This is a genomic window from Aeromonas sp. QDB25 (genome assembly GCF_027707725.1).
Taxonomy (GTDB): Bacteria; Pseudomonadota; Gammaproteobacteria; order Enterobacterales; family Aeromonadaceae; genus Aeromonas; species Aeromonas caviae.
Window position 1 is genome coordinate 57,672 of record NZ_JAPCIZ010000003.1, and the last position, 57,379, is coordinate 115,050.

A 57,379-nucleotide genomic window follows, 5' to 3' on the forward strand; every position below is an offset into this window, starting at 1 on the left:
TCAAGTACTTCGGCGACAAGATGAAGACCGCCCGTATCCTCATCAACACCCCCTCCACCCAGGGTGGTATCGGTGACCTGTACAACTTCGCGCTGGCCCCGTCCCTGACCCTGGGTTGCGGCTCCTGGAGTGGTAACTCCATCTCCGAGAACGTCGGTCCCAAGCACTTGATCAACAAGAAGACAGTCGCAAAACGGGCAGAAAATATGCTGTGGCACAAACTTCCGAAATCCATCTACTTCCGTCGTGGTTCCCTGCCGATCGCCCTGGGCGACCTGGAAGGCAAGAAGCGCGCCATGGTGGTGACCGACCGATTCCTGTTCAACAACGGCTATGCCGATGAAGTGGTTCGCCTGCTCAAGAAGCTGAACATGGAAGTGGAGATCTTCTACGAAGTGGAAGCCGACCCCACCCTGTCCGTGGTCCGCAAGGGCGCCGAGATGGCCAACTCCTTCAAGCCGGACGTGATCGTCGCCCTGGGTGGTGGTTCACCCATGGATGCCGCCAAGATCATGTGGGTCATGTACGAGCACCCGAATACCGCGTTCGAAGACCTGGCCATGCGCTTCATGGACATCCGCAAGCGTATCTACAAGTTCCCGAAAATGGGCGTGAAGGCCGAACTGGTCTGTATCACCACCACGTCCGGTACCGGTTCTGAAGTGACCCCGTTTGCGGTCGTGACCGACGACGCCACCGGCATGAAGTACCCGCTGGCCGACTACGAGCTGACCCCGAACATGGCCATCGTGGATGCCAACCTGGTGATGGGCATGCCCAAATCCCTGTGTGCCTTCGGTGGTATCGACGCCGTGACCCACGCCATGGAAGCCTATGTCTCCGTGCTGGCCAACGAATACTCCGACGGTCAGGCGCTGCAAGCCCTGAAACTGCTGAAGGACTACCTGCCCTCCAGCTACATCAACGGCGCCAACGACCCGGTTGCCCGCGAGAAGGTGCACAACGCCGCCACCATCGCTGGTATCGCGTTTGCCAACGCCTTCCTGGGTGTGTGCCACTCCATGGCCCACAAACTGGGTGCGGAGTTCCACATCCCCCACGGTCTGGCCAACGCCCTGCTGATCAGCAACGTCATCCGCTACAACGCGAACGACAACCCGACCAAGCAGACCGCGTTCTCCCAGTACGACCGTCCGCAGGCTCGCCGTCGCTACGCCGAAGTGGCTGACCACCTGGGCCTGACCGCTGCCAGTGACCGTACCGCCGCCAAGATCGAGAAGCTGCTGACCTGGCTGGACGAGCTGAAGGCCACCCTGGGGATCCCGGCCTCCATCCGCGAAGCCGGCGTGAACGAAGCGGACTTCCTGGCCAAGGTAGACCAGCTGGCCCTGGAAGCCTTCGATGACCAGTGCACCGGCGCCAACCCGCGCTACCCGCTGATCACCGAGCTGAAAGCCATCCTGATGGACACCTACTACGGCCGTCCCTTCATCGAGGAAGCCCCTGCTGCCGCCCCGGTTGCAGCCAAGGTCGACACCAAGGTGGACAACAAGAAAAAATCCAAGGCCTGATAAACGCCACGGATGACAAGAGCCCGCGCACATGCGCGGGCTTTTTTGTTTGTCTATCTGTTTAATTTTGCTAGCTTGTTGATAGGCAAATTCGACAGAAGAGCTAGTCCATGGCGCTGATACAGGCCTCCATCGAGCAGTTGAGAGTCGGCCACTACATCCATCTTCCCACGGGATGGACGAGCCACCCTTTCATGTTCAACGCCTTCAAAATCAAGGACCAGCAGCAGCTCGACATCATCCGCCACCTCGACCTGACCCTGCTGATGGTGGATCCCGACAAGAGCGATCTGCCGGTAGAGCCCCTGCTGCGGGCCGAACCCGTTCCCTCTCTTGAGATGAGCGACACCGGGGATACCGCCCCCTCTTCTGAGGGCCCCACCTTCGACGAAAAGGCGTTCAGGCGCTCCCTTCGCATCGCGGACAAGGCGTTCGGTCAATCCCTGTCAGATCTTCGCGACGCCCTTGGCGCCCTCAACCTCAAACCGGACGAAGGCCTGGCCAATACTGCGCAGATAGTGCGCAGCACCGCCGCCCGTCTGGCAGAACACCAGGGGCCGCTCGGTCTGCACCTCATCCGCAGCCAGAACACGGATACCCTGCTGCAACACAGCCTGAGCGTGGCCTTCATCGCCATGTTGATGGCACGGGAGCTTGGCATGAATCCCGTCGAGATCGAGGAGACCGGTCTGGCGGGCCTGCTCCACGACATCGGCGAGCTCAGGATCCCGAGCCAGATCATCCAGAAGCGGGGGGAGCTCAGCAAGGCGGAGCAGAATTTCCTCAACATGCACCCCCAGTACGGACTGGAGATGCTCAACCAGTTGCAGGCTTTCGAACCCAGGATCCGCGAGGTCGCCTACCTGCATCACGAACGCCTCGATGGCAGCGGTTTTCCCCTCGGGATCAAGGGCGACAAGATCCCCCCCCTCGCCCGCCTCATCGGGCTGGTGGATCACTATGACGAGCTGCTTCATCCGCGCAGCGGCCTCAACCCGCCGGGACCCAGCCAGGTGATCGGCCAGCTCTACAAGCTCTCCCAGAAGAAGTTCGAGCAAACCCAGGTCAGGTTGCTGATAAAGGTGCTGGGGGTCTATCCACCGGGTTCCCTGGTGCGCCTAGATGACGATGCCCTGGCCCTGGTGCTCTCCACCGAGCCCAGCATGCCCCTCAGACCCAAGGTGCTGCCCTACCTCAAGGGGCAGCGGCCGGAAGGGGTGGCCATGATCGATCTGCGGGAAGATGCGCGAAGCATCGTCGCCACCCTCAGACAGGAAGAGCTGGACGACGCGCAACGCGCCTTTTTCGGTCTGGGTCGGCGGGTATGTTACTATTTCGCCTTCTGAGTTATCCCCAGAAGCTGGGGATAACTCATTGGACAAACCTGAATAATTGCTCAGGTCCCCTCGAAATCGTCCACCATTGGAGCTGGATAAAAAACGCCCAGCCGATGGCCGGGCGGAGCATGCCACCTCCGTGTGGCGTATCCGGTGGATACCTTCATGCTCGCATCAGCAATATCAAGCGGGCACCGATTACACAAATATCAATTTAACGTGCTGATTTTATATGGTTTTATTTTTCCATTCTGGCAAACTGCCGCAGCGTTCAGCCCGCAGCCCGCATCAAGACGGGCTCAGGCTCACCCTGCGTCATGACAACGCCCGGCTCCGGCGTGGTGTTTGAGGAAGCTTTTTTATGCAACTAGTCCTCTCTCTGCTCCAGCAGATGAGCGTCAGCCTGGTCATCGCCTACCTTTTTTCCAAAAGCCCCCTGTTGCGTCCCCTGGCCAACTACTCCGTCAGGCTGCCCCACAAGGTGCTCATCTATGTCATCTTCTCCTGCTTTTGCATCCTGGGAACCTATGTGGGCCTCGACATCGATGACGCCATCGCCAACACCCGGGCGGTCGGTGCCGTACTGGGGGGACTGCTGGGCGGCCCCCTGGTGGGATTCTTGGTGGGGCTGACCGGCGGCCTGCACCGCTATACTCTGGGGGGGTTCACCGATCTCGCCTGCGCCATATCCACCACCTGCGAAGGCTTGCTGGGGGGGCTGGTTCACTGGCGGCTGATGCGGGCAGGCAGGGTCAATGACCTCTTTGCGCCCAGGGTCGCCTTCTTTACCACCTTCGTGGCCGAGATCATGCAGATGGTGATCATCCTGCTGGTCGCCACCCCCTTCGACAAGTCCCTGCTGCTGGTGCGCACCATCGCCACCCCCATGATCCTCGCCAACTCCTGCGGGGCGGCGCTCTTCATCAGCATGATCCGCGACCAGCAGCGGATGTACGAAAAGTTCTCCCGGGTCTTCTCCGCCAAGGCGCTCACCATCGCCAACCGTACCGTCGGCATCATGAGCCAGGGGTTCACTCCGGAGGCCAGCGGCAAGATAGCCCATATCGTTCAGGAAGAGACCGGCGTCGGCGCCGTCGCCATCACGGACACCGACAAAATCCTCGCCTTCATCGGCACCGGGGAAGATCACCACAAGCCGGGCACCCCCATCACCTCGGCGATCACCCTGCAAGCCATCGCCCAGAACAAGGTGCTGTTCGCCGATGGCAACAGCCAGCCCTATCGTTGCAGCATCTCCCCCCAGTGCCAGCTCGGCTCCGTGCTGGTGATCCCCCTGCAGGGTGACGAGGGGGTGATCGGCACCATCAAACTCTATGAGCCCAAGAAGCGGCTCTTCCTCAAGATCAATCACACCCTGGGAGAAGGGATCGCCAACCTGTTGTCCCAGCAGCTGCTGGCAGGCCGCCTGGAGCAGCAGCAGCGCCTGCTGGTGCAATCCGAGCTCAAGCTGGTACAGGCACAGATAAACCCCCACTTCCTGTTCAACACCCTCAACACCATCAGCGCCATTACCCGCCGCGATCCGGGACGGGCACGGGAGCTGCTGCTGCACCTCTCCCGCTTCTTTCGCAACAACCTCAAGCGCCAGAGCGGCCTGACCACGCTGCGTGAGGAGCAGGAGCACTGCCTCTCCTACCTGGAGATAGAGCAGGCCCGCTTTGGCGAGCGGCTCACCGTCATCAACGAGATCCCGCCCCACCTTGCCGAGGTGCAACTGCCGAGCTTCACCCTGCAGCCCCTCATCGAGAATGCCATCAAGCACGGCATCTGCTCCCTGCTGGGAGAGGGGCGACTTCGCCTCTTCGCGAGGGAAACCCCCGAGGCGATCACCCTTTGCGTCGAAGACAACGCCGGGGCCTGGCAACCATCCGGCCAGGGGGATGGTCTGGGGATGAGCCTGGTGGACAAGCGCCTCAAGAGCGCCTTTGGCGAGCGCTATGGCATTGACGTCCAGTGGGAGCCGGAGCAATGGACCCGGGTCTCCCTGACACTCCCACGACAACCCCGCACCACCGCCAAGGAGATGACATGATCCGCACCCTGATCGTCGATGACGAGCCCTATGCCCGCGAAGAGCTGGCAGAGCTGCTGGCCAGCGATCCCGACATCGAGATCCTGGGCATGGCGGGCAACGCCATCGAGGCGCTCGGCCTCATCCAGCAACTCAAGCCGGATGTGGTGTTTCTCGATATCCAGATGCCCAAGCTCAGCGGCATGGAGCTGGTGGCCATGCTCGATCCCCTGCCCCGCATCGTCTTTGTCACCGCGTTCGACGACTACGCCATCCAGGCCTTCGAGGAGAACGCCTTCGACTACCTGCTCAAGCCGGTGGAGCCGGCGCGCCTCGCCAAGACCCTGGCGCGGCTCAGGCAGGACATCACCCCGCAACCGGTCGGGACCCTGGCCCCGACCATCCACCATATCCCCGGATACCTGCACAACCGGGTGCGGCTGCTCCCAACCTCCCAGGTGGAGTACGCCTTCTCCGATCTCGGCGGCGTCCATGTCGCCTGCCAGGGCGAGCTGTTTCACACCCAGCTCACCCTCAAGTCCCTGGAGGAGAAGACCCCGCTGCTGCGCTGTCACCGCCAGTATCTGGTGGCCCCGGCCGCCATCTTCGAAATCCGTTTGCTGGAGAATCAACTGGCGGAGATCGTGACCCCGAGCGGGGCCCGGGTACCGGTCAGCCGCCGCTACCTCAAGGAGCTAAAAGACGAGCTGGGACTGGAATAAAACGGGGCGCGATGTGCGCCGGATCACAGCGGACAACCGCTCGGGTCGCCATGTCGCCGCTCACCCCCTTTCACCTGCCGTTAACAGAAGTCCCCCCCTACACTGGCTGCGCACACTAAAAAATAACAAAGCAGGAGCGTAGCAATGATCTGGTTCTTCCTCTGTGTCGGCTTGTTGATAGCCGGCTACTTCGTATACGGCAAATTCATCGAACGGATATTCGGGCCCAAACCCGAGTTGAAGACCCCCGCCATCACCATGGCGGACGGGGTGGACTATGTCCCCATGTCGGACAAGAAGGTCTACCTGGTTCAACTGCTCAACATCGCCGGCGTCGGCCCCATCTTCGGCCCCATTCTGGGTGCCCTCTATGGTCCGGTCGCCATGCTCTGGATCGTCTTTGGCTGCATCTTCGCCGGTGCGGTCCACGACTATTTCTCCGGCATGCTGTCGGTACGCGCCAGGGGCGCCTCGGTGCCGACCGTGGTCGGTGAGCACCTGGGCACCGCCGCCAAGCACTTCATGAACCTCTTTGCCGTGGTGCTCCTGATGCTGGTGGGCGTGGTCTTCGTCCTGAGCCCGGCGGGCCTGCTCGCCAACCTCACCTCCACCGATCTGGTCTACTGGATTGCGGCCATCTTCGCCTACTACATCCTCGCGACCATCGTCCCCATCGACAAGATCATCGGCCGCTTCTACCCCATCTTCGGCGCGCTGCTGGTCTTCATGTCGGTCGGCCTCATCATCGGCCTCATCGTCTCCGGCAAGGGCTTCTACAACACCGGGATGGACTTCTCCAACCTGCACCCGACGGACCTGCCGCTCTGGCCGCTGCTGTTCATCACCATCGCCTGTGGTGCCGTCTCCGGTTTCCACGCCACCCAGTCCCCGCTGATGGCGCGCTGCATGCAGAACGAGAGCTCCGGTCGCTTCATCTTCTACGGCGCCATGATAGGGGAAGGGATCATCGCCCTCATCTGGTGCACCCTGGGTCTCTCCTTCTACGACAGCACCGAGGCACTCAACGCCACCCTGGCCAGCGGCGGCCCCTCTGCCGTGGTGCACGAAGTCTCCACCAGCCTGCTCGGTACCGTGGGCGGCATCCTGGCGATCCTCGGCGTGGTGATCCTGCCCATCACCTCCGGTGACACCGCGTTTCGCAGCGCCCGTCTCATCGTGGCGGACTTCCTTAACCTGACCCAGAAGCCCATGGCCAAGCGTCTGCTCATCGCCATCCCCATGTTCATCCTTGGCTTCATCATCTCCAAGGCCGAGTTCGGGGTGATCTGGCGCTACTTCGGCTGGGCCAACCAGACCACCGCCGTCATCATGCTGTGGGCTGCGGCCGCCTACCTCATCAAGGAAGGCAAGCTGCACTGGGTATGCACCATTCCCGCCATCTTCATGACCGCAGTGGTCATCACCTACCTGGCCAACGCCCCCATCGGTTTCGGCCTCGAGATGAATGTTTCCACCATCATCGGTCTGGTGAGCACCGCCCTCATCACCCTCGCCTTCCTGGTGAAATTCAGGCCCGCGCTGATCAACAAGCCCAGCGAAAGTTAATCCACGCCAACCATGTCAAAAAAGGAGCCGTCAAGGCTCCTTTTTTTGCTGAACATTTCCCTTCAGCAATGCCATACTCCCAGCGTAAATCCTTGTCATGGATACGACTTTACGGACTTGCCCCCAATAACATCAGCGTCTGTTTTGGCGACTTGGAAACCACTTAAGCTTCAGTACAACAAAACAACTTAAGATTTCGGGCCCGACAGGAGGGAAATCAGGTGGCTGACTGCCTTGCAGAGCCCTGTTCCCAATGACAATGCGGTGCGTCAAGCCAGCGGAGGCATAAATGGCACTCGATTATTTTGCTCTTGGTCTGCTTTTTTTTGTGGGTTTGGTCATTTTTTATGGGGTCATCGTCATTCACGACATTCCCTATGAAATAGCCAAGCATCGTCAGCACCCCCATCAGGACGCCATTCACGTGGCCGGCTGGGTCAGTCTGTTCACCCTGCACGTGCTGTGGCCCTTTCTCTGGATCTGGGCCACGATTTATCGCCCCGATCGCGGCTGGGGCTTCAACCAGCGGCTGCAGCAGGATGAAGATGATATCCAGCAGCTCAAACAGGAGCTGGCCGACCTCAAGGCCCGCCTCAATACCATCGAACAGACCGAGCAACAGGGATAAATCATGGACCTGCTACTGATCCTGACCTACACGGCCGTCTGCGTGGCCATCTTCAAAATCTTCCGTATCCCGTTCAACAAGTGGACCGTGCCTACCGCAGCGCTGGGTGGCGTGCTGATCATTGGCACCCTGATCATGCTGATGAACTACAACCACCCCTATTCCGAGATGGCGCGCAACTACTATGTCTCCACCCCGATCGTGCCGCTGGTCAAGGGCCGGGTAATCGAGGTGCCGGTACAGGCTAACCAACCGGTGAAAAAGGGCGATGTGCTGTTTCGCCTGGATGCCGCCCCCTTCCAGCTCAAAGCGGACAGCCTGACGGCGCGGGTTGAATCCAACCGCAACCACCTCAAGTCCATCGAGGCCAGGCTGCGCTCCGCCAAGCTCGACCGGGATCGCGCCAGCGACCTGATGCGCCGCGGCGTCGGCAAGCAGCGTGACCTCGATGTCACCCAGGCCAACGTGGACGACATCGTGGCCCAGATCGAGCAACAACAGGCGACACTGGAAGATCTGCAGGCCCAGCTCGACGAGGCCAGGTACCAAGTCGAGCAGACCGTGGTCTATGCTCCGAGCGACGGCCACGTGGTACAGCTGGCCCTGCGCCCCGGCATGATCGCCACCCCGTTCATGTATCGTCCGGTGATGACCTTCATCCACAAAGACGAGACCGCCTATGTTGGCTGGTTCTGGCAAAACAGCATGCAGCGCCTGGCGGTGGGCGATGAGGCCGAAGTGGTGATCGACGGCATCCCCGGCAAGATCTTCCAGGGCAAGGTGACCGCCGTGATCCCGGCCATCGCCGCAGGCAATGTGCAGGCCAACGCCGGTTTGCTGGATCAGACCAGTGCCGTGCGACCGGGTCGCCTGCCGGTGCTCATCTCCATCACCGACCCCGAGTGGGCCAAGTATCAGGTGATCGCCGGGGCTAGCGGCCAGGCCGCCATCTACACCAAGCACTTCCACCATGTCTCGGTGATGCGCAAGGTGCTGCTGCGCATGGCCAGCTGGATGAACTACGTCTTCCCCTTCCACTAAGCGAAGACATTATCGCCAGCGGCCGGCACCATGCCGGCCCGCTGTTTTTTAGTGCCAGGATCCCTATAATGGCGCCATCCTGCACCACCCCATATCGATACCCCAAGCCTGCATGTTCGTTCTCAGACCCTATCAGACCGACGCGGTCAACGCCGTCATCAGCCACTTTCGCAAACACCCGGATCCCGCCGTGGTGGTGCTGCCCACCGGGGCCGGCAAAAGCCTGGTGATCGCCGAACTGGCCCGCAAGGCCCGTGGCCGGGTGCTGGTGCTGGCTCACGTCAAGGAGCTGGTGGAGCAGAACCACGCCAAGTACGAGGCCTGGGGACTCCGGGCCGACATCTTCGCCGCCGGGCTGGATCGGAAGGAGGCGAGCGCCCAGGTGGTGTTTGGCTCGGTGCAGTCGGTGGCGCGCAATCTGGATGCCTTCGACGGGGCTTTTTCGCTGCTCATCATCGACGAGTGCCACCGGGTCTCGCTCGATGACGACAGCCAATATCATCAGGTGATCGAGCATCTCAAGGCCGCCAATCCGGCCCTCAAGATCCTCGGGCTCACCGCCACCCCCTATCGGCTGGGGCTGGGCTGGATCTACCGGCGCCACTACCACGGCATGGTCAAGAGCCACGGCGAGCGGCTCTTTGGTGACTGCGTGTTCGAACTGCCCCTGCGCTTCATGGTGAAAAACGGCTACCTGACCCCGCCGCGCCTGGTGGACGCCCCCATCGTCCACTACGACTTCAGCAAGCTGGTGCCGCGGGAGAACGGCCTGTTCAGCGAGGCGCAGCTCAACGGCGAGATCAAGCGCCAGGAGCGGGTCACCCCCCATATCCTGAGCCAGGTGCTGGACTATGCGGCCGACCGGCAGGGGGTGATGATCTTCGCCGCCACCGTCGAGCATGCCCGGGAAATTCATGGCCTGCTCGGTGCCAGAGGCCAGCAGGCCGCCCTCGTCACCGGCGAGACGCCGGGACCGGAGCGCGACGCTCTAATCAGTGCCTTCAAGGCGCGCGAGCTCAAGTTTCTGGTCAACGTAGCGGTGCTCACCACCGGTTTTGATGCCCCCCACGTCGACCTTATCGTGATGCTGCGTCCCACCGAATCGGTGTCGCTCTACCAGCAGATTGTGGGACGGGGCCTGCGCCTCTCACCCGGCAAGAGCGATTGCCTGGTGCTCGACTACGCAGGCAACAACTTCAACCTGTTTGCCCCCGAAGTGGGGGAGCCCAGGCCCCACGCCGGCACCGAGCCGGTTCAGGTGCCCTGCCCCGCCTGCGGCTTTGCCAACACCTTCTGGGGCAAGACCGACGAGGATGGCAAGGTGATCGAGCACTATGGCCGCCGCTGTCAGGGACTGTTTGAGGATGACGAGGGCAACCGCGAGGAGTGCGACTACCGCTTTCGCGCCAAGATCTGCCCCGGTTGCGGCGCTGAAAACGACATCGCCGCCCGTCGCTGCCAACGCTGTGACCAGCTGCTGGTGGACCCTGACGACAAGCTCAAGGAAGCCCTCAATCTCAAGGACTGCATGGTGATCCGGTGCGCCGGTTTGACCCTGGGTGCCGGGCGCGGCAAGCAGGGGGAGCGGCTGGAGGTGACCTACCACGACGAGGATGGCCTGACCCTGACAGAGTACTTCCCCTTTCACTCCCGGGGTGCACAGCGCTTGTTTCAACAACGCTTTGTGCGTCATCATTGGCCCGCCCCGGGCCTGGAGCCCGAATTCACGACCCTGGCGAGCGTGATGCTCGCGGCAAACCAGTTCCGTCACCCGGATTTCGTCATCGCCCGCAAGTCGGGACGCTTCTGGCAGGTGAAGGAAAAAATATTCGATTACGAGGGGCGTTACCGGACTGCCAACGCCCCGGCCTGACCCCATGGCAGGCGATACCCGGCAGTCACCCGGTTTGATTATCGGGGCGGTTTCTGATGCCGCCCTTTCGTTCAGTTAGAGGATCCTATGCAGCGGCTGTTGATTGGTTTTTGTGCTCTCTTTTCTCTGGCGGTCCACGCCGCCCCGCTGACCCCGCCCAAGGGGGGCCAGTACGCCGTCATCGTACAGGGCAACAACGGGGTAGAATTTGCCCGTCACGCCGATGACATGATAGCCCCCGCCTCCACCATGAAGGTGCTCACCGCGCTCGCTGCACGCCTCGAACTCGGTGCCGACTTCCGCTTCGCCACCGACATCCAGGCCCAGCCCGGCGCCAAACAGGGCACCACCATCAACGGCGACATCTGGATCAACTTCGTCGGCGACCCGACCCTGTCGCGCATGGATCTGGTTGCCCTGTTCAAACAGTTGGGCGTCACCCGCATTCAGGGCAACGTCTATGTCAACACCGGTGCCTACAACGGCTATGAGCGTGGCAACGGCTGGTCCTGGGGGGATCAGACCCTCTGCTTCGCCGCTCCCGTCTCCTCGGTCATCATCGACAAGAACTGCGCCTACGGCACCATCACCGCCACCCAGATTGGCAAGCCTGCGGTGGGCAACGTGGCCACCGGTGTGCCCATCGGCATCGGCGCCGACAACGTGGAGGTGATGAGCTATGGCGACATGGCGCGCCAGTTCTGCGCTCTGGAAGTGGACATGGCCAAGGGCAACTTCTACGAGCTCAAGGGCTGCATCACCCCGAACAAGGAGCCACAAGGGCTGCGCTTTGCCATCCATGACGTGGAGGCCTGGGGCTGGGACAACATCCGCTGGGCCATGAACCGCGCCGGGATCAGCCACGACGGCCTGCTGCGGGTCACCCATCAGGCCCCTGTCGGTGCCCAGACCCTGGCGACCCACTACTCTGTCTCCCTGCCGGTGATGCTCGCCAAGATGTTGAAAAAGTCCGACAACCTCTACGCCGATACCTTCCTCAAAACCGTGGGGCGTCACTACTACAACAAGCCGGGCAGCTATCGCAGCGGCACCATGGCGGTGCGCGCCATCCTGACCAAGCACGGCATTGACCTTGGCAACGCCACCCTGGCCGACGGCTCCGGCCTCTCCGCCCACAATCTCATCAGCGCGCGCCAGATGTTGTCGGTGCTTAACTTCATCCAGAAGAACGATGCCGAGCTCGACTTCATCAAGCTGCTGCCAAGCTCCCAGGTGGACGGCACCCTGGCCTGGCGACGCAGCGTCACCGCGCCCATGATGAAGAACAAGGTGCACGCCAAGACCGGTACCATCACAGGTACGTCGAACCTCGCCGGCTTCATCGACACCGCCGGTGGCCAGCGCAAGGCCTTCGTGATGTTCCAGCGCGGTCTCTCCCAGGATCCGGCGACCCACGAGCGCTACCGCGCCAGCAAGGCGCCCTGGCCCTGGACCGTCTTCGAAAAAGGCGTGCTGGAGAGCATCTACCAGCAGCAACCCATCCAGATCGTCGAGCAGTGATAGACGGGCTGCCTTGCCGGCAAGGCGGCCCGATTCCCCGGCCTTGGGGCGAAACAGGGGCGCTGGCGCCGTCATCAGCAGCGGGCGCAATCGGAGATGGCGAACGTAAGCATCGCTATTTTCAGCTTTGACTGACAGGGCGCCACGGCTATGCTGTGCCCAGCCTCATCTCAATGGCCTTCTTCAACGGCTTGTTTAATGGAGAGAAAAGATGTTTGTAGAGATTTTTGGTCGTCCCGGTTGCCCCTATTGCGTGCGTGCCAAGCAGATTGCCGAGCAACTGACCGAGGAGCGCGATGACTTCGAGTTCCGCTACGTGGATATCAACGTGGCCGGGCTGACCAAGGACGATCTCGCTGCCAAGGCGGGCAAGCCGGTCACCACTGTGCCGCAGATCTTCCTGGATGAGCAGCACATCGGCGGCTGCACCGATTTTGAGGCCTATGCCAGAGCCAATCTGGGTCTGTAAGCCCCGACACCATGAAAAAAGGCGCCTCTGGCGCCTTTTTTCATGTCGCCAAGCCTGCCTCAGGCCACCGGCGTGAAGCGGCTCACCACCTGTCCCTGATGTTCAATCCACTCCATGAACATGGCGACGGGGCGGGCATAGACCTGACCATCCTGTTCGGATTGATAGATCACCAGCTGCTCCTGCGTTTCGGTGTGCAAAGCCAGGGCCAGAACCTGGTAATAGCCCCCCTTGAAATGGCGGTAGCGACCGGTGGCGGGTGCCTGCATGAGTGAACCTCGAGAGCGGGAAGATGAGCCCCGTGCCTGCGTGCTCCCCTGGCAGACCGACGGGTCGGGGCCTTTTTTACCCCAGCCAATCGTGCCAGATGGGGGAGATATTTCAATACACTCATGTTGCTTTATGAAGCTACCCCTCATCTTTCACTGATCTACCAAAGAGAGGCAAACGATCATGCTGAATTTAACATTTCAACAGCCCTGTTTCAGGGGTAAATATCAGGGATTTATTCCATAAATTAGATTGTTCTAGCATTCAATTCTGTGAAGAATAGGGGCAGAGAAATTTGATACTAAAAACAGCTTTTCTGCCAACGCGCCCCACGGGGAAGGAATCACGCTCACCATGTTCACTATCGACAAGTCGCACAAGCTCGACGATGTCTGCTATGACATCCGCGGCCCGGTGCACAAAGAAGCTCGCCGTCTCGAAGACGAAGGTCACCGCATCATCAAGCTCAACATCGGCAATCCGGCCCCGTTTGGCTTCGAAGCACCGGAGGAGATCATCAAGGATGTGATCCTCAACATGCCCCAGAGCCAGGGCTACTGCGACTCCAAGGGGCTCTTCTCCGCCCGCAAGGCGGTGATGCAGTATTACCAGCAAAAAGGGATGCGCAAGGTCGACATCGACGACATCTACATCGGCAACGGTGCGAGCGAGCTCATCGTGATGGCGATGCAGGCGCTGCTCAACAACGGCGACGAGATGCTGGTGCCCTCCCCCGACTACCCGCTCTGGACCGCGGCCGTCACCCTCTCCGGCGGCCATGCGGTGCACTACCGCTGTGACGAAGGGGCTGACTGGTACCCGGATCTGGACGACATCCGCGCCCGCATCACCCCGCGCACCCGCGGCCTGGTGCTGATCAACCCCAACAACCCGACCGGCGCCGTCTACGGCAGCGAGTTTTTGCTTGAAGTGATCGAGATCGCCCGCCAGCACAACCTCATCATTTTCGCCGACGAAATTTACGACAAGATCCTCTACGACGACATCTCCCACACCAGCGTCTGCACCCTGTGCGACGATGTGATGGTGGTGACCTTCAACGGCCTCTCCAAGGCCTACCGCGCCTGTGGCTTCCGCCAGGGCTGGATGGTCATCACCGGGCCCAAGGGGCGCGCCAAGGGTTACATCGAGGGGCTGGAGATGCTGGCCTCCATGCGGCTGTGTGCCAACGTACCCATGCAGCACGCCATCCAGACCGCCCTTGGGGGCTACCAGAGCATCAACGAGCTGATCCTGCCGGGGGGTCGCCTGCGCCGCCAGCGGGACAAAGCCTGGGAGCTTTTGAACGAGATCCCGGGTGTCTCCTGCGTCAAGCCCAAGGGGGCGCTCTACATGTTCCCGCGCCTCGACCCCAAGGTGTATGACATTCGCGATGACCAGAAGATGGTGTTCGACCTGCTGCAGCAGGAGAAGCTCCTGCTGGTGCAAGGCACCGGCTTCAACTGGCCGGCACCGGATCACTTCCGCCTGGTATTCCTGCCCCGGGAAGAGGAGCTGGAAGAGGCCATCGGTCGCCTCGCCCGCTTCCTCAAGGGCTACAAGCAGTAAGCAAGGCTCATGGAAAAGGCTCCCGCGGGAGCCTTTTTGTTGTCTGTCGTTTTCTATCCGCGCCATCAGCCGTGGAGCAGGGCACCGGCCACCAGCACCGCCATGGTGATGAGGGCCACCCCGATGATGAAGGGCAGCACCCAGCGCACGAAGCGATCGTAGGGGGTCCTGGCGAGCGCCAGCCCCGCCACCAGGTGAGCGGCGGTGGGGGCAAACAGGTTGATCCAGCCGGAGGCGGACTGATAGGCGGTGATCACCAGATCCCGCGAGATGCCGGAGAAGTCAGCCAGCGGCCCCATCAACGGCATGGAGACGGTCGCGAGCCCCGAGGTGGAGGGAATGAAGAAGCTCAGGATGATATGCACCAGATAGGCCATCAGGATGAAGACCGACGACGACAGCCCGCTCACCAGTCCCTCGGCCCAGTGCAGTATGGTGTCGATGATGACGCCGTGCTCCATCACCACATAGATGCCGCGCGCCACCGCTACCACCAGGGCAACCCCGATGAGATCCCGCGCCCCGTTCAGGAAGGTCGCCACGTAGTTGGACTCCGGCATCCGGTTGATGAGGGCAATCAGGATGGAGGCGCTGAAGAAGAGGGTGGAGAGCTCGTCGAACCACCAGCCCAGGGTGGGCAACAGATCGATGCCCAGATCGGACCAGGGCACCACCGCATAGATCATCAGCAGGAAGGTGCCGAAGAAGACCAGCATGGTGAGTTTCTGCTTGCCGCTGAAGGCGAGGTTGCCGCTCTTCATCTGGGAGAACTCGTCGTCATAAACGATATCGGCCAGCACGGAGCGGGACTTGTCCTGCTGCACCTGCCTGGCGTAGCGCATCACGAACCAGGAGGCGAAGATCACCAGCAGCAGCCACTGGATGACCCGTAGCCCTATCCCCTCACCGATGGGGATACCCGCGAAACCAGAGGCGATGCCGGTGGCAAACGGATTGACGGTGGAGGCGAGCACCCCGACCCCGGAGCCGAGCAGGATGATCCCGGCCGCCACCATGCGATCGAAGCCCGCCGCCATCATCACCGGCACGATGAGTGCCCAGAAGGCCACCGTCTCCTCCGCCATGCCGAAGGTGGAGCCACCCAGGGCGAACAGGGCGATCAGCACCGGGATGAGCAGCCGCTCGCGCCCGGCGAAGGTGCGCACTATGGCCCCGACCCCGGCATCGAGCGCCCCGCTTTGCATGGTCACCGCCAGAAAGCCGCCGATGATGAGCACGAACAGTGCCACGTCCGCCGCCTTGTGAAAGCCCTGGATGGGCGCCTTGAGCACATCGAATACCCCCTGGGGTTGGGAGGGGAGCTCGGTGTAACTGCCGGGTACCGGCAGCAATCGCTCGTCACCGCTGTAGTCGGCCACGGCCGCCGCAGCCACCGGCTGCTGGGTCTTGGCCGTCACATAGTTGTATTTGCCCGCCGGCAGCACCCAGGTGAGGGCCGCCATCAGGGCGATGATGATGAAAAGCAGGGTATAAACCGTGGGGAGCTGGCGCTTCTTGGGCGCCTCATGGGATGTGGTCATGACTTTCGTACCTCGGCGGTGCCGTCTGTGATCCGGACAGCGCAAGCCTAGCGGGTTTGTTCGGGGAAAAAGGTGATCGCGGATAATAAACCTGAGGCAGCAGGTTGAGTCTGCTGCAAAAAGACAGGGCCCCGCAGGGCCCTGTCTGTGCTGACGACCGACTTACAGCTCGACCACGTCGAATTGCACGTCCGGATTCACGTCCGCATCGTAGTCCACCTCGTCCAGACCGAAACCGAACAGGCGCAGGAACTCCTGCTTGTAGCCGGTGTAGTCGGTCAGTTCACTGAGGTTCTCGGTGGTGATGGAGGGCCAGAGATCACGGCAGGTCTGCTGCACGTCTTCACGCAGTTCCCAGTCATCCATGCGGATGCGGGCCTGCTCGTCCAGCGCCATGTCGGCGCCGTACAGGCGGGTGCGCATCATGCGGTCCACCTGCTCCATGCAGCCCTCATGAATGCCCTTCTCCTTCATGATCTTGAAGGCCATGGAGATGTAGAGCGGCATCACGGGAATGGCAGAGGAGGCCTGGGTCACCACGGATTTGAGCACGGCCACGTGGGCGGTCCCCCCCTTGGCAGCCAGATCGCCACGGATGGCGGTGGCGGCGCGGTCCAGATCTTCCTTGGCGCGCCCCAGGGTGCCATGCCAGTAGATGGGCCAGGTCAGGTCGGTACCGATGTAGGAATAGGCCACGGACTTGGCGCCGTCAGCCAGCACACCCGCATCGCGCAGAGCCGCCATCCACAGCTCCCAGTCCTGGCCGCCCATGACGGTGATGGTGCTCTGGATCTCTTCCTCATTCGCCGGCTCGACGGTGGCGGTGATGATCTGATCCTTGTTGGTGTCGATGGCGGTGGAGGTGTAGACCTCGCCGATGGGTTTGAGGGCGGAGCGCACCACTTCGCCGGTGTCCGGCAGCTTGCGCACCGGAGATGCCAGGGAGTAGACCACCAGATCGATTTGACCCAGATCCTGCTTGATGAGCTCGATCACCTTGGCACGGCACTCGTGGGAGAAGGCATCGCCATTGATGCTCTTGGCGTAGAGGCCGGCCTCTTTGGCGGCCTTGTCGAAGGCGGCGGAGTTGTACCAGCCGGCGGAGCCCGTCTTGGTCTCGGAGCTCGGCTTTTCGAAGAAGACACCGATGGTGGCAGCTCCGCTGCCGAAGGCTGCGGCAATGCGGGAGGCCAGACCATAGCCGGTGGAAGCGCCGATCACCAGCACCTTCTTGGGGCCATTCTCGATGGCGCCCTTGGCTTGGGTGTAAGCGATCTGGCGACGAACATTGGCTTCACAACCGACCGGGTGGGTGGTGGTGCAGATAAAGCCGCGAACCTTGGGTTTGATGATCATGTGTTGTCTCTTATCCGTTTGATGGATGAAATCGGGGCATAAGATACCTCATTGCGGCCCGTTATGGTGCTCTGATGTGTTGAACTGCGGGGAAACAGGCAGGGATCCGTCGCTTTATGCCGCCATGGCACACCCATTGCGCAGGAGATCTCCCCGCCATGGACCAGAGAGAGGCGACGTGAGGACTGGAATGTCACACCCTGAACGAGGCCGTTGTCTGACCTTGCGCCATGTACTAGTGTGCAAGGAAGAGGATTCAAGGAGGAGTCTATGTCACGCATGCTGGTCATCTCTCTCACCTGCCTGGGGCTTGCCACCGTCCCCGTTGTCCAGGCGGCAGTCTATCAATGCGCCCGCGATGGGCAGATCACCTTCAGTGACATCCCCTGCAGCAGCGACGCCAAACCCATGGCACTCAATGTCTATACCCCCTCCCCCGAGGCGGTGGAGCAGGCGGCCAACCAGACCCGGGAGATAGAGCAGAGCCTGGCGAACGGCCAGAAACAACGCCAGGCCGAGGCGCTGCGCACCGAGATCGAGGCCAAAAAGCAGAAGATGAACAACGAGATGACCCAGATCACGGAGAACAAGGCAAGATCCCGCAATGTCTCGGCAGAGATGCAATCGGTCACTACCCGATATCAGAAAGAGATTGAGTCCCTGAACCAGAAACTCTCCACCTTGCAGGCAAAATAAACACTCCCTGTTTCGGGACAGAAAATATACCGAAGTGGCAATGTCGTCACGAGTTCACACATGCCGCACATCCAGAACATCACCCCCTTGGCCGTTTATTTCTCACACCAGAGGATCAGATAGCGGCTTTTTCCCGATCCCCGTAGCCACCTAATTTCACCGCGTTCCAGAAGACTCAACTTTATCCCCACCGAGATCCCTGACGTGCCACAGGGTTCATACGAGGGCGATATATAGGGGCATCGTGACAATTGTCAGTGCCAAAAGAGGCGCCTTCATGCCAATATTCCCTGGGGCCCAAAGCGGTCCACGAGATAAATAACCTTGGTACGAGACCCTACAATTAAGAAGCTATTTATCAACATTGAAAAATAAAAAGTTAATTTGAGTACGATGACGACTCATCAGGACGCAATGCTATTGTTAATTTACTCATATTTGGTCGTTATCCCATTCAAGGGTCTCATGGAGGAGCGCTGTCATGTTCTGGAATCAAAAAGCAAGCAAGGAAGCCAGTGAGCAAGCGGCAAGGGTGGTGGAACTGGGGGCATTTGAACAGGCTATCCAGTTGCAGGTCCCCTTCGTCCAGTTCACCCCGGCGGGAGTGGTCACCTTCGCCAACGCGCTGTTTCTCAAGATCGTGGGATTTGAACGTGACGAGGTGATCGGCAAGCATCACAGCACCCTCTGCTTCCCCGACGACGTCAATACCCGGGATTACGAGACCTTGTGGCAGGATCTGCGCCACGGCGTCTCCCGCAGCGGCCGCTTCATTCGCCAGTCGAAATCCGGCAAGGCCGTGTGGCTGGAGGCGACCTATTTCCCCATCGTGATCGACGGCAAGGTGGTGCGGATCGCCAAGGTCGCCTCCGACGTGACCCAGCAGCAATCCACCCTGGAGCGCACCCAGGCACTGCTGGCAGCCCTGGACAAGTCCCTGGCGGTCATCGATTTCCAACCCGATGGCACCGTCATCACCGCCAACCAGAATTTCCTCAACTGCTTTGGCTACCGGCTGGAAGAGGTGGTCGGCAAGCATCATCGCCTCTTCTGTGACACCGAGTTCTACCAGAACAACCCCCATTTCTGGCAGGATCTCGGCTAGGGTGACATCAAGTCAGGGCTCTTCATGCGTCTGGGTCACCGGGGGGAGAAGATCTGGCTGGAGGCCACCTACAACCCCATCTTCAACCACGAGGGCAAGGTGGTCAAAATCATCAAGCTGGCGAGCGACATCACCGAGCGGGTGGAGAAATCCATCTCCACCCGGGAAGCGGCCCAGAAGGCGTGTGCCATCGCCAGCGAAACCGTCGCGAGCGCCGCCAGGGGGCGGGAGGTCATCGACAGGGTGCTCGACACCTCCTCTCACATCAACACCTCGGTCAATGCGGTCAGCAAGCAGATAGAGCAGCTCAACCTGCAATCCAGGAGCATCGAATCCATCATCTCCACCATCAGCGGCATCGCGGATCAGACCAACCTGCTGGCCCTCAACGCGGCCATCGAGGCGGCCCGCGCCGGGGAACAGGGACGGGGATTCGCGGTCGTGGCCGACGAGGTGAGGCAACTGGCGGCGCGCACTTCCAGCTCCACCAGCGAGATCGTCACCGTCATCAAGCACAACTCGGAGATCACCTCCCAGATCACCCAGACCGTCTCCGTCGTCTCCGACAAGGCGGTGGCAGGTCAGGAGCAGGCCACCATCATCGCCGACGTCATCAAGGAGATCATCGAGGACGCCAACTCGGTGTCGGACACCGTCAAGAGCCTCTCCATCTGAGCGACAGCTGCCAATGACAACGGGGGGCCCAGGCCCCCCGTTGTCATTGCTGTCCGCCCACCCGAAACCCGCTCAGCCATCCCCCAGGAGATAGTGTCTGGCTTCCTCGTCCGCCAGCGCGAGGGCGATGTCCCATAGCGCGGCGATGCAGAGCCCCTCCTCCCCCACAGCTTCCTCTTCCAGCGCCTCCAGGGCTCTGGCATCGGCCAGGGTAAAGGGGGGATGGCTCAACAGGCTTTTGGCCGCGGCCAGCAAGTGCATGTCGCTCATCGGTCGGCTCCTTCTTAGACAGCGTGTTTCCCTGCCCAGGCTGTAGCCTAATGACGGCGACTCATCCCCCGGTGGCGACTGCCTGCGCACGCTTCCTGCCGGACGGCAGTTGGCCCACCCCGATGCCGGCCAGCACGGCGGCGCAGGCCACCCATTGCAGGGCAGTGAGCGTCTCTCCCAGCAGCAGATAGGCGAGCAGCAGGGTAAAGACCGGTATGAGGTTCACATAGGCAGCCGCCAGGGTCACCTTCACCTGGGTCACCGACCAGTTGTAGAGCAGGTAGGCACCAAGTGTCACGAAGGCGCCGAGGAAGAGGATGACCCCCATGTCCTGCCAGGCCCAGCTCGCGGGCCAGGACGCACTGAAGGCAAAGGGCGCGAAGAAGAGCATGCCGACGAAGGCCTGCAACGCTGTCAGTGTCATCACGCCGTAGCGGCTGGAGAGCTTCTTGAATACCACGGAATAGGTGGCGGCGCAGAGCATGGCGCCCATCTCCAGGCTGTTGCCGAGCAGGGCGTTGGGGGCGAACTCGTCGGCGCCCTCCCCCAACCCCAGCAGGGCGATGCCAACGATGGCGATGGCAAAGCCCAGCAGCTGGCGGCGACTCACCCGCTCTCCAAGCAGCACGAAGGCCACCAGAGCCACCATCAGGGGAAGCAGGGCACAGACCATACCGGCCTGGCCGGCACTGGTGTAACGCAGGGCGTTGACTTCAAGAAGAAAGTAGAGGCAGGGCTCAAGCGCCCCCATCAGGGCCAACCAGCGCCAATCCCCCTTCTGGTAAGTGACGCGGCCAAGCTGGCGGTAGCAGAGCAGCCAGCAACAGGACGCCACCCCCATCCGCATGAAGAGCACCTGACCGAAGGACCAGATTTCCAGCACATGTTTGAGGGCGATGAAGGAGCTGGACCAGAGCAGCATGGCCAGGGTCAGCGTCAGGACGGGTAAAGGGCGCACAATGCCTCCATGAATTGGGCATTCGAATAATAACCATACGGCCTTGCGGTTGTCTAAAGGCACCTAACATCAGATAATACGGCCGCCTTCATACCGGATAACCCATCTTCAATGACTGAGTACCTGCTTTTACTGGTCGGCACCGTGCTGATCAACAACTTCGTGCTGGTGAAGTTCCTCGGCCTTTGCCCCTTCATGGGTGTCTCCGGCAAGCTGGAAACCGCCATCGGCATGGGTCTGGCCACCACCTTCGTCATGACGCTGGCAAGCGCCTGCTCCTATCTGATGGAGCACTATATCCTGATCCCGCTGGAGATCGCCTACCTGCGCACCCTGGGCTTCATTCTGGTGATCGCCGTGGTGGTCCAGTTCACCGAGATGGTGATCCGCAAGAGCAGCCCGACCCTCTATCGCCTGCTCGGCATCTTCCTGCCGCTCATCACCACCAACTGTGCCGTGCTCGGCGTGGCGCTGCTCAGCATCAACGAGCGCCACAACTTCATCCAGAGCATCATCTACGGCTTCGGGGCTGCCGTCGGCTTCTCCCTGGTGCTGATCCTTTTTGCCGCCATGCGTGAGCGGCTGGTGGCCGCCGACGTGCCGGCACCGTTTCGTGGCGTCTCCATCGCCATGGTCACCGCTGGCCTGATGTCGCTGGCCTTCATGGGCTTTACCGGCCTCATCAAGATATAACGCTATGATTCACATACTCTTTGCCATTCTGGTGCTGGCCCTGCTTGCCCTGGCCTTCGGCATCATTCTCGGTTTTGCCGCCGTCAAGTTTCATGTGCAGGCCGATCCCATCGTCGATCAGCTCGATGCTCTGTTGCCCCAGACCCAGTGCGGCCAGTGCGGTTACCCGGGCTGCAAACCCTACGCCGACGCCCTGGCCAATGGCGACAAGATCAACAAGTGCGTGCCCGGTGGCGACGCCACCATGCGCAAGATTGCCGACCTGATGGGGGTCGAGCCCCAGTCTCTGGACGGCGGTGAAGACGCGGCAATCCCCGTCAAGAAGGTGGCCTTCATTCACGAAGACATGTGCATCGGTTGCACCAAGTGTATCCAGGCCTGTCCGGTCGACGCCATCCTGGGTGCCACCAAGGCGATGCATACCGTCATCGCGGCCGAGTGCACCGGGTGCGACCTCTGCGTCGACCCCTGCCCGACCGACTGTATTGAAATGATCCCGGTGCCGACCACGGTCGACAACTGGAAATGGGATCTGGCCAAGGTCGCCATTCCGGTAAAGATAGTGGAATAAACAGCGGAGTAACCATGCAGCATCTGCTCGAACGCATCAAAGCCGGCACTCTGTGGGATTTTCACGGCGGCATCCATCCCCCCGAGAACAAGCACCAGTCCAGCCTGACCCCCGTCGTTGACGCGGGCCTTCCCCCACAGCTCATCATTCCGGTGCGCCAGCACGCGGGTCCGGCCGGCGAACTGCTGGTGCGGGTGGGGGACAAGGTCAAGAAAGGGCAACCCCTCACCCGTTTTGACAAGGGACGCATCGTGCCGGTGCACGCTTCCACCTCGGGCACCATCACCGCCATCGAGCAGCACACGGTGGCGCACCCCTCCGGTCTTGACGATCTCTGCATCCTCCTCACCCCGGACGGAGACGATGCCTGGGGCGAGCGCACACCCCAGCCTGACTACTGGAACCTGGAGCGGGGGGCGTTGCTCGAACGCATCCAGCAGGCCGGCATCGCCGGGCTCGGCGGCGCCGTCTTCCCGACCCACAGCAAGCTCGACGGCCGTGGCCAGCTCACCGAGATCCTCATCGTCAACGGGCTGGAGTGCGAACCCTACATCACCACAGATGACCGTCTGATGCAGGAATACGCCGACGAGATCATGGACGGCATCCGGGTACTCAAGCACCTGCTCAAGCCCAAGCTCACCCTGATCGGGGTGGAAGACAACAAACCGGCGGCCATCGAGGCCCTGACCCGCCATGCCAGCGACGCCGACGTGCTGGTCAAGTCGGTACCGACCAAGTACCCCTCCGGCGGCGCCAAACAGACCATAGAGCTGCTCACCGGACGCCAGGTGCCCAAGGGAGGCCGGGCGGTCGACATGGGCATCATGGTGCTCAACGTCGCCACCGTCTTTGCCATCAAGCGCGCCATCATCGATGGGGAGCCGCTCATCGAGCGCATCGTCACCCTCACCGGCGACGCCTTCAAGAAACCCGGCAATGCCTGGGTGCGTCTGGGCACGCCGGTACGCTGGCTGCTCCAGCGTTTCGAGCTGCAACCGGAGGCGGATCAGCGGGTCATCATGGGGGGCCCCATGATGGGCTTCACCCTGCCCCACGCCATGGTCCCCGTGGTCAAGGCCACCAACTGCCTGCTCTCCCCCACCCGCGCCGAGCTGCCGCCCCCCGGCCCGGAACAGGCCTGCATCCGTTGCAGTGCCTGCGCCGATGCCTGCCCCGCCACCCTGCTGCCCCAGGAGCTTTACTGGTACAGCCGGGTCAAGGAGTACGACAAGGCCGAGAAGCTCAACCTCTTTGACTGTATCGAGTGCGGCGCCTGTGCCTGGGTCTGCCCGAGCGAAATCCCCCTGGTGCAGTACTACAAGATCGCCAAGGATGACATCCGCGAGGCCCGTGCCGAGGCCGAGAAGGCCGAACGTGCCAAGCAGCGCTTCGAGGCCAAGCAGGCTCGCTTCGAGCGTGAGAAGGCGGCCCGCGAAGCCCGCCACGCCGAGGCCGCAGCCCAGCGTCGCCAGGCCATGACGACGGCCGGGGGCGAAGATCCGGTCGCCGCCGCCCTGGCCCGCATCAAGGCCAAACAGGAGACGGCCCAGGTGGCCGTGAGTGAACCCGCACCGGACAACGAGGCCATGATTGCCGCCCGTGAGGCACGCAAGCAGGAGGCCATCGCCCGTCGTGCCGCCAAGGCCGCCAATGGCGAGGGCAATGGGCTGGCTGACACCCCGGCACCTGGGGAGCAACATCCCAAGACAGAGCTGGATCCCAAGAAGGCCGCCATCGCCGCCGCCCTGGCACGTGCCAAGGCCAAGAAGGCCGCCCAGGCGCACGGTGACGGGCCGGTGGTCGCAGGTGAGACATCTGTGAACACAACCGAACACGCCGTTGAGGCCCCGGCCGCCGCATCCGAACCCGCCGCAGAGGTGGACCCCAAGAAGGCGGCCATTGCCGCCGCCATCGCCCGGGCCAAGGCCAAGAAGGCTGCTCAGGCGCAAGGTGACGGGCCGGTGGTCGCAGGTGAGACATCCGTGGACACAACCGATAACGCCGTTGAGGCCCCGGCCGCCGCAGAGGTGGACCCCAAGAAAGCGGCCATTGCCGCCGCCATCGCCCGGGCCAAGGCCAAGAAAGCCGCCCAGGCGCAAGGGGACACGCCGATGGACGCGGATAAGACATCCGTGAACACAACCGATAACGCCATTGAGGCCCCTACCGCCGCATCCGAGCCCGCCGCCGAGGTGGACCCCAAGAAGGCGGCCATTGCCGCCGCCATCGCCCGGGCCAAGGCCAAGAAAGCCGCACAGGCCCAAGGTGACGCACCGCTGGACGCAGGTGGCATCTCCGCAAACACAAGCGATGCCGCCACCGCCGAGGCCCCTGCCGCCGCATCCGGACCCGCCGCCGAGGTGGACCCCAAGAAGGCGGCCATTGCCGCTGCTATCGCCCGGGCCAAGGCCAAGAAAGCCGCCCAGGCGCAAGGTGACGCACCGCTGGACGCAGGTGGCATCTCCGCAAACACAAGCGATACCGCCACCGCCGAGGCACCTGCCGCCGCATCCGAGCCCGCCGCCGAGGTAGACCCCAAGAAGGCGGCCATCGCCGCCGCCATCGCCCGGGCCAAAGCCAAGAAGCTGGCGGCCGAGGCTGCATCCTCCCCTTCGACCGACAAGAGCCACTGATCCATGTTCAATATCGCGAGTGCGCCTTTTGCCCACAACCGCAAACAGACCCAGACCCTGATGGTGCTGGTGATCCTGGCCTGCCTGCCCGGCTTCCTGGCGCAGACCTGGTTCTTCGGCTGGGGGACCCTGATCCAGATCCTGCTGGCGCTGGTCACGGCCCTGGGTTCGGAGGCCCTGGTCCTTCGCCTGCGCGGCCGCCCCGTCAAACCGGCCCTGCTGGATGGCAGCGCGGCGCTCACCGCCGTGCTCATCGGTCTCTCCCTGCCCCCCCTGCTACCCTGGTGGATGCTGGTGCTGGGCACGGCGTTCGCCATCATCATCGCCAAGCATCTCTATGGCGGGCTCGGTCAGAACCTGTTCAATCCTGCCATGGTGGCCTATGTGCTGCTGCTGGTCTCCTTCCCGGTCCAGATGACCAGCTGGCTGCCCCCCTCCAGCATCGCCGCCTACGACATCGGCTTCGCCGATGCGGCCTCGGTGATCTTCACCGGCTTCAGCCTGGACGGCTACAGCATGCTGCAGCTCAAGCAGGGGGTGGATGGCCTGACCATGGCCACGCCGCTGGATACCTTAAAGACCGGGCTGACCCAGGGGCTGACCGCCACCGAAGTGATGACCCACAAGGTCTTCGAGGGCTGGGGTGGCATCGGCTGGAGCTGGGTCAACCTCGGCTACCTGCTGGGAGGCCTCTTCCTGCTCCAGCAGAAAGTGATCAACTGGCGCATTCCGACTGCCGTGCTGGGCGCATTGCTGCTCGCTGCCACCCTGGGCTATCTGGCCACCCCGGATGCCACCGCCACCCCCATGCTGCACCTGTTCAGCGGTGCCACCATGCTCGGGGCCTTCTTCATCGCCACCGATCCGGTGAGTGCCAGCACCACCGCAAAGGGGCGCCTCGTCTACGGTGTGCTCATCGGCGTGCTGGTCTATGTCATCCGCCGTTTTGGCGGCTATCCGGATGCCTTCGCCTTCGCCGTGTTGCTGGCCAACCTGTGCGTTCCCCTGATTGACAGTCTGACCCGCCCCAAGGTCTATGGAGCCCGTCGCAAATGAACCCACATCTGAATTGCCACAGACGCGAGACAGGGAGCCTCCCATGTTGAAAAGCATGCGCAAGAATGGCCTGACCCTGGCCCTCTTTGCCCTCGGCTGCACCGCCATAGTGGTGCTGACCAACGAACTGACCCGGGATCGCATCGCCCACCAGCAAGAGCTGGAGAAGCTGCGCACCCTGCAGGCCCTGCTGCCCGAGGGGAGTTATGACAACGATCTGGTGGCCAGTTGCAAGCTGGTCAGCAGCCGGGAATACCTGGGCAGCGATGAGCCCATGCCCCTCTATACCGCCACCCTCAAGGGGGTGCATACCGGCTACGCGCTGGAAACCGTGGCCCCCGATGGTTACAGTGGAGCCATTCGCATGGTGGTCGGCACCGATGCCAAGGGGGCCGTCAGTGCGGTCAGGGTGCTGGCCCACAAGGAAACCCCGGGGCTTGGTGACAAGATAGAACTGAAGAAATCCAGCTGGATCGACAGCTTCACCGGCAAGTCCCTCACGGCCGACAACGACACCACCTGGGCGGTGAAGAAGGATGGCGGCGAATTCGACGCCTTCACCGGGGCAACCATCACCCCGCGGGCCGTGGTCAAGGCGGTGAAAAATTTGCTGAGGCTGCAACAGGAGCACCCCGAACTGCTGCACGATGCCCCCTCCTGCCATACCAACCCCTAACGCCGGAGCACACGCTATGGAACAAGTCGACGTGATTGACACGGCCAGCCAACCCGCCGGGGAAAGTGGCCGCCGCGAAGAGCTCAAGGAGCTGATGCTGCAGGGACTGTGGAAGAACAACCCCTCCCTGGTGCAGGTGCTGGGGCTCTGCCCCACCCTGGCGGTCTCCTCCACCTTTACCAATGCGTTGGGGCTCGGCCTTGCCACCATGGTGGTACTGGTCTGCTCCAACCTCGCCGTCTCCCTGGTGCGCAACTGGGTGCCCAAGGATATCCGCATCCCGGTCTACGTGATGATCATCGCGGCCCTGGTGACCAGCGTGCAGCTGTTGATGAACGCCTACACCTACGGCCTCTATCAGGCGCTCGGCATCTTCATCGCTCTCATCGTCACCAACTGCGTCATCATCGGCCGCGCCGAAGCCTATGCCTCCAAGAACCCGCCCCTGCTTGCCGCCCTCGACGCCTTCATGATGGGGCTGGGCTTTACCCTGGTGCTGCTGGTACTGGGGGGCCTTCGCGAGATCATCGGCATGGGCACCCTGTTTGACGGTGCCGAGCTGCTGCTGGGTGACTGGGCCAAGTCATTGCGCGTCGAGCTGTTCCACGCCGACGCCAGCCTGCTGCTGGCGATCCTGCCCCCCGGCGGCTTCATCGGCCTCGGTTTGATGATCGCCGGCAAAAACGCCATCAACGACTGGATGGGCCGCAAGCAGAGTGCCGAGAAGGCCCACTGCACCGTGCCGGCGGCAGGCGCCCGCACGACCCAGCTCTGAGACAAGAGAGAGCCATGAACAACCAGAAACGCAGGCTGATCCTGGAGCGGTTGCGCGATGACAACCCCCATCCCACCACAGAGCTCAACTTCACCACGCCCTTCGAGCTGCTCATCGCCGTGCTGCTCTCGGCCCAGGCCACCGATGTCAGCGTCAACAAGGCCACCGACAAGCTCTATCCGGTGGCCAACACCCCCCAGGCCATGCTGGATCTGGGGGTGGACGGGGTCAAGGAGTACATCAAGACCATTGGCCTCTTCAACACCAAGGCCGAGAACGTCATCAAGACCTGCGCCATTCTGCTGGAGCGCCACGGCGGCCAGGTGCCGGAGAATCGCGAGGCCCTCGAGGCCCTGCCCGGCGTCGGCCGCAAGACGGCCAACGTGGTGCTCAACACCGCCTTCGGCTGGCCCACCATCGCCGTCGACACCCATATCTTCCGGGTCTCCAACCGCACCGGCTTTGCCGTGGGCAAGAACGTCGATCAGGTGGAGGAGAAGCTGCTCAAGGTGGTCCCCGCCGAGTTCAAGCTGGACGTGCACCACTGGCTCATCCTGCACGGGCGTTACACCTGTCTCGCCCGCAAGCCCCGCTGCGGCTCCTGCATCATCGAAGATTTGTGCGAATACAAAGAGAAGGTCTATCCCGAGAGTTGATCTGCAGGCCTCTGCGGATCCGGTCTCGGGCCATGGATTCAAGGCATTACCAATCCACCAACCCGGAGAATTGAGCAATGAGAATTCTGCATACCATGTTGCGCGTCGGCGATCTGCAACGTTCCATCGACTTCTACACCCGAGTGCTGGGCATGACACTGCTGCGCAAGAGCGAGAACAGCGAATACAAGTACACCCTGGCCTTCGTCGGCTACGGCGACGAGAAGGATGAAGCCGTCATCGAGCTCACCTACAACTGGGGGGTGAGCGAGTACGAGCTCGGTTCCGCCTATGGTCACATCGCCCTGGAAGCGGACGACATCTATGCCACCTGCGAGGCGCTGCGCGCCGCCGGCGCCAAGATCACCCGCGAGCCGGGCCCGGTGAAGGGCGGCACCACCGTCATCGCCTTCGTGGAAGACCCGGACGGTTACAAGATTGAGCTGATTGCCAAGAAAGACGCCGGTAACGGCCTGGGCGCCTGAGCCCACGCCGCCTGGCGGTGAGAAAAACAACGGGGCCCAGGGCCCTGTTTTTATTGGCTGCAACCACCGTCAGGCCAGGCGGAAGCGCCCCATGCTCTGGCGCAGACCCGCCGCCAGCTGGCTCAGCTCCAGACAGGCTTTGGCGGTGTGATCCGCGCCGGTCGCGACCTCGTTGGAGGAGTCGTTGATGCGCGCCACGTTGCGGCCCAGCTCATCGGAGACCGCATCCTGCTCGCCACAGGCACTGGCAATCTGGATCGCCATGTCGGCTATCTGGGCCACCGCCTCTTCAATCTGACGAATGCCCGCGCTGGTGCGTTCGCTCTGGCTCACGCACTGGCGGATCATCTCGCAACTCTGGCCGGTCACCGACTTCGCCCGGTTGGCACGGGCCTGCAGGGTCTCGATGATGGCGACGATTTCGCCGGTGGAGGCCTGGGTACGCCCCGCCAGGGTGCGCACCTCGTCGGCCACCACCGCAAAGCCGCGCCCCTGCTCACCGGCACGGGCCGCCTCGATGGCGGCATTGAGTGCCAGCAGGTTGGTCTGGTCGGCAATGCCGCGAATGACATCCACCACCAGGTTGATCTGGGCGGACTCTTTCTCCAGTTCACTCACCAGGTTGCCCGCCTGCTCCATCTCACCGGCCACCCGGGTGATGACATCCAGGGCCCCCTGCACATCCTGACTGCCGCGACGAGCCAGGGCATTGGCAGAGCTTGCCGACTCCGAGGCCACCTCGGTGTTGCCCGCCACATCCGCTACCGTTGCCTTCATCTGGGCCATGGCGGTGGCGACCTGGGCTATCTCCTGCTGCTGGCTCTGGATCCCCTGAGATGATTGCTCGGAGACCGCGCTCACCTCCTCGATGGCGGCCCCCAGCTGGGTCACGGCGGCGGCCACCTCCTCGATGAGCCCACGCAGGTTGTCCTGCATCTTGAGGGAGGCGCTGGCCAGCATCCCCAGTTCGTCTTGCCCGATGTGCTGGCGATCCAGCCGATGGGTCAGATCCCCCAGGGCGATGGCATTGGCCTGGGCCACCACGGCTTGCAGGGGCAGGCAGATCTGGCGGGTGAGGAACCAGGTCATGACCCCCATAAAGATCAGCAGGGTCGCGATGCTCACCACGGCAAAGGTCATCACCATGGTGACGCTGCCAAGCAGGCTGCCGCGGTTCTCTTCCACAAAGCCAAGATTAACCTTCACCAGGGCACGCACCGCCAGCTCCAGCTCGGTGTAGAGCCCGTTCGAGCGAAACAGCGCCTCCCTGGCCTCATCCCTGCTGCCCTGGAACAACAGGGCATCCACCTGGTTGACGGCCCCCAGATATTGCAGCCACTGCTGCTTGACGCGGTTGAAGGCCTGGCGTTCATGCTCGGCCCCCACGGTTGCCTCGTAGGCATCCATGACCTGCTGCACCTTGCCCAGGCTCTCCTGGATGCGGGCGCGGCGAACCTGCCTGTCGACGGCATCTTCCACCATCAGCAGGGCAAACTGGGCACGGCGCACATAGGAGACGTCGTAGAGCAGGTTGTCCACCGAGAGCACACTTGGCAGGGTGGAGTCGGTGAAGTTCAATACCCGATCCCGAATGTCCCGCAGTTCGGTGGCGAGAAACAGGCCGAAGACGGCGTTGATGACGGCAATGACCGCAAAGACGGCGGCAATCTTCTTGCCGATGGAGAGATGCTTGTAAGACATGTTGGCTGGTGATCCTCGACTGCAGGTGTGCAGTGACACAATGATCACATCCGTGTAAGCGGTGACCCGAGACTCCTGACGGGAAATGACGATGGGAGCGAAGAGAGGGGATCCCTTGCTTCCCGCTCGCCCCACGCCGGGCCTTGTGCCCGCCACGAGGCTGCCAGCACAGGAGCGACCAGCTCGACGCAAAACTTGAGCCGATTGCCACAATCGGTCCGCCGTCATGGACAAAGCAGGGGCCAGGTTATGTAATGGTCGCTCGTCTCTCCCCATTCCTGTCTTCAGAGGCCCCATGGACAACGTATCGACCCTCTCCCCTTCCTGGTCTGTCCAACTGCGCGAGCAGATAGCGGATCGCCCCCTCATCGCCCTGGGGCTGCTGCTCGCCCTGGTCGCCGTGCTGCTGCTCCTGGTGCAGAGTCTCGTCATGCTGGCAGCAGGAGAGATCACGCCCGGGGTACGCTATGGCCTCATCGGCGGCGCTGCGGGTTTTGCCGCCACGGCGCTGGGCGCCCTGCCTGCCCTGTTCCTGCGCGCCGTTCCCCAACGGGTGGAAGATGCCATGCTGGGGTTCGCCGCCGGCATGATGCTGGCGGCGAGCGCCTTCTCCCTGCTGCTGCCGGGGCTCGAGGCCGCCGAGGGGATCACGGATGACGGCTTCCTCGCCGCCGCCGTGGTGGTGGCCGGCATGACCCTCGGGGTGCTGCTGATGCTGGGACTGGATCAATTCACCCCTCACGAACACGACAAGACCGGCCCCTGTGGTCCCGGCCATGAGAGCTGCTCACGGGTCTGGCTGTTCGTCTTCGCCATCGCCCTGCACAACCTGCCCGAAGGCATGGCCATCGGGGTCAGCTTCTCCCAGGGAGACATGACGGTGGGACTGCCCCTCACGACCGCCATTGCCCTGCAGGACATTCCCGAAGGGCTGGCGGTGGCGCTGGCCATGTGCGCAGCCGGTTTTCGCCCGCCGGTGGCCGTGCTGGTCGCCATCGGCAGCGGCCTGCTGGAACCGCTCGGCGCCCTGCTCGGGGTCGGACTCGCCAGCGGCATGGCCATCGCCTACCCCATCGGCCTCGGGCTCGCAGCCGGTGCCATGCTGTTTGTGGTCTCCCACGAAGTGATCCCGGAAACCCACCGCAACGGCCACCAGACCCACGCCACCCTGGGCCTGATGGCAGGCTTCGCTCTGATGATGACGCTGGATACAGCCCTGGGATGAAACGCCGATGCCCCATGCAACCCGTGGTCTCCCACGAAGTGATCCCGGAAACCCATCGCAACGGCCACCAGACCCACGCCACCCTGGGGCTCATGGCGGGCTTCGCCCTGATGATGACCCTCGACACCGCACTCGGCTGATCACCCCCCTCAAGCCCCGTGCGCCCGGTGACGACAGCACGAACCCTTGAAATAAGAGGGGGAAATCGCCTAATGTTGAGCCCCCGGCGCCCTTTGACTGGTTGATGTACGGCGCCTGAATCCCATCGGAAGCCTGCCCGGATGACCCTCAGGATAATCCTGCTGCTGTGTCTGCTTGTCCTCACCGCCAGGGCCATTGGCGCCACCGAGGTCTTTCATACGGCCGCGCAACAGGCGTCGTCCCCCAAGTACGTGACGCTCCCCGACGGGCATGTCGGCGGGATCTGCGTCGATCTCTTCCGGCTCATGGAAGCGAGGGAGCCTGCCCTTCGCATTGAGGGAGATCAGCGCTTCCTGCCGCTGCGACGGCTGGAAAAGAAGGTGCAGCACGGCCAGCTGGACTTCATCTGCGGCGTGGGAGAGAGCCCGGCCAGGCGGGGTCACTTCATCGTCCTGACCCCCGCCATCTTCACGGTGCACTACCACCTGGCGGTGCGCCGTGACGATCCCGTCGAGATACGCAGCTGGCAGGATGTCAGGGCCCTCGGCCAGGCGGGCATCATCCTCATCAACCATGGCAGCGGTGCTATCGCCCGGCTCCAGGACATCGGCGGCCTCATCATCGACATCGGCGGGATCAGCAACCAGGCCAACTACGAGAAGTTGTTGATGAAGCGCGGCCGTTTCGTCTACTACCGCTCCCCGGGGTTTGAGTCCGACTTGCGCGAACAGGGTCTGGCCGACAAGATCCGCATCCTCCCCACCGTGATGGAAGAGACTCCCTTCTACATCCTGTTCCATCGCCACAGTGCCCCCGAACGCCTGACCCTGTTCGCCAACACCCTGCAACGGCTCGCAGACAGTGGTGCACTGGCCGCCCTGGCCAGACGCTACCCCTGACCCCCCATCCGCACCATCGCAATGCTCGGCGCCACCGCCAAGTTTTGCTATCATCCACGCCAACTTTTTCGGCCCAGCGGCCATCGAGACGAGGTAGATGATGAAAGTAGGTATTATCGGCGCCATGGAGCAGGAAGTGGCCCTGCTGCGCAGCCAGCTGAGCGAGCCCACCACCCTGCAACTGGGCGGCTGCGAGTTCTATCAGGGCAAGTTGGCCGGTAAAGAGGTGATCCTGACCCGCTCCGGCATCGGCAAGGTCGCCGCCAGCGTCGCCACCAGCCTGCTGCTGGAGAAGTTCGCTCCCGATTGCGTCATCAACACCGGTTCTGCCGGCGGCTTCGCCCAGGATCTGCACATCGGTGACGTGGTCATCGCGAGCGAGATGCGCTTCCACGACGTGGACGTGACCGCCTTCGGCTACGAGATGGGCCAGATGGCCCAGCAGCCCGCAGCCTTCCCCTGCGACGAAAAACTCATCGCCCTGGCACAGGCCTGCATTGCCGAGCAAGGCAAGCACCAGACCAAGGTCGGGCTCATCTGCACCGGCGATCAGTTCATGTGCAAGCCGGACGCCATCGCGAAAGCCCGTGCCGACTTCCCGCAGATGCTGGCGGTGGAGATGGAAGGGGCCGCCATCGGCCAGGTGTGTCACATGTTCAAGGTGCCCTATCTGGTGGTACGGGCCATGTCGGACATCGCCGGCAAGGAGCAGGTGGAATCCTTCGATGCCTTCATCGAGGTGGCGGGTCAACACTCCGCCGAAGTGATCATCGCGCTGCTCGGCAAGCTGTGATCGACGCCCCCTCCTGGGATGCTCTGATGACCGCCCTCGCCTCCACGACGGCGGCCATCATGGTGGGGGCCGCCCTGCTGGAGGCCCTGCTGCCCTGGCCCGCACGCTTTCGACCCGGCGCAGCCGTGCCTCTGCTCACCCGCCTCGGCCAGAAGGTCTATCGCCCCGACGGCACACCGCGCCAGCAGAGCCAGGCCGGGCTCCTTGCCCTGCTGGTGGTCTGGGTGCCCTGCGCAGCCGGTCTCTGGGCGGTGCGCAATCTCTCCCTGTCCGAGCCCCTGTTCGACCTCCTGTTCCTGCTGCTGATGCTCGAATCAAGGCCCCTGCGTGAACTCGCCCAGGCGAACCAGTCCCTGGCGACCCAGGAGACGCTGGTCGTGGCGAGGCTGCAGGTCGCCCCCTGGCTCAAGCGGGAAACCGGCAAGCTCTCGGTGATGGGGTTGAACAAGGCGGTGAGCGAGACCTGCGTACTGCGCCTCGTGGGTCAGTGGGCCGCCCCCCTGCTGGGCTTCGCCCTGGCCGGGGTACAGGGTGCCCTGCTGGTGCGGCTCGCCCAGTTGACCCATCTGGCGTGGAACCCTAAGCAGAACGCGTTCGTCCACTTCGGCCGCCCGGCTGCGGCGCTCTATCAGGGTTTCTGCGCCCCCGCCATCCTGCTGCTGGCGCTTCCCCTGTGCCTGACCCAGGTGCGCGGGCTGGGCAACAGAGTGCGGCCTGCGCTGCATTGGCCCCATCCCGCCATGGGGGTCCTGCTCGCGCTGCTGGCCCGGGCGACGGGCAGCCGACTCGGCGGCCCCCGCTACTATCAGGGCCAGCTGGTGCGCTTTCCGGTATTTGATGAGGGGCGCGAACCCGATGCCAACCTGCCCCTGCGCCTGCTGCAGCGTCTGCAACTGACCGGCTGGGGCTGGCTCGGGCTCTCGCTGCTCCTGACATGGATGGCGCTCAATCATGGCTGATCGCGTTTCCCTTCGTGCCCTGGGCCTGTTTGTCTGCCTGCTGGGCACCTCACTGTGCGCCATGGCCACCCCGCCGCAGCGCATCGTGAGCCTCACTCCCCATCTGACGGAACTGCTGTTCGATATCGGCGCCGGGGATCGCGTGGTCGCCACCGACGATGCCTCCGATTACCCCGCCGAGGTGACCAACCTCCCCCGGGTGGCCAACTATCGCAGCATCAACCTCGAGGCGCTGCTGGCCCAGAAGCCGGATCTGGTAGTGGCCTGGCGCTCCGCCCAGGCACGCATGCTGGGCCCGGTCGAGCGCCTCGGCATTCCCGTCTTCTACTCGGAGCCCACCGACTTTGCCTCCCTGGCCACCGAGATGCGCAGCCTGGGGCACCTTCTCGGGCTCACGCCCAGAGCCGACGAGCAAGCCCGCGCCTATCTGACCCGGCTCGACGCCCTGGCGGCGCGCTACGGCGAGCCCAAGCCCCTGTCTGTCTTCTATCAGCTCTGGTACCCGCCGCTCACCAGCGTCAATAATTCGACCTGGCCGGGGCAGGCCATCACCCTCTGCGGCGGACGCAACATCATGGCGACGACGGGAGCAGCCTACCCCCAGGTCGGGCTGGAGCAGGTGATCAAGGCCAATCCCGGGCTCATCCTGGCTGGCGGCCGGGATCCTTCCGTGCTGGATCACTGGCGGCAGTGGCCCATGCTGGACGCCGTCAAACACCAACGGCTCGCCCTCATCAACGCCGATGAACTGCATCGCTTCACCCCCCGCGCCCTCAACGCGGTGGAGCAGATATGCGAGGCGATCGCCGGGACCAGCACGCCAACTCCTTGATGGCGCCTGCGTCACGGCGATGCTCTCTCCCATATCGCGGGTTATGGCATAAAATATGCTTTTAAATCTAATAGACACTCACTTCATAACGGGACCATGACATGTTCAACGGCAAAACGATCCTGATCACCGGGGGAACCGGCTCCTTTGGCAAGAAGTTCATCGAGGCAGTCCTCTCCCTCTACACGCCAAGCCGATTGATCGTCTACTCCCGTGATGAACTCAAGCAGTTCGAGATGCAGCAGCGTTTCAATCACCCCTGCATGCGCTATTTCATCGGTGACGTACGGGATGCCGAGCGCCTGGACATGGCCATGCACGGCGTGGACTTCGTGGTTCATGCCGCCGCCCTCAAGCAGGTGCCTGCCGCCGAATACAACCCCATGGAGTGCATCAAGACCAACATCCATGGTGCGGAAAACGTCATCAAGGCGGCCCTCAACAACGGGGTCGAGAAGGTGATCGCCCTCTCCACCGACAAGGCGGCCAATCCGGTCAACCTGTATGGCGCCACCAAACTCTGTTCCGACAAGCTGTTCGTCGCCGCCAATAATATGGCGGGCAAGCACCCCACCATTTTCTCCGTGGTACGTTATGGCAACGTGGTCGGCTCCCGGGGCTCTGTGGTGCCCTTCTTCGATCGCCTGATCAAGGAAGGGGCCAGCAGCCTCCCCATTACCCATGCCGAGATGACCCGTTTCTGGCTCACCCTGCAACAGGGGGTCGAGTTCGTGCTGACCAACTTTGCCCGCATGAAAGGGGGGGAAGTGTTCGTTCCGAAGATCCCGTCGGTACGCATCACGGATCTCGCCAGCGCCATGGCGCCGGACTTGCCCCAGGAGATCATCGGTATCCGTCCGGGCGAGAAGTTGCACGAGGTGATGTGTCCGGCTGACGACTCCTACCACACCTATGAATTTGACGACTATTACGTCATCGCTCCCAGCATCACCTTCACCAGCCGAAACAATGACTTCGCCGTCAATGCCCTGGGTGACACCGCGGTGCGGGTCGAGCACGGCTTTGAATACAATTCCCTCAATAATCGCCACTTCCTGTCGATAGAGGAATTGAAAGTCATGAATCAGCAGGTGCTCGCCGAATGATCCCCTATGGACGCCAATCCATCACAGATGAAGATATCGAAGCCGTCGTCGCCGTGTTGAAGTCGGACTACCTCACCCAGGGTGAGGCGGTCCCCGCCTTCGAACAGGGATTGGCCGACTACTGCCAGGCTCCCCACGTGATCGCCTGCAGCAACGGCACCACGGCCCTGCACCTTGCCTGCGCCGCGCTGGCGCTCGGCGAACAGGATTGGGTCTGGGTCTCCGCCATCAGTTTCGTCGCCTCAGCCAACTGTGCCCGCTATTGCGGCGCCCAGGTGGATTTCGTCGACGTGGACTCCGCAACCGGCAACCTCTGCGTGACGGCGCTGCGCGAGAAGCTGCAACGGGTTCAGGGCAGCGCTCGTCAGCCGAAGGCCCTGGTCGCCGTGCATCTCGCGGGCCAGCCCTGCGATCTCGCCGAGATAGGCGCCCTGTGCCGAGAATATGGTGTGTCCCTCATCGAAGATGCCTGCCATGCCCTGGGAGCCCGTTATCAGGGAGAGCCCATCGGCAGTTGTGCCCACAGCGACATGACCGTCTTCAGCTTCCATCCGGTCAAGCCCATCACGACCGGGGAAGGGGGCGCCGTCACGACTCGCAGTGCCGAGCTGGCCGCGAGGCTTCGTCTCTATCGCAGCCATGGCATCACCCGGGATCCGGCGCAGTTGACCGTCGACACTCCGGGGGGCTGGTACTACGAGCAGCAGGTACTCGGCTTCAACTATCGCCTGACCGACATCCAGGCGGCGCTGGGAAGCAGCCAGCTCGCCCGCCTGCCGCAGTTCATTGACAGGCGCCGGTTGTTGGCTGCCCGCTACGACGAGCTACTGACCCGACTGCCGGTCGAGCCCTTGCACCAGGGGCATGACAGACTCAGTGGCTACCACCTCTATGTGATCCGGGTGCAAGACCGGGATGAGGTGTTTGCCCGCCTGAGAGACGCCGGTATCGGCGTCAACGTGCACTACATGCCCATTCCGGCCCAACCCTATTACCGTGAGCTCGGCCACGACCCCGCCAACTATCCCGGTGCCCAGGCCTATTATCGACAAGCCATCAGCCTCCCCCTGTTCCCCGGCCTCTCCCTGGCCGAGCAGGATCAGGTCGTTCAGACTCTGGAGTCGGTGCTATGCGCCTAGCACTGGGTACGGTCCAGTTCGGGCTCGATTACGGCATCAGCAACCGCACAGGCGAAGTGCAGGATCAGGAGCTCGACGCCATTCTGGCCCTGGCCCGCAAGCTGGGGATGGATACCCTGGATACGGCCCAGGCCTACGGTAAGGCAGAGGAGAGGCTCGGGCACCACCACAGCGCCGACTTTCAACTGATAGACAAGCTGGCGCCGGGCATCCAGGCCGCAGACGTCGCCATCTCGGTGGAAGGCAGCCTGCAACGCCTGGCGCGCGCCAGGCTGGATGGCTTGCTGCTGCACCGCAGCCAGGATGCCAGCCCCGCCCTGTTCGAGCAGCTGGCAGAGCTGCAGCATCAGGGCAAGGTGGGCAAGGTGGGCGTCTCCGTCTATGCCCCCGAAGAGCTGGCACAGTGGCTGGATCAGGGTTATCCCCTGGAGCTGGTGCAGCTCCCCGCCAACCTGCTCGATCAGCGTTTCCTGCGCTCGGGCTGGCTCGACAGGCTGCAGGCCGCTGGCTGTGAGATCCATGTGCGATCCCTGTTCCTGCAAGGCCTGCTGCTGATGCAGCCGGATCTTCGTCCCGCTTATTTTGAGGCCTTCCGTGAACCGCTGGCGCGGCTGGATGGGTGGCGCCCCCATCTCTCCTCCCTCTACAAAGCGCTCTCCCTGATCCCGGCCCTGCCCCAGGTCAGCCGCTTCGTGGTAGGGGTCTGTCATGCCCACGAGTTGGCAGCCATCGCATCAGCCCATGCCCATCTGTCCCCCTGCCATGACGACGAACTGGCCACCCTCGCTTGCAGCGAACCGGCCCTCATCAACCCTGCCTTGTGGAGAGCATCATGATCCTCGGGATCCTCCAGGCCAGAGCCAACTCCAGCCGACTGCCGGGCAAGGTGCTCAAGCCCCTGCTCGGTGTGCCCATGCTCGCCCGCCAGATAGAGCGGCTCCAACGCTCGACCAGGCTGGATCAACTGGTGGTCGCCACCAGCGACCAGGCCGGGGATGAGGCCATCGCGGCCCTTTGCACCGAGCTGGGCGTCCCCTGTTTTCGCGGCCCGCTGGACGACGTGCTGCAGCGCTTCCATCTGGCCGCCCAACCCTTCAGCCCCAGCCAGATCGTGCGGCTCACCGGGGATTGCCCCCTCGCGGATCCCGCTCTCATCGACGAACTTATCGAGCTGCATCTGACCGGCGGCTACGACTACAGCAGCAACTGCTGGGATCCCAGCTACCCTGATGGGCTGGACGCCGAGATCCTGAGCGCCGCCACCCTCGACCTGCTGGCCGGGTGCGCCCACACCCCAACCCAGCGCGAGCACGTGACTTACTACATCCGCCAGCACGAGGCGCAGTTCAAGATAGGCAAGCTGGTGCGCCAGCCGAGCCTGGCCCATCTGCGCTGGACGGTGGACGAGCCCGCCGACTTCGCCCTGGTCGAGCAAATCTATCAGCGGCTCTACCCGTCAAAACCGGCCTTTGCCACCGACGACATTCTCGCCCTGCTGGCGCGTGAGCCGCAGTTGGCGACCCTGAATACCCAACATCAACGCAATGAGGGGCTGGCAAGCTCGCTGGCCAAGGAGAACCACTCATGACCTCACGGTATCAGCATTCACTGACCCTCTCCGCCCGGGCCGGGCAGAGCATTCCCTTGGGTTCCCAGACCTTCTCCAAGAGCCGCCTCTGCTTCCCCTATGGTGCGGCGCCCCTCTTCATCGAACGTGGCCAGGGCGCCAGGGTCTGGGACGTGGATGGCAACGAGTATCTGGACTTTGCCAGCGGCCTGCTGGCCATCAGCCTGGGTTACTGCGACCCCGAGGTGAATCAGGCGGTGCTGGAACAGCTCAATCTGGGCTCCATTTTCTCACTGCCCCACCGCCTGGAAACCGAGGTGGCGGAGCAGCTGATCGAGCTCATCCCTTGCGCCGAGATGGTCCGCTTTGGCAAGAACGGCACCGATGCCACCTCCGCCTGCATCCGCCTCTCCCGCGCCGTGACCGGACGGGAGCGGGTCGCCGTCTGCGGCTATCACGGCTGGCAGGACTGGTACATCGGCTCCACCACCCGCCATCTGGGAGTGCCCGAATGCGTGCGCGAGCTCACCCATCGCTTCGACTACAACGATCTGGCCTCTCTCAAGGCGCAGCTCGAGGCCCATCCCGGCGAATTTGCCGCCGTGATCCTGGAACCCATGAACGTCGTCTGGCCCGCTCCGGACTTCCTGCCCGGTCTGCGTCAATTGTGCGATGATCACGGCGCCCTGCTCATCTTCGACGAGACCATCACAGGTTTTCGCTTCCATCTGGGCGGCGCCCAGACCCTGTTTGGCGTCACGCCGGATCTGGCCGCCTTCGGCAAGGGCATGGCCAACGGCTTCCCCATCTCCGCCGTGGTGGGCCGCCGTCAGTACATGCGCCGCATGGAGGACATCTTCTTCTCCGGCACCTTCGGCGGCGATGCCATCGCCCTCGCGGCGGCCAACGCCGTCATCAAGAAGATGCGCCGGCTCGATGTGCCAGCACGGCTGGCCGAGCGAGGCCAGCAACTGCAGAGCGGGCTCGATGCCCTGCTCCAGCAGTTGAACGCCCCAAGCTGGTTGCAGAGCGCCGGTCATCCGAGCTGGAGCTTCCTGCTCATCGGCGACTCCCCCAACCACTCCAGCTGGCTGCTCAAGAGCTATTTCATCCAGGAGCTATGCAAGCGGGGCATCCTCAGCCTCGGCAGTCACAACCTGAACCTTGCCCACGGCGAAGAGGATGTCCAGACCCTCTTGGCCGTCTACGCCGAGGTCCTACCGGCGCTTATCCGCCTGGACGCGGACAAGGCCGTCCATCAGGCTCTGGACGGCGAACCCATCCAGCCGGTATTCAAGGTGCGCTGAGTGCTGCCACTGTGGATTTTCAGTGAAGGGGACAAGGCCCGGGGTCTCGGTCACCTCAGCCGCTGCGGCGCCTATGCGCAGGCCTGGCGACAACAGGGGGGCCAGGTCCACTGGGTGATAGAGGGCGATGAACTTGCGCAAGCCATGCTCAGGGGGGAATCCGTCAGCTGGGGCAACTGGCAGCAGCAGCGTATCTCCCCGCAGCGGGCGGTCGCCATTGTCGACTCCTATTCGGCCACTCTGGAGACCCTGCAGAGCATATCGGCAGGCTTTGCACGGGTACTGTACCTCGATGACACCGAACGGCTGGACTACCCCCAGGGGCTGGTGATCCACGCCTGCCCCGGCGCCCCGGGCACCCCATCCGGCTCCGCCACCTGGCGGTGGGGACCGGGCTGGCAGCCCCTGCGCCCCCCGTTCTGGTCCGTGCCTCCTCGCACTCAAGTCTCCGAGCGCATCGAGCGCATCCTGATCATCATGGGGGGAACCGACATCCGCGACCTGACGCCGAGTCTGGTGACCTTACTGCACCAGCACGCCCCGGATGCCGAGTTGCACGTCGTCAACCGGGAACCGGATCCCCGCCTGTGGGGATGCCGGCAGTATCACAACCTCGACGCAACCCAGATGGCGGATCTCATGTGTCACTGCGATCTGGCCATCAGCGCAGCCGGGCAAGCGGCCTATGAGCTCGCCCGCTGTGGCTTGCCCGGCATGCTGATCGGCGTCGCCGACAACCAGGCCCGCCAGCTGGCGGGCTGGTGCGGTCCAGACACCTTTATCTCCGGGGGCTGGTGGCACGATGCCGCCCTGCTATCCCGGCTGGAACAAGGGCTGGCGACGCTGGCGACAGCGGAGGAGCGCGCCAGACGGGCACAAGGGTTGCAGCGACTCATGGCAGGAAACGGTACCCTGGAGGCCCTCTCATGGCTCAACCAGGCCTAGATCTGCAGCACGCCGTCGATCTCGCCGGGGTGAGCCTGCTCCCCTTCGCCATGCTGGACGAACAGCAGGTCGTGGCGGTCTGGCAGATGCGAACCCACCCCGAGATCGCACGCTGGATGAATACGGGAGGCGACATCAGTCTGGAGACGCATCGCGCCTTCATGGCACGCCAGCACCAGGACACCCGCAACCTGAACTACCTCTGCCTCGACCCCCGGGGGATCCTGGGGGTGATCGCCCTGCACCGGCTGGACTGGCAGAATCGTCTGGCCTGGCTCGGGATCTATCGCAATCCCTCGCGCCCCGACAAGGGGCTGGGGGCTCGCCTGCTGGCCACCGTCAACCGCCTCGCCTTCGAGGTCGCCCGGTTGCATACGCTCAAGCTGGAGGTCGCGGCCGACAATGAAAGAGCCATTCAGGCCTATCTGCGTGCCGGCTTTCGCCATGAAGGGGTCTGGCGGGAGGCGGTCTATCGCCCCCATACAACAAACTATGTCGATCTCGTGCTCATGGGGATCACCGAACAGGAGTGGAGACATCCATGACCCAAGCCATTCATCCGAATCGATGCTTCATCATCGCCGAACTGTCGGCCAATCATGGCCACTCCCTGGAGACGGCCCTCGCGACGGTACGCGCAGCCAAGGCGTGCGGCGCCGATGCCATCAAGATCCAGACCTATACGGCCGACACCATCACCCTCGACTGCGACAATGAACATTTCCAGATCAATCAGGGCACCATCTGGGATGGCACCACGCTCTACAAGCTCTACCAGGAGGCCTATACCCCCTGGGAGTGGCATGCCGCCATCCAGGCGGAAGCGCACAAGGAAGGCCTCATCTTCTTCTCCACCCCCTTCGACCCCAGTGCCGTCGATTTTCTGGAGACACTCGACGTCCCTCTCTACAAGATCGCCTCCTTCGAGATCACCGACATCCCCCTGATCGAGTACACCGCCAGCAAGGGCAAGCCGATGATCATCTCGACCGGCATCGCGACCCTGGCCGACATCGATGCCGCCGTGCAAGCCTGCCGCCGCGTAGGCAATCACGACATCACATTGCTCAAGTGCACCTCCTCCTACCCAGCCCCGGTGGAGGAGGCCAACCTGCTCACCATGCCGAATATGAAGCAGACTTTCGGGGTCGAGGTGGGGTTGTCGGACCATACCCTGGGGGAAGCGGTGGCCATGGCCGCCACCGCCCTGGGGGCTAGCGTGATAGAGAAGCACTTCATTCTGGACCGAGCCGTGGGTGGACCGGATGCCTCCTTCTCCATGACGCCGGACGAGTTCGCCCACATGGTCGAAGGGATCCGGCAAGTCGAGGCGGCCCTGGGGGAGGTCAGCTATCACCTCAACGACAAGACGATGCGCAACCGGCGCTTCGCTCGCTCCCTCTTCGTCTGTGAGGACATGAAGGCGGGGGATGCCTTCACGTCCCGCAATGTCCGTTCCGTCCGGCCGGCCGATGGTTTGCCCCCGGTTCACCTTCCCTCCCTGCTGGGTCGCCGTGCCAGCCAGGATATTCAGGCCGGTACGCCCCTGGCCTGGTCATTGGTTTCCTAAACGGTCGAGGAGCTCAGCATGGATCAGAAGAACGTCTTCATGTCCCGGGAAGGGAACGAGTGGTACGAACGCAACAAGAGCGCCATCCTAGGCAAGACCCTGGAGCGCGATCCCATCTTCAAGGCACTGGCGTATCTGGGCAGCAAACCCGCCAGGATCCTGGAGATAGGTTGCGCCAACGGCTGGCGGCTGGCGCAGCTGGCCGAGCATTACGGCGCACGCTGCTATGGGGTGGATCCCTCGGCCAGTGCCATCCAGGATGGGCTCTCCCGGTACCCTGGATTGCACCTCACGGTCGGGACGGCCGACAACCTGCCCGAGATGGAACCCGTCGACCTCATCATCTTCGGCTTCTGCCTCTATCTGTGCGATCCCCAGGATCTGTTCAAGATTGCCGCAGGCAGCGATGCGCTGCTGGCCGACCAGGGACTCATGACCATACTGGATTTCAATCCGCCGGCCGGACACTATCGCAACGACTATCAGCATCACGCCAGTCTCTTCAGCTACAAGATGAACTACGGCGATCTGTTTGCCTGGCATCCGGGTTACCACCGTCTGTTCGAGCATGTGCAGCATCACGACGGCAGCACCGAACTCGAGCCGGATGCGCTGATCTCGGTGCAGATCCTGCGCAAAGATGCGAGGCTGCTCGCGGCGCAGAACCCCTATCCCGCAAGATAAAAAATACCGACCCAAGGGTCGGTATTTTCGTCTCTCCCCAAGTGCAGGGGCACAGGCTCAGCTGTTCACGGTTTTCTTTCTGAACAGCGCCATCACTTCGTTATCCACCATGTCGACGCTGTCGAGCGCCCTGGGATACATCTCCCTCGCCTTGGCCAAAAACTCTAGCCAGATCTCAATGGCGGGCTTCATCAGGGCAAGAGCCTCCCCTTCCTTTTCGGTTGAATAAAGAATGGAACTTAACAGGGTAAATATATAATTCATCGAGCCTATCATAAACTGAGCTATATGCATTTGCTTAGTTTTGGCTATCTGACTAAGATAACCAAAATGTTGCAGCATCAGCTGATTAATCTCATTCCTAGATGAAAAATTTAGCTGCCACTCATCAACCATTTTATCGATAAAATTATTGAAAAATTCAACATCTAGCAAAGGATAAAAGTCTTGCTTTGATAACGCTAGTGGAGCACAGAGTCTATTGCTGATGTCATCGAGGATGGCTGCCTTATCGATGGGTTGGAATAAACCCACCTCGCTGCTTGGAAAAGGTCTTGCTCCCTTAATTTTGGCTCCATCACTACAATTAAAGCATTGTACTTCTCTATTAGTAGACAATACATACTCGATGATGTGTCGGGATGTATCAAACATGGCATTGCTTATAATAACGCCAGAGAAATTTGCCTCACGTTGCCACTGATCATCGCCATACATTATCTTGCCTAAGATTTCGGCACTCTGCTCATTATTATAATATGAACTTAACTTTGAGTGATGATTACCTTTCTCTTTATAACCATTATCCAAACCAAACAAGTAAACACTCTTAAAACCAAGATAAATTGGTGTAGCGACACCTATATTACCCACCAATGGATTAACTACTCCCAGAGCAGTAAATAATCTCGACTCCGGAAAATGGTGATGACACAACATGACTCCTGGTTCACCACTTTTGAACAACAGTGCTGAACGTTTAAATAAAGTTGAACAATTCGGATGAATCACATCTGTGCTCAAGAAAAAAATATCTTGCAGATATTCAGGGTCATTCAGGTTAACCAAGAAATCATAGACGATTTTGGTGCGTTCAGTTTCAACATGAATATCCGGCTTTATTCCAACTTTATGCAAAGCTGATATTGCACTGCCACAGGATATTAAGATGGCCCGGTCTTTATTAGCCGCAATGACATCGATGGAATCATCCAGAGAGGGACCATTGGCAATTATAAATACAGGCACTCGTTGATACTCATACGCAACCTTGTGAGCATGCTTTAAAAAAGGCACGCCACGTTCAATATTCTCCACGGTATGGGAAAGTGCGATAAGGTTGTCATCGAAGAATCCCCATCCCATAATCAGTCGATAATACTCCTGTTGGAGGATATTCATCAGGCTTTTTATTTTATCATTCTGATATCCCCACATGACAAAGGCATTGGCAATCAGAAAGGAGCCTCGGCTTTGTACTGCCGCAGAAAAATCATTCAAGATTGTCTGCTCATCCTGCCCTAGCAGGATATGTATTCCCAAATTTTCCTGATGCAAATAGCTCAGCAGCGGTGCCCAGTCAAAACAGAATAGTGATGCATAGAAAAGATCCAGATCCGGCTCAAACAGAAACAGGGTACCAATCTTGCAACGTTCATAGATATAGCCAAGGTGATAACCCAGGCCCACACCAAGGATCAAAGCGCTCGGTACTTCATTCGGCACCTGACTTAAGACACCAGCCTCCTGAGAAATATCTCCCAGATAGGTATTGAGCTTATTTAGATACTCCACATGTATAAAGCCGAGCGGATTGGTCTCCTGGCTAAATGAACATCTGGATAGCCCTCCCTTTTTTATGGATTCCATTACTAGCGTTTCACAGATGAGATAGGGTTCGGCGCCATAGACTGCGACATCATCATCGAGCCAAGCCAGATTAGGCTGACCATTCTCGTTGCAGAAAAACCGAAATGGACGGGCGGGTTGATAGTGCTCATACATATCGGCGATATGGGGAATGTACTGGCGAAACGCCGCCATATTCTGTTCAAATCGCAGCGGCAAAGCCACCGCCATGGCCGCTTCCTGCTCCGCCTGCTGCCGAAGCCGCAGCGCTTCCTGCTCCGCTTTTATCAGGGCCGCATCAATATTGCCTGGCATCAGAACTCCTTGCTGTTCACGCGATAGGCCTGCCCGGCCTTGTTGGCTCTACCGACCAGAGTCAAGCGTTCGAAAATGGCGTGATGGTGGCTGGCGGCCAGGGCCTGCATTCTCTCTTCCTGAATGGACAATCTGCCAGCCAGCGCCACCGCGGCCGACCGTTGCGACGGCTCCCGGCCAACCAGTTGCATCAGGCTCTCTATCAATGCCAGCCGCTCATCCATACACTGCAACGCCTCGTCATATTGCTGCTGTTGCAACAGCCCCTCCACCAGACGGGCATTCTCATTCAGTGCCTCTTCGAGGGCGGCGAGGGTGGCGCTCACAGCTCGCCCAACTGTTGTCTCATCTGGAATCCTTGCTGCTTTTCTGACTCCGGCAGTTGATCCCAACCGGACTTGATGGTCAGCATCAGTGTCATGACTTCTTCAAGGGGCGCGACATCACGGGTCAGGCTGGCGTCCCAGACACGTTCGTCCATATAGGCGTAGAGCCCATACAGGTCTTCAGCCATGGCGCCCTGGCTCATGTCCAGCGCATCCTGCAGACCGTGCAGCAACCCCTGGGCCTTGGAGACGGCGATGGATTTGGCCTCCATGTCGTTGCGCTCTATGGCTCCCTTGGCTTGCGCCAGACGCTCCAGGCAGCCCTGCATCATCAGCTGGATGACGCGATGAGGATCCGCCGTGGCCAGATCGGCGGCAAGGTTGCCCGCCGTATATGCTTTGATATTGCGTTTGTACATGTTTGAATTCTCTCGATCTATCAAGAGTTTTGATAATTCGTCTGCAAGGTCGCCAGTGCCGAGGCTGAGCTGTTCATCTTGACCAGCAGGGCATCCAGGCTGCCGTATTGAGCACGCAATGCCGCTTCATATTTCGCCAGTTGAGCATTGGCCGTCGCCGTCTTCTGGGTCAGCGCACGCAAATCCGAGTTCAGGACATCTTCCCGCTGTGCCAGCATGCCGCCACTCTTGGTGTACTCTTTCAGGCCGGTATTCAAGGTGGCCGCCAGCCCCTTTTCCTCGCCAAAGAGCGCCACCACCTGATCGAAGTTCTTGTCGACCGCCTCACCGAACTTGGTCTTGTCCAGCGACAACTTGCCCTTGTTGTCCATCTTGATGCCGACTTCGAAGATGGTGGAATAGGTGCTGCTGTTCTGGGAAGGGCTGACCAGCAGATTGCTCATGAACGCGCTGATGGCACGGGTAGTGGAATCCCCCGCCAGGGCACCGCCATCGTCCTGCTTGACGCCGCCCACGAAGCTGTTGCGCTTGCCCAGACCATTCATCTTGTCCTGCAGGGTGTTGTAGCCATCCACGAACTGCTGGACAAGATCCTGAATGGATGTCTTGTCGGTGGTGATGTCCACCCTGTTGGCCTTGAGATCTCCGACACTGTCCTTGTCCGACACCCGCAACACGGTCACCTTGAGATCCTGAATGGAGTCGTCAAAGGTGTTGGTGTCGCTCTTGAGGACATTGCCATCCACGTTGATCTCGGCACTGCTGGCCGCCCGGGTCTGGCTCATGACACCGCCGCCGGCCTCGAAAATGGCGAGTTCGGCGGTATTCCCGGTGATGGTCAGATCCTTGCCATCTCCCGAGATGCCGGAGTCGATCACCAGCTTGGCCTTGCCATCCGCCGTGTTGACGATGTTGGCACTGAGGCCGAAGTTGTCACCATTGCTGTTGATGCTCTTGCGAATGTCTTGCAGGGTATCGCCCGCTTTCACATCCACCTTGAAGGTCTTGTCGCCGGCCTGGAAAGTCAGTTGTCCATCCTGAGTGACCAGTGAGGTAGTGGAACTATCGAAAATCCCTTCCTGACGACTCGTTTCCGCCAACTTATTGACGATGATGTTGTATTGCCCATTGGAGGCACCCGACTTGCTCTCCACCTTCAGCACAGGGTCATCCTTGCTCTGGGTGATGTTGATGGCGCGCTTGTTGAATGCGCCAGGTGCACTCAGTTTGTCGAGAATGTCGGTAAAGGCAGAGATGGAGGACTTCAGCTGACCGATGCCAGACAAGGTGATCTGGGTGCTGTTCTGCTTGGTAATGATCGGCTGTTGCAGCTGGGCTTTTTTCGCTGACACACTCGCCGAAATCACGCTCTCAAGATCGAGCCCAGACCCCGCCCCCGCAGAGGTAATTGCCATCACATCCTCCTGTCTATCGACTTAAAAAAAGGGTTACACCTGACCATCGAACAGCAGCCCTGAGAGGCTGGATACCGTGTTTCCCGATTGTTCCATGGACTGCAACCTCTTGCTAATCAAGAGCATCTCTTCGCTCGGGATCTGGCGGATCACCTGTTTGGTCTCCGCGTCTATCACCTTGATCACAGGCTGATCGAATTCTGGGATCAGGCTGAAATTGATCGTCCACCCTTTCATTTTGCTCAGGTTGTCCAATCTTTCTTGCAATTCTTGGGCCTGTTTTTCTATATCAGCCCTGTCGATACGCGGCTCTGCTGCCCTGATGTGTGTCAGCGGCGCCTGCGATACCTGGGCTGTCGACTCGACGCCTTTCTGCTCGACCACATCATGTCCACCCGAAACGGAGGGAGAAACAGGCATGGCGGCCTGGGGGCCGCCATGTTGAGTGAGCGTCGAAGTAACAGAGGGCATAGCTATCGATTCATTGGCCATCTGCTGCTCCTCATATCAATGATATTGACGGTGTGGCCAGCTTAGCCCAGTAGTTGCAGAGCGGACTGCGGGCGCTGGTTGGCCTGCGCCAGGATACTGGACGCCGCCTGCTGCAGGATGTTCTGCTTGGTCATGTTTGCAGTCTCGGTCGCGAAGTCCGCATCACGGATACGGGAGCGGGCGGCACTGACGTTCTCGGAGATGTTCGCCTGGTTGCGGATGGTGGAATCCAGACGGTTTTGCACCGCACCCAGTTCGGCACGCTTCCCATCCACCACTTTCAGCATGGAATCAGTAGCAAGCAATACATCTTGAGCTTTGGCCTGGGTGCTGATACTGATACCACCAGCAGTACTACCGCTAGTGAAAATAGTATTGACAGCAATGGCAGCAGTACCAGCCGCAGTCGCCGCCGCCGCAATACCAGAAATACTGAAACCATCGGTCTGATTCAGGTTAAAACTAATGGTCTGGTTGGCGTCGGCCCCCACCTGGAAAGAGCCAGAATAAGTGCCATCGAGCAGCTTGGTGCCGGCGAAGGTGGTGTCCTTGGAGATACGGTTAATCTCAGAACCCAGTTGATCCATCTCTTTTTGCAGCGCATCGCGATCAGAGTCAGAGTTGGAGCCGTTGGCAGATTGCTGCGCCAAAGTACGCATCCGCTGCAGCATGGAGGTCATCTCATCCATGGCCCCTTCTGCGGTCTGTGCCAGGGAGATGCCGTCGTTGGCGTTGCGGTTGCCCTGGTCCAGGCCGTTGATCTGGGAAGTCAGACGGTTGGAGATCTGCAGCCCCGCAGCATCGTCCTTGGCGCTGTTGATACGCAAGCCGGACGCCAGGCGGGTATAAGAGGTATCCATTGATTTGCTAGTATTCATCAAGTTGCGCTGAGCGTTCAATGATGAAGTGTTGGTATTGATATACATAGCCATAAAGAATTTCTCCTGATGAACAAGAAACTGCGGGCTCTGCTTGCGTCAGTGCAGCCAGTATCCCACCGTTCAGACGGACAGATTGAACGATCTGTGCCATCTGGCGGGCCCTCTGTTTGAACGGACATAGGACCCGCAGTTGCGCAAATGTTGGATTTCCGAACACCCCTCAATTTGCTTCACACTCTGTAACGGCAGCCCCATGGGAAGCTTTAGGAAATTTATTGCCGCCTTCACCAACAAAGAGGCAAGCACTGTCCGCCCAGGTGGGAGCGACAAGAGGAGGCGGCATCGTGGAGTCCTCCATCTCATTAGCGGTGCTATCGTGCGTATTCCCCTAGGATGCAGAATGCATTGGCACAGCTTATGCTTATTGTTATGCGCCGCCGATTTTTCGGCGCACATAAAAAAGGCCGACAATGTCGGCCAAAGAAGAGCTTACGCTCAGGAGAACAACCTCGAGGATGACAGAGTGAACGATCTGCGCAACACTCGAGGGGTAATACCAATAAAAGAACTTCTCTTTCGATAGGACAAGGCGTAAATCCGAACACCCCATTGTTCCATCTTGTTTACCAGGGCGGCCTGAACACCCGCCCTTTTCTTTTTCTCGGCTTCAGGGCCCTTAGTTCTGCAGTAGGGAGAGTGCAGACTGCGGGCGCTGGTTGGCCTGCGCCAGGATGCTGGACGCCGCCTGCTGCAGGATATTCTGCTTGGTCATGTTCGCAGTCTCGGTCGCGAAGTCCGCATCACGGATACGGGAGCGGGCGGCACTGACGTTCTCGGAGATGTTCGCCTGGTTGCGGATGGTGGAATCCAGACGGTTTTGCACCGCACCCAGTTCGGCACGCTTCCCATCCACCACTTTCAGCATGGAATCAGTAGCAAGCAATACATCTTGAGCTTTGGCCTGGGTGCTGATACTGATACCACCAGCAGTACTACCGCTAGTGAAAATAGTATTGACAGCAATAGCAGCAGTACCAGCCGCAGTCGCCGCCGCCGCAATACCAGAAATACTGAAACCATCGGTCTGATTCAGGTTAAAACTAATGGTCTGGTTGGCGTCGGCCCCCACCTGGAAGGAGCCGGTAAAAGTGCCATCGAGCAGCTTGGTACCTGCGAAGGTAGTGGCGGTAGAGATACGATTGATCTCGGCACCCAGTTGATCCATCTCTTTTTGCAGCGCATCGCGATCAGAATCGGAGTTGGATCCGTTTGCGGATTGTTGCGCCAGGGTACGCATGCGCTGCAGCATGCCGGTCACTTCGTCCATGGCCCCTTCTGCGGTCTGTGCCAGGGAGATGCCGTCGTTGGCGTTGCGGTTGCCCTGGTCCAGACCGTTGATCTGGGAGGTCAGACGGTTGGAGATCTGCAGACCCGCCGCATCGTCCTTGGCGCTGTTGATGCGCAGGCCGGAGGCCAGACGGGTGTAAGAGGTGTCCAGGGATTTGGTGCTGTTCATCATGTTACGCTGGGCGTTGAGCGATGAAACGTTGGTATTGATATACAGACTCATAATTTTTCTCCTAAGCTATTAAAATTTAACTTTAATTCACTCAGGCTTTATTTTGTTTTGTGCCTGATATGTTTAGTTAACGGCGTCTTTTAGTGATACTTTAATTTCTTTTTTCTGCCTTTATGGCAGTAATTGCCGCCTAACCTATATATCGACCTCTATTCCCCACTCTTGAGAAAAAAATCGGAGTTTTTTGCCATGGCGCGCTGCACACCCACGAGCAGAGGCCCGGGCCCCGCACCAGACATGGCGTTGTGGTCACTCTCCACCCGTTTCCCAGAAACCGGCGCTGGCTCCCACTTTTGCACTCCCGCATTGCTCATCCCCACGGCTTGCCCCTAAAATCGCCGCCCCATCATCTATTGGACGTGAGTTGTTCTCCATGCAGACTCTGGTTGAGCAGATCGTTTACATCAGCGACATGTTTGGTACTGCGGTATTCGCGTTTTCGGGCGTACTGGTGGCCGGCCGTCTCAGGATGGACGGTTTCGGTGTCATGGTGCTGGCGGCGGTCACCGCCATCGGGGGCGGCACCATCCGCGACATGATCCTGGGGGCAACCCCCGTCTTCTGGGTGCGCGACCCCCTCTATATCTGGGTGGTCATTGCCACGGCACTCATCGGCATGTGGATGGTCAAACTGCCCCGTCGCATGCCCTGGTACGTGCTGCCGGTGGCGGACGCCTTCGGGTTGGCGCTCTTTACCGTGATCGGGGCACAAAAAGCCCTCAACTTTGGTACATCTGGGCTTATCGCCGTATTGATGGGCACCATGACAGGGGTCGCTGGGGGCATGATAAGGGACGTGCTGGCCCGGGAAGTGCCCATGGTGCTGCAAAAGGAGATCTACGCCACCGCCTGCATCCTGGGGGGCATCCTCTATACCCTGTCGCTGGAAGTCGGAGTGGACAGGGTGAGCGCCATGCTCATCAGCATGCTGGGGGTATTCGGCCTGCGGGTGGCGGCCATCTACTGGCATCTCTCCCTGCCCACCTTCTCGCTGCAGCGCAACTGAGGAACGCCAGAGTGGGCGAGATCCCATCCCGGCAGGGACAAGATTGAACCAAGTCGGCTTTTCTGTTGTCATACAGGGGTCGTTTCAATCCGGACTCTCTCAATGCATTCTCTCATGCAAAAACTTGGGCTCATTACCACGCTTGTTCTGATGATGGTGGCAGCGGCTCATGCGGGGGCACAGGCCCTGTTCGGGCGTCTGGCATCCACCCCGGTACAGCAGTTCAACCAGCAGATCCGTCAGGCGAGCAGCAGTCAGCAAGGCTGGGTCAACGACTATCGCGAAGTGGCTCGCCGCTTCGTCGGCCATAAAGATGTACCCACCCGTATCCATGCTCAACAGCTGGACAACGATCTGGTGCTTTCGGTGGCTCTCGATGGCCAGAGGAACGACATGCTCTATATCCTGACCCTGTTTCGCAGCAACAACCTGTGGCAGATGCGTCAGGCGGAGATGGGCTGGCGCTGCCAGGGCCAGGAGACCTTTACCCCGGTTCCCTGTCCTTGACCCTCTGCATCCATGGAAGTGAAATAAAAAATCCGGCGCCTTGGCCGGATTTTTTATGGGCGAGGGTCAACCGCTCAGGGGCGATAGACCTTGACGTTGGCAAAGCCCTTCTCCTTGAGGTAAAGCGCCTGCAACTTGCTCATCACGCCGCGATCGCAGTAGAGCAGGTAGGTCTTCTCTTGCGGCAGATCGCCAAAGGCTGTGGCCAGCTTGAAGAAGGGGATGTGCAGCACCTCGCGCCCTTCCACCACCAGCGGCTTCTCGTCGTGCTCCTCCACGGAGCGGATATCCAGGATCACCTCGTTGTCACCGGTCGCGGCCGTGGTCTCCACCTCCTGCACCTCGGCGGCGGTCTCCTCACCGATACGGCGGATATCGAGGTAACGGGCCTCGGCTACCACCTTGTCCAGAATGGCGAAGTCGAAGTTGGCCTCTTCCGCCTCGATGCGGGAGAGCTCGGCCTTCACGGTCGGTTTCTTGGAGATGACGCCGCAATACTCCGGCATGGTCTCGGCGAACTCCAGGGTGCCGATGCGACGGGCTTCGCTGATGATGTCCGGCTTGTCCCAGGTGATGAGGGGGCGCAGGATCACCTTGTCGGTCACCCGATCGATCACGTTCAGGTTGGTGAGGGTCTGGCTGGAGACCTGACCCACGCACTCGCCGGTCACCAGGGCCGGGATCTGGAACTCGTCGGCCACCTTGGCAGCGGCGCGCATCATCATCCGCTTGAGCACCACCCCCATCTGGCCGTTGTCGATCTTCTCGAGGATCTCGGCCACCACAGGCTCGAAGTCCACCGCGGTGAAGCGTACCCGGTGGGAGGAGCCAAAGCGGTTCCACAGGTGATAGGCCACCTGCTTGACGCCGATCTCGTGAGCGGCACCACCCAGATTGAAGAAGCAGTAGTGCACGCGGCAGCCGCGCTTGATGAATTGGAAGGAGGCCACACCGGAGTCAAACCCGCCGGAGAGCAGGCTCAGCACATCCTCCTGGGTGGCGATGGGCATGCCGCTCAGCCCCTGGTGGATGGCACTGACGATAAAGAGCTCTTCGCCATCGATCTCGAGGTTGATCTTCACGTCCGGGTTCTTGAGGCGCACGCCGTTGCTCACGCAGTGCTGGTTCAGGCCACCACCCACGTAGCGCTCCACTTCGAGGGAGGAGAACTCGTGCTTGCCGTGGCGCTTGGCGCGCACGCAGAAGGTCTTGCCTTCTAGCTGGTCACCCCAGACGGCTTTCACCTGCTCGAAGATGTCGTGCAGGTCGGTAAACTTGCTGGCCTGCACCTCGAGGAAGGCCTGGATGCCGGGGATGCAGGCGAGCGCTTCGATGGCCTGCTCGCGGAACTGGTCGTTACGGGAGCTCACGATCAGCTTGTCCCAGTCCATCCGCACCCGGGCATCGTCGTCGAAGCGGCGCAGGACATTGCGGATGTTGCCCTGCAGTATCTTGATGAAGCGCTGGCGAACCGACTTGCTCTTGATGGTGATTTCCGGGAACAGCTTGATAATGAACTTCATGGTATTGACTCGGGTGGCCTCGATTTAAGGGCGCGAATTATATCAGAACTTTGTGGCCAGCGCCTACTGGATGAGCGGCCGCTCACATTCCCCCACGCAATGTTTGCCGCACCCGGGCCATCTTGCGTATATTCCCCAGCCTGCGCCCCGGCAACACGGCACCCATGAAAACCCATATCTACTACCCCGGCATGGAAGTGCGGGATGAACTCTGGCTCAAGTTTGCCCTGCTCTATCTGGAGCGGCTTGCCTTCGTCTTCACCGTCAGTGAAAAGAGCGGCCTCACCGCCCTGCTGGAGACCCTGCGCCGGCAGACCGATCTGCTGGACGAACCGCCAGCACCCGCCTTCTTCGCCGCCATCACGCCCCAGATCGAGAACCAGATTGCCGGCCTGGTTGCCCCTGACTTCGTCCGCCACAAGGTGTTTGGCAACAAGGAGTTGATCGGTCGCTGGCGCACGCCGGCCAACCACGACTGCTTCTGTCCGGCCCAGGCGGGGCTGGAGCGGCTGCACGGCTTTTGTCTGGCTCACGGTTTTGCCAGCCGGGAGGAGGGCGGGTTCAGGATGGCGCGCCGCTTTGCCAACCTGCTCTCCATGCGGCTCGCCCGCGAGTGGGCACTCGCCAATGAGGGAGCCCTCATCACGGATCACGACTATCTGGACCGGCTGCTCCACCTGCTCGAATCCCGCTATCACAACCGTGGCGGCCAGGATTGCTTCCACCTCGAGATCCCGCTGCGAGTGCCCGCCAATCTAAGCGAGATCCCCCTTGAAGAGCTTATTGCCCTGCGCGGGCGCAGCGGTTTTCGCCAACAGCTGGCCGAGTTCCATCAGGCCCTCGACGCCCTGCTCGCCATGCTGGGCAGCGGCTACGCCGAGCCCGCCGTGCTGACCCGTTTCGAGCAGGCACAGCAGGGGCTCAACCCGCTGCTGGGGCCCGAGACGGTCAGCCTGCCGCTCACCACCCTGATCAGCACCAGCCTGCCCGCCATGGCGATGATCCACCGCCTCAAGGCGAGCCACCCGGACAGCCCCCTGGTGTTTCACCCCATCAAGAAGAGCCACTTCCACCAGCGCAAGAGTCAGCACTTCTTCACCCGACTGGGCCAGGTCAAGCCCTGAGCCGGTCGGCGCCCAGCCGAAGGTGGATAACCCCTGGCATCGGAGCCATCCCCGATGCCGTCAATATTCTGACGCCTGCCATGGAGCCCCCTCAGGAGGGGTTTTCCAAGCGAAACTCGATGCGATCACTGTTGCCCGCCTCGTCCACCACCACCAGCTGATAACGACCCGCCACGCTCAGCACCTGATCCCCATCCCAGCGCAGCCGCTGGCCGTTGAGAAACCAGGCTGGCTTGCCGACACCGCCAAGCACCTTGGGCTGCAACCGATAGCGCTGACTGCGGATAAGATTCCCCTCCCCCAGTGCCAGGATGCGAATGGGGGCCTGCAGCTCGGCGCTTCGTCCCTCCCCTGCACAACCGCTTGCCAGCAGCGACTGGCGCCGCTCGCCTGGCACCCGCCAGGGCTCCAGCGAGAGCGGCCAGAGCGCCCGAACGCCGGATTGCGCCGCATCCTGGCAACGGGCCAGGGTCGGCTTGCCCTCGGTGGTCAATGCCACCTGCCGCAACGGCGAAGGCCAGTCCATGGGATCAGGCAAAGTGGGGGGATCGCGCCCTTCCAGCAACCAGGCGCTCTGGCGCTGCAGACACGCCTCTGGCAGGGTCGTGCTCACCCTGCGCCCCAGCGGCCAGCAGATCTCGGCCTCGCTCACCGTATTGGGTTGTACCGGCAAGGGGCTGTTGTCGGCCAGTCGCGAGTAGACCGAGAGCAGCAGCGGCACTGCCGCGCTCTGGCCGTAAAATCCGGGCATGGGGGTGCCGTCGGGGCGCCCCAGCCAGACGCCGATGGTCCAGCGACCGGAGACCCCCATCGCCCAGCTATCGCGATAGCCATAGCTGGTGCCGGTCTTCCAGGCCAGTCGATTGACCCGGCCAGTCGCCTCGCTGGCAAAAGGCTGATCCGCCCGTCCCTGCGCACTCAAGATCTGCCAGATGATCCAAGCCGCCCCCGGGCTCAGCAAGGGGCGCGACACCGCCTGCTGCCCCGCCAGCCAGACCGGCATCGCCACCTGCCCATCCCGGGTCAGCGCACTGTAGAGCGCCACCAGTTGCTCGAGCCGAATGCCCGCCGCCCCGAGCGCAATGGCCGGATTGGGCTTGTCGGATAGCGCTAGCCGCACCCCGGCGTTGTCGAGGCGGCTGACCAGTTTGTCGGCCCCAAGCGCCTCCAGCACCTGCACCGCCGGTACGTTGAGGGATTGCTGCAGCGCCTGAGCGAGGGTCACCGGCCCCTGAAAGGCACCGGAAAAGTTGGCGGGGCGATAGTCAGATCCCAGCCTTGGCGCATCGGAGAGCAGAGAGGCCGAGTGCACCAGCCCCTCGTCCATCGCCAGACCGTAGATGAAGGGCTTGAGGGTGGAGCCGGGAGAGCGGATCGCCTGCACCATGTCGAGGTAACCGTGGCGGCGCAAATTGCCATACTCGGCGCTGCCCACATAGGCGCGCACCGCCATTGTGCTGTTGTCCACCAGCAGCAAGGCGGCTGAGGTCTGCTCGGGGAAGCGGCGGATATAGCTCGTCACCCGCCCCTCCAACCAACGCTGCAGATCGCCGTCGATGGTGGTGTGCACCAGCGCCCCAGCCTGATTGTCGGCGGCGAGGCGGGCAAACAGCGGCGCCTCCATCGGCGTGAAGTGACCGCGGGCCAGCACCGGCTCGATGCGCCCCTCCAGCCACACCTGCTCCGGCCAGACGCCTTGCGCTACCAGTCGCTGCATCACCTTGTCACGGGCGGCGCGGGCTCGCTCGGGATGCCTGTCCGGCCGGTTGCGGCTGGGGGCCTGCGGCAGCACCGCCAAGAGCGCCGCCTCGGCATAGGTCAGCTTGACTGCACTCTTGCCGAGATAGGCAAAACTGGCCGCCTGCACCCCCTCAAGGTTGCCGCCAAACGGCGCCCGGTTCAGATAGACAGTGAGCAGGGTGCGCTTGTCGTAGTGCCACTCCAGCTGCAGCGCGCGCGCCATCTGACGCAGCTTGCCGGGCACGCTCCTGTGGTAGGGTTCGATAAGACGCGCCACCTGCATGGTGAGGGTCGAGCCCCCCGACACGGCCCGCCCATAGCGCAGCCACTGCCAGACCCCGCGCACCATGGCCACCGGATTGACCCCGGGATGACGCCAAAAGTAGCGATCCTCGTAGCCCAGCAGCGCCTCGATATAGCGGGGGGAGACCTGCTCCAGGGTCACGGGGTAGCGCCACACGCCGCTGGTATCGGCAAAGGCGCGCAGCGGCCTCCCCTTCATGTCGAGCACCACCCGCGCATAGGCCGGGTCGAGCGGTGGTGGCGGGAAGAGTCGATCCAGCGCCAGCAATGACAGAAGCAAGGCCACAACCCCCAGCATCGAGACACGCAACCAGCGTGGCAGAT

54 protein-coding genes and 1 pseudogene (2 of these 55 only partly in view) are annotated in these 57,379 nt (G+C 61.5%); 40 read left to right on the top strand and 15 right to left on the bottom strand.

Annotation, left to right across the window (positions count from 1 at the left end; all coding sequences use genetic code 11):
* The 10 genes from adhE to PG883_RS01850 form a co-directional block, all read left to right on the top strand.
* Window positions 1-1,532, top strand: the 3' portion of a protein-coding gene (gene adhE / locus PG883_RS01805) for a bifunctional acetaldehyde-CoA/alcohol dehydrogenase (protein WP_244081935.1). It extends 1,144 nt beyond the left edge of the window; the window shows 1,532 of its 2,676 coding nt (coding positions 1,145-2,676); its start codon lies off the left edge, out of view; it ends in the stop codon at window positions 1,530-1,532.
* A gap of 110 nt (window positions 1,533-1,642) precedes the next feature.
* Complete coding sequence (locus PG883_RS01810; RefSeq protein WP_143237402.1) at window positions 1,643-2,878, top strand: HD-GYP domain-containing protein; 1,236 nt, start codon at window positions 1,643-1,645, stop codon at window positions 2,876-2,878.
* Window positions 2,879-3,230: 352 nt separating this feature from the next.
* On the top strand, window positions 3,231-4,922 hold the full coding sequence (locus tag PG883_RS01815; RefSeq protein WP_041212838.1) for a sensor histidine kinase: 1,692 nt from the start codon (window positions 3,231-3,233) through the stop codon (window positions 4,920-4,922).
* The gene (gene btsR, locus PG883_RS01820; protein ID WP_010674324.1) at window positions 4,919-5,623 is read left to right on the top strand and encodes a two-component system response regulator BtsR; all 705 of its coding nucleotides are present in this window, start codon (window positions 4,919-4,921) and stop codon (window positions 5,621-5,623) included. Before PG883_RS01815 ends, btsR begins: the two co-directional genes overlap by 4 nt.
* 144 nt (window positions 5,624-5,767) lie before the next feature.
* The gene (locus PG883_RS01825) at window positions 5,768-7,189 is read left to right on the top strand and encodes a carbon starvation CstA family protein (RefSeq protein ID WP_201894801.1); all 1,422 of its coding nucleotides are present in this window, start codon (window positions 5,768-5,770) and stop codon (window positions 7,187-7,189) included.
* Window positions 7,190-7,478: 289 nt separating this feature from the next.
* Window positions 7,479-7,817: a DUF3302 domain-containing protein gene (locus PG883_RS01830; protein ID WP_104455719.1), complete on the top strand. Its 339-nt coding sequence runs from the start codon at window positions 7,479-7,481 to the stop codon at window positions 7,815-7,817.
* 3 nt (window positions 7,818-7,820) lie between these two features.
* On the top strand, window positions 7,821-8,858 hold the full coding sequence (locus tag PG883_RS01835; RefSeq protein ID WP_244081933.1) for an HlyD family secretion protein: 1,038 nt from the start codon (window positions 7,821-7,823) through the stop codon (window positions 8,856-8,858).
* A gap of 112 nt (window positions 8,859-8,970) precedes the next feature.
* Window positions 8,971-10,731 carry a DEAD/DEAH box helicase gene (locus PG883_RS01840; RefSeq protein ID WP_270806900.1) on the top strand — a complete coding sequence of 587 codons (1,761 nt, stop codon included), beginning with the start codon at window positions 8,971-8,973 and terminating at the stop codon, window positions 10,729-10,731.
* Window positions 10,732-10,818: 87 nt separating this feature from the next.
* Entirely contained in the window at window positions 10,819-12,252 is a 1,434-nt protein-coding gene (gene dacB, locus PG883_RS01845; RefSeq protein WP_042017206.1) for a D-alanyl-D-alanine carboxypeptidase/D-alanyl-D-alanine endopeptidase, read from the top strand.
* A gap of 211 nt (window positions 12,253-12,463) precedes the next feature.
* A complete protein-coding gene (locus PG883_RS01850) occupies window positions 12,464-12,721 on the top strand; it encodes a GrxA family glutaredoxin (protein ID WP_010674029.1) in 258 nt (85 codons plus the stop codon).
* Window positions 12,722-12,780: 59 nt separating this feature from the next.
* Here PG883_RS01850 and PG883_RS01855 read toward each other — a convergent pair whose 3' ends face one another.
* A complete protein-coding gene (locus tag PG883_RS01855) occupies window positions 12,781-12,990 on the bottom strand; it encodes a DUF1653 domain-containing protein (protein WP_010674028.1) in 210 nt (69 codons plus the stop codon).
* A gap of 355 nt (window positions 12,991-13,345) precedes the next feature.
* Here PG883_RS01855 and PG883_RS01860 point away from each other — a divergent pair, with 355 nt between their 5' ends.
* A complete protein-coding gene (locus PG883_RS01860; protein ID WP_005302243.1) occupies window positions 13,346-14,560 on the top strand; it encodes a pyridoxal phosphate-dependent aminotransferase in 1,215 nt (404 codons plus the stop codon).
* A 65-nt stretch (window positions 14,561-14,625) separates the two neighbouring features.
* Here PG883_RS01860 and PG883_RS01865 read toward each other — a convergent pair whose 3' ends face one another.
* Window positions 14,626-16,101 (bottom strand): YfcC family protein, encoded by a 1,476-nt coding sequence (locus PG883_RS01865; RefSeq protein ID WP_270806901.1) that lies wholly within the window; start codon window positions 16,099-16,101, stop codon window positions 14,626-14,628.
* 162 nt (window positions 16,102-16,263) lie between these two features.
* Complete coding sequence (gene fabV, locus PG883_RS01870) at window positions 16,264-17,457, bottom strand: enoyl-ACP reductase FabV (protein WP_041212832.1); 1,194 nt, start codon at window positions 17,455-17,457, stop codon at window positions 16,264-16,266.
* Window positions 17,458-17,727: 270 nt separating this feature from the next.
* On the opposite strand from fabV, the gene PG883_RS01875 reads away from it, so the two are divergent.
* From PG883_RS01875 to PG883_RS01885, 3 genes are all read left to right on the top strand, one after another.
* Entirely contained in the window at window positions 17,728-18,153 is a 426-nt protein-coding gene (locus tag PG883_RS01875; RefSeq protein ID WP_104455716.1) for a DUF4124 domain-containing protein, read from the top strand.
* Between the two features lie 481 nt (window positions 18,154-18,634).
* Window positions 18,635-19,258, top strand: a complete 624-nt coding sequence (locus PG883_RS01880; RefSeq protein WP_270806902.1) for a PAS domain-containing protein — start codon at window positions 18,635-18,637, stop codon at window positions 19,256-19,258.
* A 24-nt stretch (window positions 19,259-19,282) separates the two neighbouring features.
* Entirely contained in the window at window positions 19,283-19,933 is a 651-nt protein-coding gene (locus PG883_RS01885) for a methyl-accepting chemotaxis protein (RefSeq protein ID WP_270806903.1), read from the top strand.
* A 72-nt stretch (window positions 19,934-20,005) separates the two neighbouring features.
* Here the strand turns inward: PG883_RS01885 and PG883_RS01890 are convergent, their stop codons facing one another.
* Together PG883_RS01890 and PG883_RS01895 are read right to left on the bottom strand one after the other, a co-directional pair.
* Window positions 20,006-20,203, bottom strand: a complete 198-nt coding sequence (locus tag PG883_RS01890) for a hypothetical protein (RefSeq protein ID WP_039038678.1) — start codon at window positions 20,201-20,203, stop codon at window positions 20,006-20,008.
* A gap of 61 nt (window positions 20,204-20,264) precedes the next feature.
* Window positions 20,265-21,161: a DMT family transporter gene (locus tag PG883_RS01895; RefSeq protein WP_270806904.1), complete on the bottom strand. Its 897-nt coding sequence runs from the start codon at window positions 21,159-21,161 to the stop codon at window positions 20,265-20,267.
* Between the two features lie 111 nt (window positions 21,162-21,272).
* On the opposite strand from PG883_RS01895, the gene rsxA reads away from it, so the two are divergent.
* The 8 genes from rsxA (at window position 21,273) to gloA (ending at window position 28,709) form a co-directional block, all read left to right on the top strand.
* Entirely contained in the window at window positions 21,273-21,854 is a 582-nt protein-coding gene (gene rsxA / locus PG883_RS01900; RefSeq protein ID WP_039038677.1) for an electron transport complex subunit RsxA, read from the top strand.
* Window positions 21,855-21,858: 4 nt separating this feature from the next.
* Window positions 21,859-22,425, top strand: a complete 567-nt coding sequence (rsxB, locus tag PG883_RS01905) for an electron transport complex subunit RsxB (RefSeq protein WP_043156390.1) — start codon at window positions 21,859-21,861, stop codon at window positions 22,423-22,425.
* A gap of 14 nt (window positions 22,426-22,439) precedes the next feature.
* Complete coding sequence (gene rsxC / locus PG883_RS01910) at window positions 22,440-25,061, top strand: electron transport complex subunit RsxC (protein WP_270806905.1); 2,622 nt, start codon at window positions 22,440-22,442, stop codon at window positions 25,059-25,061.
* A gap of 3 nt (window positions 25,062-25,064) precedes the next feature.
* Window positions 25,065-26,117, top strand: a complete 1,053-nt coding sequence (gene rsxD / locus PG883_RS01915; RefSeq protein ID WP_010674314.1) for an electron transport complex subunit RsxD — start codon at window positions 25,065-25,067, stop codon at window positions 26,115-26,117.
* Between the two features lie 43 nt (window positions 26,118-26,160).
* Entirely contained in the window at window positions 26,161-26,793 is a 633-nt protein-coding gene (gene rsxG, locus PG883_RS01920) for an electron transport complex subunit RsxG (RefSeq protein WP_270806906.1), read from the top strand.
* A gap of 16 nt (window positions 26,794-26,809) precedes the next feature.
* Complete coding sequence (locus PG883_RS01925) at window positions 26,810-27,568, top strand: electron transport complex subunit E (protein WP_270806907.1); 759 nt, start codon at window positions 26,810-26,812, stop codon at window positions 27,566-27,568.
* 14 nt (window positions 27,569-27,582) lie between these two features.
* A complete protein-coding gene (gene nth, locus PG883_RS01930; protein WP_114523412.1) occupies window positions 27,583-28,224 on the top strand; it encodes an endonuclease III in 642 nt (213 codons plus the stop codon).
* A gap of 77 nt (window positions 28,225-28,301) precedes the next feature.
* On the top strand, window positions 28,302-28,709 hold the full coding sequence (gene gloA / locus PG883_RS01935) for a lactoylglutathione lyase (RefSeq protein WP_039038673.1): 408 nt from the start codon (window positions 28,302-28,304) through the stop codon (window positions 28,707-28,709).
* A gap of 69 nt (window positions 28,710-28,778) precedes the next feature.
* Here the strand turns inward: gloA and PG883_RS01940 are convergent, their stop codons facing one another.
* A complete protein-coding gene (locus PG883_RS01940; protein WP_270806908.1) occupies window positions 28,779-30,410 on the bottom strand; it encodes a methyl-accepting chemotaxis protein in 1,632 nt (543 codons plus the stop codon).
* A gap of 295 nt (window positions 30,411-30,705) precedes the next feature.
* Between PG883_RS01940 and PG883_RS01945 the strand changes: the two genes are divergently transcribed.
* The 15 genes and pseudogenes from PG883_RS01945 (at window position 30,706) to PG883_RS02015 (ending at window position 43,577) form a co-directional block, all read left to right on the top strand.
* Entirely contained in the window at window positions 30,706-31,635 is a 930-nt protein-coding gene (locus PG883_RS01945; RefSeq protein WP_041215435.1) for a ZIP family metal transporter, read from the top strand.
* Between the two features lie 23 nt (window positions 31,636-31,658).
* Window positions 31,659-31,775, top strand: a pseudogene (locus PG883_RS01950) (ZIP family metal transporter); the annotation flags it as partial.
* Between the two features lie 141 nt (window positions 31,776-31,916).
* Window positions 31,917-32,675, top strand: a complete 759-nt coding sequence (locus tag PG883_RS01955) for a substrate-binding periplasmic protein (protein WP_049636135.1) — start codon at window positions 31,917-31,919, stop codon at window positions 32,673-32,675.
* 100 nt (window positions 32,676-32,775) lie between these two features.
* On the top strand, window positions 32,776-33,468 hold the full coding sequence (mtnN, locus tag PG883_RS01960; RefSeq protein ID WP_010674306.1) for a 5'-methylthioadenosine/S-adenosylhomocysteine nucleosidase: 693 nt from the start codon (window positions 32,776-32,778) through the stop codon (window positions 33,466-33,468).
* A gap of 26 nt (window positions 33,469-33,494) precedes the next feature.
* On the top strand, window positions 33,495-34,427 hold the full coding sequence (locus PG883_RS01965) for a cobalamin biosynthesis protein CobD/CbiB (RefSeq protein WP_049636150.1): 933 nt from the start codon (window positions 33,495-33,497) through the stop codon (window positions 34,425-34,427).
* Complete coding sequence (locus tag PG883_RS01970; RefSeq protein WP_049636136.1) at window positions 34,420-35,259, top strand: cobalamin-binding protein; 840 nt, start codon at window positions 34,420-34,422, stop codon at window positions 35,257-35,259. Before PG883_RS01965 ends, PG883_RS01970 begins: the two co-directional genes overlap by 8 nt.
* A 101-nt stretch (window positions 35,260-35,360) precedes the next feature.
* Window positions 35,361-36,365 (top strand): UDP-N-acetylglucosamine 4,6-dehydratase (inverting), encoded by a 1,005-nt coding sequence (gene pseB, locus PG883_RS01975; protein ID WP_010674303.1) that lies wholly within the window; start codon window positions 35,361-35,363, stop codon window positions 36,363-36,365.
* A complete protein-coding gene (gene pseC, locus PG883_RS01980; protein ID WP_049636137.1) occupies window positions 36,362-37,504 on the top strand; it encodes a UDP-4-amino-4,6-dideoxy-N-acetyl-beta-L-altrosamine transaminase in 1,143 nt (380 codons plus the stop codon). Before pseB ends, pseC begins: the two co-directional genes overlap by 4 nt.
* Window positions 37,495-38,340, top strand: coding sequence for an aldo/keto reductase (locus PG883_RS01985; RefSeq protein ID WP_049636138.1), 846 nt, complete (start codon window positions 37,495-37,497; stop codon window positions 38,338-38,340). The genes pseC and PG883_RS01985 overlap by 10 nt, the downstream gene beginning before the upstream one ends.
* On the top strand, window positions 38,337-39,092 hold the full coding sequence (locus tag PG883_RS01990) for a cytidylyltransferase domain-containing protein (protein WP_049636139.1): 756 nt from the start codon (window positions 38,337-38,339) through the stop codon (window positions 39,090-39,092). Before PG883_RS01985 ends, PG883_RS01990 begins: the two co-directional genes overlap by 4 nt.
* The gene (locus tag PG883_RS01995; RefSeq protein ID WP_049636140.1) at window positions 39,089-40,378 is read left to right on the top strand and encodes an aminotransferase class III-fold pyridoxal phosphate-dependent enzyme; all 1,290 of its coding nucleotides are present in this window, start codon (window positions 39,089-39,091) and stop codon (window positions 40,376-40,378) included. Before PG883_RS01990 ends, PG883_RS01995 begins: the two co-directional genes overlap by 4 nt.
* Window positions 40,379-41,323 carry a hypothetical protein gene (locus PG883_RS02000; protein WP_270806909.1) on the top strand — a complete coding sequence of 315 codons (945 nt, stop codon included), beginning with the start codon at window positions 40,379-40,381 and terminating at the stop codon, window positions 41,321-41,323.
* On the top strand, window positions 41,305-41,868 hold the full coding sequence (gene pseH / locus PG883_RS02005) for a UDP-4-amino-4,6-dideoxy-N-acetyl-beta-L-altrosamine N-acetyltransferase (RefSeq protein ID WP_139731360.1): 564 nt from the start codon (window positions 41,305-41,307) through the stop codon (window positions 41,866-41,868). Before PG883_RS02000 ends, pseH begins: the two co-directional genes overlap by 19 nt.
* A complete protein-coding gene (gene pseI, locus PG883_RS02010) occupies window positions 41,865-42,893 on the top strand; it encodes a pseudaminic acid synthase (RefSeq protein ID WP_069784661.1) in 1,029 nt (342 codons plus the stop codon). The genes pseH and pseI overlap by 4 nt, the downstream gene beginning before the upstream one ends.
* Window positions 42,894-42,911: 18 nt before the next feature.
* A complete protein-coding gene (locus PG883_RS02015; protein WP_049636144.1) occupies window positions 42,912-43,577 on the top strand; it encodes a class I SAM-dependent methyltransferase in 666 nt (221 codons plus the stop codon).
* 57 nt (window positions 43,578-43,634) lie between these two features.
* Here the strand turns inward: PG883_RS02015 and PG883_RS02020 are convergent, their stop codons facing one another.
* From PG883_RS02020 to PG883_RS02050, 7 genes are all read right to left on the bottom strand, one after another.
* Window positions 43,635-45,740 carry a motility associated factor glycosyltransferase family protein gene (locus tag PG883_RS02020; protein WP_049636145.1) on the bottom strand — a complete coding sequence of 702 codons (2,106 nt, stop codon included), beginning with the start codon at window positions 45,738-45,740 and terminating at the stop codon, window positions 43,635-43,637.
* On the bottom strand, window positions 45,740-46,066 hold the full coding sequence (locus PG883_RS02025; protein ID WP_049636146.1) for a hypothetical protein: 327 nt from the start codon (window positions 46,064-46,066) through the stop codon (window positions 45,740-45,742). The genes PG883_RS02020 and PG883_RS02025 overlap by 1 nt, the downstream gene beginning before the upstream one ends.
* Complete coding sequence (gene fliS, locus PG883_RS02030; protein WP_049636147.1) at window positions 46,063-46,485, bottom strand: flagellar export chaperone FliS; 423 nt, start codon at window positions 46,483-46,485, stop codon at window positions 46,063-46,065. The genes PG883_RS02025 and fliS overlap by 4 nt, the downstream gene beginning before the upstream one ends.
* Window positions 46,486-46,505: 20 nt before the next feature.
* Window positions 46,506-47,900 (bottom strand): flagellar filament capping protein FliD, encoded by a 1,395-nt coding sequence (gene fliD, locus PG883_RS02035; protein WP_049636148.1) that lies wholly within the window; start codon window positions 47,898-47,900, stop codon window positions 46,506-46,508.
* A gap of 33 nt (window positions 47,901-47,933) precedes the next feature.
* Entirely contained in the window at window positions 47,934-48,392 is a 459-nt protein-coding gene (locus PG883_RS02040; protein WP_223929950.1) for a flagellar protein FlaG, read from the bottom strand.
* A gap of 41 nt (window positions 48,393-48,433) precedes the next feature.
* Window positions 48,434-49,324 (bottom strand): flagellin N-terminal helical domain-containing protein, encoded by an 891-nt coding sequence (locus tag PG883_RS02045; protein WP_069784663.1) that lies wholly within the window; start codon window positions 49,322-49,324, stop codon window positions 48,434-48,436.
* 625 nt (window positions 49,325-49,949) lie between these two features.
* A complete protein-coding gene (locus tag PG883_RS02050; protein ID WP_069784664.1) occupies window positions 49,950-50,843 on the bottom strand; it encodes a flagellin N-terminal helical domain-containing protein in 894 nt (297 codons plus the stop codon).
* 382 nt (window positions 50,844-51,225) lie between these two features.
* Between PG883_RS02050 and PG883_RS02055 the strand changes: the two genes are divergently transcribed.
* Together PG883_RS02055 and PG883_RS02060 are read left to right on the top strand one after the other, a co-directional pair.
* Window positions 51,226-51,858: a trimeric intracellular cation channel family protein gene (locus PG883_RS02055; RefSeq protein ID WP_041212810.1), complete on the top strand. Its 633-nt coding sequence runs from the start codon at window positions 51,226-51,228 to the stop codon at window positions 51,856-51,858.
* Window positions 51,859-51,972: 114 nt separating this feature from the next.
* Entirely contained in the window at window positions 51,973-52,365 is a 393-nt protein-coding gene (locus PG883_RS02060) for a hypothetical protein (RefSeq protein WP_270806910.1), read from the top strand.
* A gap of 74 nt (window positions 52,366-52,439) precedes the next feature.
* On the opposite strand, the gene thiI is transcribed toward PG883_RS02060, so the two are convergent.
* The gene (thiI, locus tag PG883_RS02065) at window positions 52,440-53,888 is read right to left on the bottom strand and encodes a tRNA uracil 4-sulfurtransferase ThiI (protein ID WP_244081825.1); all 1,449 of its coding nucleotides are present in this window, start codon (window positions 53,886-53,888) and stop codon (window positions 52,440-52,442) included.
* Between the two features lie 164 nt (window positions 53,889-54,052).
* Here thiI and PG883_RS02070 point away from each other — a divergent pair, with 164 nt between their 5' ends.
* On the top strand, window positions 54,053-55,012 hold the full coding sequence (locus PG883_RS02070; protein WP_270806911.1) for a hypothetical protein: 960 nt from the start codon (window positions 54,053-54,055) through the stop codon (window positions 55,010-55,012).
* Between the two features lie 91 nt (window positions 55,013-55,103).
* On the opposite strand, the gene pbpC is transcribed toward PG883_RS02070, so the two are convergent.
* Window positions 55,104-57,379: the 3' portion of a penicillin-binding protein 1C gene (pbpC, locus tag PG883_RS02075; RefSeq protein WP_270806912.1), read on the bottom strand. Its footprint extends 124 nt past the window's final position; only the last 2,276 of its 2,400 coding nucleotides appear in the window; its start codon lies beyond the right edge, outside the window; the stop codon is at window positions 55,104-55,106.

Bases quoted from the DNA above. Each gene is read 5' to 3' on its own strand.
- gloA (WP_039038673.1), top strand. From the start codon at position 28,302: ATGAGAATTCTGCATACCATGTTGCGCGTCGGCGATCTGCAACGTTCC.
- PG883_RS01945 (WP_041215435.1), top strand. From the start codon at position 30,706: ATGGACAACGTATCGACCCTCTCCCCTTCCTGGTCTGTCCAACTGCGC.
- pseH (WP_139731360.1), top strand. From the start codon at position 41,305: ATGGCTCAACCAGGCCTAGATCTGCAGCACGCCGTCGATCTCGCCGGG.
- PG883_RS01940 (WP_270806908.1), bottom strand. From the start codon at position 30,410: ATGTCTTACAAGCATCTCTCCATCGGCAAGAAGATTGCCGCCGTCTTT.
- pseB (WP_010674303.1), top strand. From the start codon at position 35,361: ATGTTCAACGGCAAAACGATCCTGATCACCGGGGGAACCGGCTCCTTT.
- rsxD (WP_010674314.1), top strand. From the start codon at position 25,065: ATGTTCAATATCGCGAGTGCGCCTTTTGCCCACAACCGCAAACAGACC.
- PG883_RS01880 (WP_270806902.1), top strand. From the start codon at position 18,635: ATGTTCTGGAATCAAAAAGCAAGCAAGGAAGCCAGTGAGCAAGCGGCA.
- rsxA (WP_039038677.1), top strand. From the start codon at position 21,273: ATGACTGAGTACCTGCTTTTACTGGTCGGCACCGTGCTGATCAACAAC.
- PG883_RS02070 (WP_270806911.1), top strand. From the start codon at position 54,053: ATGAAAACCCATATCTACTACCCCGGCATGGAAGTGCGGGATGAACTC.
- PG883_RS01965 (WP_049636150.1), top strand. From the start codon at position 33,495: ATGACCGCCCTCGCCTCCACGACGGCGGCCATCATGGTGGGGGCCGCC.
- PG883_RS01850 (WP_010674029.1), top strand. From the start codon at position 12,464: ATGTTTGTAGAGATTTTTGGTCGTCCCGGTTGCCCCTATTGCGTGCGT.
- PG883_RS02040 (WP_223929950.1), bottom strand. From the start codon at position 48,392: ATGGCCAATGAATCGATAGCTATGCCCTCTGTTACTTCGACGCTCACT.
- PG883_RS01990 (WP_049636139.1), top strand. From the start codon at position 38,337: ATGATCCTCGGGATCCTCCAGGCCAGAGCCAACTCCAGCCGACTGCCG.
- PG883_RS02015 (WP_049636144.1), top strand. From the start codon at position 42,912: ATGGATCAGAAGAACGTCTTCATGTCCCGGGAAGGGAACGAGTGGTAC.
- PG883_RS01865 (WP_270806901.1), bottom strand. From the start codon at position 16,101: ATGACCACATCCCATGAGGCGCCCAAGAAGCGCCAGCTCCCCACGGTT.
- dacB (WP_042017206.1), top strand. From the start codon at position 10,819: ATGCAGCGGCTGTTGATTGGTTTTTGTGCTCTCTTTTCTCTGGCGGTC.
- PG883_RS01835 (WP_244081933.1), top strand. From the start codon at position 7,821: ATGGACCTGCTACTGATCCTGACCTACACGGCCGTCTGCGTGGCCATC.
- PG883_RS01840 (WP_270806900.1), top strand. From the start codon at position 8,971: ATGTTCGTTCTCAGACCCTATCAGACCGACGCGGTCAACGCCGTCATC.
- pseI (WP_069784661.1), top strand. From the start codon at position 41,865: ATGACCCAAGCCATTCATCCGAATCGATGCTTCATCATCGCCGAACTG.
- PG883_RS01885 (WP_270806903.1), top strand. From the start codon at position 19,283: ATGCGTCTGGGTCACCGGGGGGAGAAGATCTGGCTGGAGGCCACCTAC.
- PG883_RS01995 (WP_049636140.1), top strand. From the start codon at position 39,089: ATGACCTCACGGTATCAGCATTCACTGACCCTCTCCGCCCGGGCCGGG.
- btsR (WP_010674324.1), top strand. From the start codon at position 4,919: ATGATCCGCACCCTGATCGTCGATGACGAGCCCTATGCCCGCGAAGAG.
- fabV (WP_041212832.1), bottom strand. From the start codon at position 17,457: ATGATCATCAAACCCAAGGTTCGCGGCTTTATCTGCACCACCACCCAC.
- rsxG (WP_270806906.1), top strand. From the start codon at position 26,161: ATGTTGAAAAGCATGCGCAAGAATGGCCTGACCCTGGCCCTCTTTGCC.
- PG883_RS02055 (WP_041212810.1), top strand. From the start codon at position 51,226: ATGCAGACTCTGGTTGAGCAGATCGTTTACATCAGCGACATGTTTGGT.
- PG883_RS02060 (WP_270806910.1), top strand. From the start codon at position 51,973: ATGCAAAAACTTGGGCTCATTACCACGCTTGTTCTGATGATGGTGGCA.
- PG883_RS01985 (WP_049636138.1), top strand. From the start codon at position 37,495: ATGCGCCTAGCACTGGGTACGGTCCAGTTCGGGCTCGATTACGGCATC.
- PG883_RS01810 (WP_143237402.1), top strand. From the start codon at position 1,643: ATGGCGCTGATACAGGCCTCCATCGAGCAGTTGAGAGTCGGCCACTAC.
- PG883_RS01855 (WP_010674028.1), bottom strand. From the start codon at position 12,990: ATGCAGGCACCCGCCACCGGTCGCTACCGCCATTTCAAGGGGGGCTAT.
- PG883_RS01970 (WP_049636136.1), top strand. From the start codon at position 34,420: ATGGCTGATCGCGTTTCCCTTCGTGCCCTGGGCCTGTTTGTCTGCCTG.
- PG883_RS01890 (WP_039038678.1), bottom strand. From the start codon at position 20,203: ATGAGCGACATGCACTTGCTGGCCGCGGCCAAAAGCCTGTTGAGCCAT.
- PG883_RS02020 (WP_049636145.1), bottom strand. From the start codon at position 45,740: ATGCCAGGCAATATTGATGCGGCCCTGATAAAAGCGGAGCAGGAAGCG.
- thiI (WP_244081825.1), bottom strand. From the start codon at position 53,888: ATGAAGTTCATTATCAAGCTGTTCCCGGAAATCACCATCAAGAGCAAG.
- PG883_RS01815 (WP_041212838.1), top strand. From the start codon at position 3,231: ATGCAACTAGTCCTCTCTCTGCTCCAGCAGATGAGCGTCAGCCTGGTC.
- PG883_RS01825 (WP_201894801.1), top strand. From the start codon at position 5,768: ATGATCTGGTTCTTCCTCTGTGTCGGCTTGTTGATAGCCGGCTACTTC.
- rsxC (WP_270806905.1), top strand. From the start codon at position 22,440: ATGCAGCATCTGCTCGAACGCATCAAAGCCGGCACTCTGTGGGATTTT.
- PG883_RS01830 (WP_104455719.1), top strand. From the start codon at position 7,479: ATGGCACTCGATTATTTTGCTCTTGGTCTGCTTTTTTTTGTGGGTTTG.
- fliD (WP_049636148.1), bottom strand. From the start codon at position 47,900: ATGGCAATTACCTCTGCGGGGGCGGGGTCTGGGCTCGATCTTGAGAGC.
- PG883_RS01925 (WP_270806907.1), top strand. From the start codon at position 26,810: ATGGAACAAGTCGACGTGATTGACACGGCCAGCCAACCCGCCGGGGAA.
- PG883_RS02050 (WP_069784664.1), bottom strand. From the start codon at position 50,843: ATGAGTCTGTATATCAATACCAACGTTTCATCGCTCAACGCCCAGCGT.
- PG883_RS01955 (WP_049636135.1), top strand. From the start codon at position 31,917: ATGACCCTCAGGATAATCCTGCTGCTGTGTCTGCTTGTCCTCACCGCC.
- mtnN (WP_010674306.1), top strand. From the start codon at position 32,776: ATGAAAGTAGGTATTATCGGCGCCATGGAGCAGGAAGTGGCCCTGCTG.
- fliS (WP_049636147.1), bottom strand. From the start codon at position 46,485: ATGTACAAACGCAATATCAAAGCATATACGGCGGGCAACCTTGCCGCC.
- PG883_RS01860 (WP_005302243.1), top strand. From the start codon at position 13,346: ATGTTCACTATCGACAAGTCGCACAAGCTCGACGATGTCTGCTATGAC.
- PG883_RS02045 (WP_069784663.1), bottom strand. From the start codon at position 49,324: ATGGCTATGTATATCAATACCAACACTTCATCATTGAACGCTCAGCGC.
- rsxB (WP_043156390.1), top strand. From the start codon at position 21,859: ATGATTCACATACTCTTTGCCATTCTGGTGCTGGCCCTGCTTGCCCTG.
- pseC (WP_049636137.1), top strand. From the start codon at position 36,362: ATGATCCCCTATGGACGCCAATCCATCACAGATGAAGATATCGAAGCC.
- PG883_RS01875 (WP_104455716.1), top strand. From the start codon at position 17,728: ATGTCACGCATGCTGGTCATCTCTCTCACCTGCCTGGGGCTTGCCACC.
- nth (WP_114523412.1), top strand. From the start codon at position 27,583: ATGAACAACCAGAAACGCAGGCTGATCCTGGAGCGGTTGCGCGATGAC.